Source organism: Acidobacteriota bacterium, from assembly GCA_012729555.1.
Lineage (GTDB): Bacteria > Acidobacteriota > UBA6911 > UBA6911 > UBA6911 > UBA6911.
Genome location: JAAYCX010000057.1, coordinates 1 through 54871, shown reverse-complemented (window position 1 = coordinate 54871; position 54871 = coordinate 1). Strand labels below are relative to the sequence as shown.

Below are 54871 nucleotides of genomic sequence, written 5' to 3'. Positions count from 1 at the left end.
TCCGGGGACCAGGCCACGCCGTCGGCGTCCCCCCCCTCCTTGACGATGCGCCGGACGTTGGACCCGTCGGCGTCGCAGATGTGGATCTGGCCCGGCATCCCCGAGATGTAGGCGATCTGCCGCCCGGAGGGGGACCAGGTGGGGGAGCTGTCGATCGCGGGATTGTTGGTGATGTTGCGGCGGTTCGACCCGTCCAGCCGGGAAATGAAGAGATCGGGGTCCCCCCTCGGGGTGCGCAGCGCGAAGATGACCTCGCTGCCGTCGGGAGAAATCGCCGGGGAGGAGGCGAAGGTGTTGAACATCGGGAAGGGGAGGCGGGAACCGTCGAGGTAGGAATAGATGGTGATCTCGGGCTTCGGCCGGTAGCTGACGAAAGCCAGCTTGGAGTTGTCGGGCGCCCAGTGGGGGAACAGGTTCAGGCTCCCGCCGTGGGTGAAGGCGCGGGAATTGTGGCCGTCGTAATCCATGGTGTGGATCTCCTTTGCGTTCCCCTTGCGCGCGACGTAGGCGATCCGGCTGGAGGCGATGCCGCGGGAGGTCCCGGCGGTGAGCTGGTAGACGATCTCGTCCGCCCAGTAATGGGCCATGGTGCGGATCTGTCCCGGGTCACCGGTGTAGGCCTTGCCGAACGCGCGCTTTCTCTGCTTCATGTCGTAAACGCTCACCTCCGCCCGGAGGACGTTGCGGGAGAGGCTCACGGTCCCGACGGTCAGGAAGCTGACCTTGAACGGGATGGCGTTCCAGGCCTCGTAATCGATGTCGGTTTCGGGGCGTACGATCGGCGCGGGAGGGTAAAACCCCCTCCCCGCGATGGTGAAGAAGCCGGCGAAGGAGAGATCGTCCCAGAGGACGCGGTTGAAGGTTTCGACCGCGGTCGCGAGTTCGGTCCCGGCGCCGCCCGGGGCGGCCTGCACGTCCCCCACGGCGAGGATGAGGTCCTCGGAGGGCTTGGGAAAGAGCGTGACCCTGGAGGATTCCTGGGTCAGCAGGGAAGGCTGGACGCTGAGAAAGGCCAGCAGAAGAAAACAGGCTGTTTTGACCGGCATGACGCTCCTTTGTCGGAATCGGCTATGGAACGGGCGGGTAGATGAACTCGGCGACGAACTGTATGGCCTTCCCCCGGTATTCTAGCGGCGGCGGCGAGAGCGGGTTGGAGGCGTTGATGGCGCGCAGCGCCGTCAGGTCCATCTGCGAGTTGCCCGATGATGTTTCCAGTTTGACGTTGTAGATCGCGCCGTTGGCCGCGATGTAAAAGCTGTAGACGATCCGGACCCGCAGCCCTTCGGGGGGCCTCATCCAGTTGTCGCTGATCCGTTTTTCGACCCCGAGGGCGTAATAGGAGTCGCCGAACCCCCCCGAGCCCCCACCGATGGAGACCCCGCTGCCGCCGCCGCTCCCCCCGCCGCTTCCGGCCCCCGCCGCGGCGGCGCCCCCCGACCCGGGCTCGGGCGCCGTGGGGATGATGTTCCGGATCGCCTCCGGCGGGGGCGCGGGGGTGGCCACGGGGGGCTTGCGTTTGGGGGTTTCCGTGGTCCCCGGCAGGGGGATCGCCTTCTCGGGTTTGGCAGGGGCCTCCTTCAGGAGGGCGGGAGGCCGCGGCACCATGGAGGGCTTGACCATCCCGGCTCCTCCCGACAGGGTGTCCACCACCCCCACGGTGGAAACATCGGCCCCGATCCCCCCGCCGGGGCCGCCCCCGAGCTGGATCGTCCTCTGGGGGAGCAGCCGCGCGCCGAAAAAGGCCACGAGGACGGCCACCGCGTGGACCGCTACGGAGGTGAGCCACGACCGGCCGTACGTTTCCCGGACAAGCGGGATCTCGAGAAGCGTGCCGGGATTGCGGGATCGGTTCATGGTCGGGCCAAAAGCGCCTCTGCGGGCCCTATCGGGGCGTCGTGAAAGGCTTGGTGACAAGTTTGATTTCGCTGAAACCGGCGCCCCGGACCGCATCGATCACGGAGACTATGGAGTTCCATTTGACGTCCTTGTCCGCCCGGAGAAAGATGGCGTCCTTCGGGCCGCGGGCGTCCTTGTGCAGGCGCTCGGGGATGGTCGAGAAATTGACCGCCTCGGACCCGTAGAAGATGTCCCCCTGCCGGCTGATGGAGATGATGATGCGTTCCTCGGGATTGACGTCCCGGACGTTGCGGGTCTCGGGGAGCTCGACGTCGATCCCCGTCTGCAGCATCGGGGCGGTCACCATGAAGATGACGAGCAGCACCAGCATGACGTCTACCAGCGGGGTGACGTTGATTTCGGAAAGGGACGTCGACGTGCGCCCCTGCGGGTTCGTGAACGCCATTCAGCGGAAACTCCGTTCTACCAGGTTGACGAATTCCATCGAAAAGTCGTCCATTTCGGCGGCCACCCCTTTGAGCCGCGCGAGGAAATGGTTGTAGGCGATGACGGCCGGAATCGCCGCGAACAGCCCGGCCGCCGTCGCGATGAGGGCCTCGGCGATGCCGGGGGCCACGGCCTGGATCGAGGCCGTCTTGACCATCCCCAGGCCGTTGAAGGCGTTGATGATGCCGATCACCGTGCCGAGCAGCCCTATGAAGGGGGTGACCGAGCCGGTGGTGGCCAGCCAGCTCATGCTCCGTTCGAGCACCGAAAGTTCGGCGGCCGCGGCGCGCTCGAGCGCGCGCTGGACGCCCGCGATATGACGCTCGCCGAGGGCGATCGAGTCGTTCTGCGGGGGCTTCAGGGCCTGGATCTGGGCGTTGAGTTCCTGGTACCCCGCGCTGAAGATCCCCGGCAGGGGGGAGCCGTGGTAGTGTTCGCAGGCGGCGTGGACCTCGCTGAGGCGCTCGCTCTTGCGGAAGAAGGAGACGAACTCCCGGCTCTGGCGGCCGATCTGCCTGAAAGTCATCCACTTGCGGAAAATGATGGTCCAGGATAGGAGCGAGAAGAGGATGAGGAGCAGAAGGATCGCGAAGGCGAACCCGCTGGCGTGGGCGAAAACGGTCCAGAGCGAACCCGAAACGGCTTCGGGCGGCGCAAGTTCGGTCGGCGTGGCCTGCAGCAGCAACAGTGTGACGATGTCGATGGCGATCCCTCCGCGCGAAAGTGGGTGCAGCTGGCACAAGTATCATATGGCCGCCGAGCAAGTCAATCCCTTTGCCCGAAGTCCCGGCCGGGGCCCCGCACCGTTTCCGGACGCCGGGCGACCGGGCGCCCCGGGGCGGAAAAAAGGTTGTTTTGATTGTCGCGGGGCCGTTTAATACAATGGGTTTCGGCCGCGCCGCGTGCAGGGCGCGTGCAGGGAGTCCGATCCTGTCACGTAAAGGTCCGTGAGATGCTGCAACTGCTCAGAATCCGCAATTTTGCGCTGATCCGCGAGCTGGAGATCGAGTTCGGGGCCGGGCTCAACCTCCTGACGGGGGAGACCGGATCGGGCAAATCGATCCTCGTGGACGCGCTGGGGCTGCTGCTCGGCTCCCGCTCCTCCGTGGACTATGTCCGGTCGGGGTGCGACGCCGCCGTCATCGAGGGGATTTTCGACCTCCGGGGGCGGCGGAAGGTCCGCTCTCTTCTCAGGGAGGCGGGGTTCGACACCCCCGGGGAGCAGCGGCTGCGGATCCGGCGCGAAATCTCGGCCTCGGGACGCAACCGGATCCACGTGAACCAGGGGCTGGCGACGCTCGGGTTCCTGAAGGCGATGGGGGGCGCGCTGGCCGACATCTGCGGGCAGCAGGAGCAGCGCTCTCTCCTCGACCTCGCGACCCACCTCGCGTGGCTCGACGATTTCGGCGGGAACGCCGAGCTGCGCCGGGAGGCGGGCGCCCTCTACCGAAGGCTGCGCGACGCCGCCCGGGAGCTGGAAAAGGTGGAAACGGGGGAGGAGGAAAGGGCGCGCCGCATCGACATCCTCCGCTTCCAGGTCGAGGAGATCCGCAGGGTCGATCCCCGCCCGGGGGAACGGGAGGAGCTCGAGAACGAGCGCGCCCTCCTGTCCAACCGCGAGCGGATCCTCGAGCGGGCGGCGGGGATCTATAGACTCCTCTACGAGGGGGAAACCCCGCTCCTCGGGGGGCTGGCCCAGCTCGGGCGCCTCCTCGGCGAACTGGAGGCGCTCGACCCCGACTGGGCCGCGCACCGCGCGCCGGTCGAGGAAAGCCGTTACCGGCTGGAGGACCTGGCCTACGCCGCAAGGGACTACGGATCCCGCAGCGATTTCAGCGCCGAAAGGCTCGAGGAGGTCCACCAGCGGCTGCAGGCGCTCGATGCCCTCGCCCGCAAATACGGCGCCTCCTGCGAGGAGGTCCTGGCCTCGGGCAGCCGGTGCGCCGGGGAACTGGAGGCGCTCGAATCGGCCTCCGGCTCCGCCGGGCGCCTCCGGGAAGAACTCGCCCGGGCGCTCGACGCCTACGCCGCGCTCGCCCGCACCCTTTCGGAAAAACGCCGGCGGGACGCCGCGGCGCTCGAGCAGAGGATCCGCGCGGAATTCGGGGCCCTCGCGATGGACCGCATGCGGCTCGAGGTACGCTTTCACCCGGCCGGGGAAGGGGAGGGCGCGCGGGGGATCCCGGCGGGGTATGGACCTCGGGGCATGGACCGGGTAGAGTTCTGGATAGCGCCCAACGAGGGGGAGGAGATGCGGCCCCTCGAAACCATCGCCTCGGGCGGGGAGCTTTCGCGCATCATGCTGGCGGTCCAGTCGCTGTGCGGCGGCGCCCGCGCGGGAGGGACCCTGGTGTTCGACGAGGTGGACGCCGGAATCGGCGGGCGCGTGGCGGAGGCCGTCGGGAGGCGCCTCCGGGACCTGGCCCGGTCGAACCAGGTGCTGTGCGTCACGCACCTGCCGCACATCGCCGCCTTCGCCCACCGCCACTACCGCGTCTGCAAGGAGAGCGCCGGGGGGAGGACCGAAACCGCGGTGCTCCCGCTCGACGAGGGGGCGCGCGTGGAGGAACTCTCCCGGATGCTGGGCGGGGAGACGATCACCGAGAAAACGCGGCATTACGCCCTCGAGATGCTGGAACGCTCCCGGCCGCCGCAAAAGGAGTCGACCGCGAAGGCGCCATGAAACCGAAATACCTGATCGAAACCTTCGGATGCCAGATGAACGAGCTGGATTCGGAGAAAATCTCCGGCGTCCTGGACCATGCCGGCTACGAAGAGGCGGACGGCCCCGAATCGGCCGACGTGATCGTGCTCAACACCTGCAGCGTCCGCGACAAGGCGGTGGAGAAGGTCTACGCGCGCCTCGGCGAGTTCCGGCGCCTGAAGCGGGAGCGCCCCGACCTGCGTATCTGCGTCGCCGGGTGCATGGCCCAGCTCGAACCGGGGAGAATCCTCGCGCGGGCGCCTTACGTCGACGTGGTGGCCGGCCCGCAGAAGGGGCTGCTGCTGCCCGGACTGATCGAGCGCGCCCGGGGCTCGGGCGGGAGCGTCATCGCCCGGAGGGGCGACCCGCCAGCCGCGGCGGCCGAAACCCCGTATATCCGCCGGCGCAGCACCTACAGCGCGTGGGTCACCATCAGCGAGGGGTGCAACCGCCGCTGCTCCTTCTGCGTGGTGCCGCTCGCCCGGGGGCCCGAGCGGCCGCGCCCCAGCGCCCGCATCCTCGAGGAGGTGCGGGCCCTGGCGGATGAAGGGTACGTCGAAATCGTCCTCCTCGGGCAGACGGTCAACTCCTACCGCGACCGGGAGGCGGGCGTCGGTTTCGCGCGCCTGCTCCGGGAGGCGGCCGCGGTCCCCGGCATCCGGCGCATCCGGTTCACCTCCCCCCACCCGGGCGATTTCACCGACGAGCTGCTCGAGACGATGGTTTCCTGCCCGGCGGTGTGCAACCAGATCCACCTCCCGGTGCAGTCCGGGTCCACGCGGGTCCTCAGGGCCATGAGGCGCGGCTACACGCGCGAGCAGTACCTGGACATCATCCGGAGGATCCGCGCCGCGGCACGCCCCATCGCCGTCTCCACCGACCTGATCGTCGGCTTTCCGGGCGAAACCGAGGGGGACTTTGAGGATACCCTCACCCTGCTCGATGAGGTACAATACGACAGTGCCTTTTCCTTCAAATATTCCCCGCGCCCGGACACCGCGGCCCTCGCCCTCGAGGACGATGTCCCGGACGAGGAGAAGGGGAGGAGGCTCACGCTTCTCCAGGAGCGGCAGCGCCACATTCAATCCGCCCGAAACTCCCGCTACGTGGGACGGATCGTGGAGGTTCTCGTCGAGGGGAAGGCCCGCAGCCGGATGGCCCTGGCCGGCCGCAGCTCCGACAACCGGATCGTGAATTTCGACGGCCCCGAAACTCCGCCCGGCTCCTTCGCCGAGGTAGAAATCACCGGGTTCGGGCCCAACAGCCTGAAGGGGGTCCGGGCCGGGCAGACCCGGGACGCCCGCCGGGCCCGTCCGCCCGGAATGGAGGGAAAATGAAGGAGATCGAATTCAAGATAAAGGGGTTGATGATGGACCCGCTGACCAACGCCCCCATCGTGGTGCTCCAGGAGGCGTCGAGCGACACGCTCCTTCCCATCTGGGTCGGTATCTTCGAGGCCAACGCCATAGCCCTCGAGATCGAAAAGGTCGACACGCCGCGCCCCATGACGCACGACCTGATCAAGGGGCTGCTGGGCCACCTGGACGTCAAGGTGACCAAGATCGTGGTGACCGAGCTCAAGGACAACACCTTCTATGCCCTGATCTTTCTCGACGCGGGGGGGAGGGTGATCACGGTCGATTCGCGCCCGTCCGACGCCATCGCCCTGGCGCTGCGCACCCGGTCCCCCATATTCGTCACGGACGAGGTGCTGGCCAAATCTTCGAGCGCCTCTTCGGAGTCGGCCGAACGGAGCACCCCCGAGGATATCCGCAAATGGCTGGAGAACCTCAATCCCGAGGATCTGGGCAAGTACAAGATGTAGGCGCGGCGGGGGAGTGCGGGATTCCGGCCCATCCAGGCTAGTTGACATAAGATATCTTATCAGAAGTTGAGCCGGGAGAGGGCGGAGTGCCGCCGGATCAGTCTAAACCATTATATTGCAATAATATAAAGTAAGCGGTCTATGAACCGGATTAACAAGCTCCTCCTTCACGCCATCGCCGCCCCTTTCCTCATCGCGCTGGTGGTCCTGACCTTTGTCGTCACGGTGCGCGAGTTCGGTTCGCTCGCCGAACTGCTCCTGTCCAGGAGCGCCTCCCTCGGGGTCCTCCTCAGGATCGCGGGTTCGATCCTCCCCGCCATTCTCATCTTTTCTCTGCCGCTCTCCTTCCTGATCGGGGTGCTGGTCGGCATGAGCGGGCTTTCGGGCGAAAGCCAGGTGCTGGCGCTGCGTGCCTGCGGCATCCCGCTCAGGCGCCTGCTCGTCTTCATCCTGGTCCTGGGCGGCCTCGTCGGAGCCGCCACCGCGGCGCTTTCCCTCTGGGTCATGCCGCGTACCAACGACTGGCGCCGCCAGGCGGTCGCGGAGATCGAACTGTCGGCCGGGATCACGCGCATCCAGCCGAGGGTGTTTTACGAGGAGATCCCGAAGCTGGTCGTGTACCTCGATGACGTGAGCGCGGACCGGCAGCGCGGGAGCCGCATTTTCCTGGCCGACGGTTCCGACCCCCGGGCTCCCCGGGTCATCGTCGCCAGGAGCGTCCTCTGGATCCCCGATGCGGCCAACCGTTCGATGCAGCTGCACCTCGAGGAGGGGGCCAGCTATGCGACCGACCCGGAGCATCCGGACCGCGATAGCGTAAGCCTATTTAAATCAACAGATATATCCATGGAGCTGAAGAAGCGGGACCCGGTCGGGGCGCGCCCGCCAAGGGCCGAAGAAATGGGGAGCCTCGAACTCCTGCGGCGCTCGGTGGCGGGCGGAGAGAATTCAAATATTAAGGAAGTACTTGAGCTACATCGTCGAATAGCTCTTCCTTTAACGATAATACCATTTGGTCTTCTGGGCCTTACCCTCGGGGTCAGCAACCCGAAATCGGGGCGTACCTTCGGCCTGGCCCTCAGCCTCCTCGCGGTGATCCTGTTTTACATGCTCTTCTTCAACGGGCTCCGCCTGGCGGGGGTCGGCAGAATCCCCCCCTGGATGGGAGCCTGGGGGGCCAACATCGTCCTCACCCTGGCCGGCTGGCTGCTGCTCGGGAGGGTGGAAAAAACCTTCGGGCTGGGTCACCGGCTCGGGCCTCTTTCCCTCCCCCTGGTCGCCCGCCCGCGCCCGGGAGCCCTCCCCGGGCGGCTCGCCCGCATGGACTACGCGCTGCTCGGGTGGGCGGGGCGCGCGGTGCGGCGGCTGTTCCCGCGCGTCCTGGACCTTCACATGCTCCGGGGGTTCTGGGGCTTCTTCCTCTGGTCCCTGGCCTCCTGCGCCTCGCTCTTTCTGCTCCTGACCCTGTTCGAGCTGATGGACGACATCATCAAGAACGGCATCCCGACCCTCTCCGTGCTCGATTACCTGTTCTTTCTCATACCGCAGATCCTGATGTTCGCCATCCCGGTTTCGGTGCTGCTCGGCATCCTGATCCACTTCGGGATCCTGGAGAAGAACTCGGAGATCACGGCGCTCAAGGCCGGGGGGTGGAGCCTGTACCGGCTGGCGGTGCCGATCCTCGCGGCCGCCTGCCTGCTCTCCCTGGGCCTGTTCGTGCTGCAGGATTACGTCCTGCCCTACGCCAACGACCGGCAGGACGGGCTGCGCAGCACCATCCTGAACAAACCGCCGCGCAGCGCGCGCCGGCTGGAGCGGAAATGGATCCTCGGCGAGGGGGGCAGGATTTACAACTACGAGTATTTCGACGAAAACAAGGACTCCTTCGTGGATCTCAACGTCTACGACGTGGACTTCGACGCGGTCCGCATCCGGCGACGGATCCACGCCTCGAGCGCCCGGATCCGCCCCGACGGCTTCTGGCTCCTGGCGGACGGATGGAGCCGCAGCTACGACGCCGGCGGCTCCGGCTTCGAGATCATCCGGACGGCGACGGAGCGTTTCCCGGAAAAGGCCTCCTATTTCAAGAGGGAGATCTTCCAGCCCCGCGAGTCCTCCAAGCTGACCTACCTGGAGCTGGCGCGCTACATCCGCTACCTGAAGCAGGCGGGCTACAACGCCATGGAACTGCAGGTGCAGCTGCACAAGAAGGCGTCCTTTCCCCTCAGCTGCCTGGTCATGGCGCTCGTGGGAATCCCCTTTTCCTTCGCGGCGGGCAAGAGGGGGGCGTTTTTCGGCATCGGCATAAGCGTCGCCGTCGCCATAGCCTATTGGGGGGTTTCGGGGGCGTTCGAGGCGATGGGGGCCTACGGGATCCTGCTGCCGATGCTCGCGGCCTGGGCCCCCAACCTTCTCTTCGGCGCCGCGGGATGCATCCTCTTCCTGAAGCTCCGCACCTGACGGTTCAGGCCCTCGGGTGGTATTTGCGGTAGACCCGCTTCAGGCGCTCGCGCGTGATGTGGGTGTAGATCTGCGTCGTCGAAATATCCGCGTGCCCCAGCATGACCTGGACGGAGCGCAGGTCGGCGCCGTTTTCGAGCAGGTGGGTGGCGAAACTGTGCCGCAGCATGTGGGGGGAGAGGGTTTTGCGGATCCCGGCCCGGCGGCCGCACTCCCGTACGATCTTCCAGAAGCCCTGCCGCGTCATGGCCCCCCCGCGGCGGGTGACGAACAGGTAGGGGCTCCGGCGCTTCCCGAGGATTTCCGGCCGGTGCCTGCGCACATACTCCCGCAATTGGTCGAGCGCGGCGGCGCCGACCGGGACGAGACGCTCCTTGTTCCCCTTGCCCGTGCAGACGAGGACGCCCAGATCGAAATCGATTCCGGCGAGCGCCAGCCGGACCAGCTCGCTGACGCGCAGCCCCGAGGCGTAGAGCGTTTCGAGCATCGCCCGGTCGCGGCTCCCCAGGGGGGTCTCCGCGTCGGGCGCGCGCAGCAGAGCCTCCACCTCGGTGCGGTGGAGAAACCGGGGGAGCGGCTTGCGGGCGCGGGGGGTCTCGAGGTGTTCGGTGGGATCCGCCTCGATGATCCGGTCCCCCAGGAGGAAACGGTAAAATCCGCGCACGGCGTTGCACGCCCGGGCGGTGGAGCGCGGGCTCAGCCCCTCCTCGAGCAGGCGCTCCATCCAGCGGGCGAGGTCGTCGTGGGAGAGGGCCTCCGGCTCCCGGCCGTACTCCCCGGCAAACGCGTACAGCTTTCGGAGGTCGCGGGCGTAGGCGGAGACGGTGTTGTCCGCCAGGCCCTTTTCCACCCGCAGGTAGGCCGTGAATTCACCGACCAGGTTCCTCTTCATCGTCCCTTGCGCCGGAAACCGCCCGCCAGGCGGGCCAGTTCCCCGGCCTCCTCCACTCTGAACAGCCCGAGCAGCGGCACGAGCACCGCCAGAGCCGCCATTATGGCCGCCCCGAGGCGAAAAAGCAAAGGGAGGGCGCCGGGGCCGGGCAACACGAGCGCCGCCGCGCGGTGAACGGCCAGGGCTACCCCCGCCATCGCCGAGGAGGCGAGCGCGATGCGGAGGTAGGCGCCCCCGGGGCGCTCCTTCCCGCGGGCGGCCCCCCGGGGGAGGACGCGCCGGAGACGGCGGGAGAGGAGGGCGAAATGGAGCCACGAGGAGAGCGAAGTGGCCAGCGGCAGGCACAGGAAGCCCAGGGGGCGGATCAGCAGGAAGCTCAGGGCGACCTTGACCGCGACCGCCACGAGGCTCAGGCGGACGGGCGTCCTCGTGTTTTCGAGCGCGTAAAAGGCCGGCGTGAGGATCTTCACCGCGGAAAAGGAAAAGAGCCCCAGCGTGTAGAAGAGGACGACGCGGCTCGTCGCCAGCGTGTCCGCCTCCAGGAAGGCCCCCCGCTGGTACAGGAGCTGCACGATCTCCCCGCGGAAAAGGAGGAGGCCGGCCATGGCGGGAAAGAGGAGGCAGGCCGACAGCCTCAGCGCGGAGCCGAGCGCGGGCCCGATGCGGTCGCGCATGCCGCGTGCGGCGAACTCCGAGACCGCCGTCATGGTCGCGGTCGCCACGGCCACCCCGATGAGGCCGGTGGGGAGCTGCATCAGCCGGAACCCGTAGCCGAGCCAGGACACGGGGCCGTCCCCGTGAAGGGAGGCGAGCTGACTGTCGACGACGATGCTGATCTGGGTGGCCGAGAGGCCGAGGACGGCGGGGAGGGCCAACCGCCCGATGGCGCGGAGGTCCGGGTCGGAAAACCCGAAATCGAGGCGGAAGCGGTGGCCGAGCGCCCGCGTCGGCGGGACCATCACCAGGAACTGGCCCGCGCCCCCCACGACCGCGCCCACGGCCATGGAGACGATCGGATCGAGCCCCCAGCCCGGCATCAGGGGGCTGAGCAGGACCGCGGCCAGGATGCAGGAGAGGTTGAAGACCGAGGACGCCAGCGCCGGGAGAAAAAAGCGGCCGCAGGCGTTGAGCACGGCCATGCCCACGGCGGCGAGCGACACCGAAAGGAGGAAGGGGGAGAGGATGCGCGTCATCTGGGCCGTCAGCTCGAACTTTTCCGGGCTTTCCCGGAATCCCGCCGCCAGCATCCAGACCATCCCGCGGGACCCGAAGTAGATGCCGAGCGTGACGGCGCCCAGGATGAGGAGCAGGGCGCTGACGAGGCGGTTGACCAGGACCCAGGCCTCTTCCCTCCCCCCCCCTGTCAGGCGCCGGATGAAGGCCGGCACCAGGGCGGCCGAGAGCGCTCCCTCGGCGAAAAGGTCCCTCAGCATGTTGGGGATCCGGTAGGCGATGTAAAAGGCGTCGGTGAAGGAGCCGGCGCCGAAATAGCGGGCCAGCACCATCTCGCGCACCAGCCCCAGGACCCGGCTGATGGCGATGGCGGCGCCGATGCTGCGCGTCCGGTGCGGGATGTCGGCGCCGGGCGGGAGGGGTGTCGCGTCACTGTTCACTGCGGCCTCTTCTTGACGGATGCGGGCCTCTAAGTCTACCATGTCCCTCGCCATGAAGCTTTCCCAGATTGCCGAAAGAATCGGGTGCCGGATGGTCGGCCCGGACGCGGACATCGTCCGCGTGGCCGGGATCGAACAGGCCGGGGCGGGGGACCTGACCTTCGTCTCCAACCGGAAATATATCCGGCACATCCCGGGCACGCGGGCGTCCGCCATCATCCTCGGGGAGGATATCCCCGCGGTCGAGATCCCGAGCCTGAGGACGGACGACCCCTATCTCGCCTTCGCGCGCGCCCTGGAACTCTTTTTCGAACCCTGCCGGCCGGAACCGGGGGTCCACCCCGCGGCCGTGGTGGCCCCCACCGCCCTCCTCGGCCCGGGAGTCTCCGTCGGCCCCTGCGCCGTCATAGGGGAGCGCTGCCGCGTCGGCGCGGGCACGGTGATCCACCCCCACGTGGTCCTCTATCCCGGCGCCGAGATCGGTCCCGGGTGCGTGCTCCATTCGGGGGTCGTGGTGCGCGAAGGGTGCCGGGTGGGCGACCGCGTGGTGCTGCAGAACGGGGTGGTGGTCGGCGGCGACGGGTTCGGTTTCGCCCCGACCCGTGACGGGGCCTGGCACAAGATTCCCCAGACGGGGAGGGCCGTCATCGAGGACGACGTCGAGGTGGGGGCCAATTCCACCATCGACCGGGCCGCCGTCGGGGATACGGTCGTCCGGCGCGGGGCGAAGCTGGACAACCTCGTGCAGGTGGGACACGGGGCCGAGGTGGGGGCCTGCTCGGTGGTGGCCGCACAGGCGGGCCTGGCGGGGTCCACTCGCCTCGGCAGGGGGGTCATGGTGGGCGGACAGGCGGGATTCGCCGGGCACCTGGAGGTGGGGGACGGCGCCGTCATCACCGCCCAGAGCGGCACCTCCCACGACGTGCCGGCCGGGAGCGCCGTCTCCGGTTCCCCGGCCTTCGCGAGCGCCGCCTGGCTGCGCGCGTCGGCCGCTTTCGCCCGGCTGCCGGACCTGGTGAAGAAGGTACGGGCGCTCGAGGGGGAGTTCCGCGCCCTGCGCGCCGGCCGGGGGAGCGAAAAAAATTCATAATGGGCTCATCCCCCGCGCCCGCCGGCCGATAAGGAAATCAGGCTATTCGAGAAAGCTGATCTCAGCCTGCGATCGGCGCCTGCCGGGAGCCCGGGCAACCGGGCTTCCGGTACGGTCGCAGGCTGGGAAACTCCCCCCGCCGCCCCGATTCCGCTCTCCATCCCTTTCTGTTTTGATCGGCATCCCGTTTTGAGGTAGCATAAGGGGTTGTGCCGTCAGCACCCATTTTCAGACTCATTTTTCGCAGGAGACCAGAGATGTCCACCAAATACGTATACCTTTTTGCAAACGGAGAATCGGACGGGAACGGCGGGATGAAGGACCTGCTCGGCGGCAAGGGCGCCGGGCTCGCCGAGATGACCAACGCGGGGTTGCCCGTTCCTCCCGGGTTCACCATCACCACCGAGGCCTGTAACTCCTATTACGGCGCCGGGGAGAAGTTTCCGGACGGGATGTGGAACCAGGTCCTGGCGGCGCTCAAAAAGGTGGAGGGGGCCACGGGCAAGGAATTCGGCAACCCGTCCAATCCCCTGCTGGTCTCCGTCCGGTCGGGGGCCAAGTTTTCCATGCCCGGCATGATGGACACCATCCTCAACCTCGGCCTGAACGACGAGACGATGCGGGGCCTGGCCGAGCTGACCTCCAACCAGAGGTTCGCGCTCGACGCCTACCGCCGGTTCATCCAGATGTTTTCCAAGATCGTCCTCGGGGTGGACGGGGAACTGTTCGAGCAGGCGCTCGACAAGATGAAGCGCTCCCTGCGGGTGAAACTCGACACCGACCTCAAAACCGAAAACCTTTCCGCCCTCTGCCGCGAGTTCAAGAAGATCGTCCGCTCCGAGACCGGGAGCGAGTTCCCCTCCGATCCCTACCTGCAGCTCGAGGAGTCGATCAAGGCCGTCTTCCGCTCCTGGAACGGGGACCGCGCGATCGCCTACCGGCGCCGCGAGCGGATCCCGGACGACCTGGGCACGGGGGTGAACATCGTCACCATGGTGTTCGGCAACATGGGGGAGGATTCGGGCACCGGGGTGGCGTTCACCCGCAACCCGGCCACCGGGGAGCCGAAGCTCTTCGGGGACTACCTCGTCAACGCCCAGGGGGAGGATGTCGTCGCCGGCATCCGGACCCCGAAACATATCGATGAGCTGAAGGACTACATGCCCGAGATCTACCGCCAGTTCGTGGAGGTGGCCCGGAAGCTGGAGCGCCATTACCGCGACATGCAGGACCTCGAATTCACGGTGGAGCGCGGCAAGCTCTGGATGCTCCAGACGCGCAACGGCAAACGCACCGGGCCGGCCGCGGTCCGCATCGCCGTGGATATGGTCCAGGAGGGCATCATCGACGAGACTACGGCCGTCATGCGCGTGCCGGCCGGGGACCTCGACCAGCTGCTGCACAAGATGGTCGACCCCAAGGCCGCGCTCACCGTGCTGACGCGGGGGATCAACGCCAGCCCGGGCGCGGCCGCGGGAAGGGTCGTGTTCACCCCGAAGGACGCCGAGCAGCTGAAGGAAAAGGGCGTGCCCGCCGTGCTGGTCCGGCGGGAAACCTCGCCGGAGGATGTGCGGGGGATGGACGCCGCGCAGGCGATCCTGACCTCGACCGGCGGGCCCACCAGCCACGCCGCCGTGGTGGCCAGGGGCTGGGGCAAACCGTGCGTGGTGGGGGCGGGGGAGGTCGCCATCAATTACGCCAAAAACGAGTTCTCGGTGGGCAAGGTCAAGGTGCGCAAGGGGGACTGGATCACGGTGGACGGCACCAGCGGCCAGGTCATCCTCGGCCAGGCGCCCCTGATCGACCCCGAGCTGGGAGACCATTTCCGGCGCCTGATGGAGTGGGCCGACAAGGCCCGCGTGCTGAAGGTGCGCACCAACGCCGACACGCCGGCCGACGCCGCGATCGCGCGCAAGTACGGCGCCCAGGGGATCGGCCTGTGCCGCACCGAACACATGTTCTTCGCGGGGGAACGCATCGATCACGTGCGCCAGATGATCCTGGGCTCGCTGGAGTACAAGCGCCTGGAGCGCGAGCTCGGGGCGCTCGAGTCCGAGATCGGCAAGGCGACCTCGCCCAAGAAGCGCAAGGAACTCGCCGACGCCCGCCGGAAGGTCGAGAAGGCGATCGCCGAACCCAGGCGCCTCTACCTGGGCGGGCTCAAGGAGCTGCTCAAGCTGCAGCGCAAGGACTTCGAGGGGATCTTCAAGGCGATGAGCGGGCTGCCCGTGACGGTCCGCGCCCTGGACCCGCCGCTGCACGAGTTTTTGCCGCACACCGAGGAGGAAACGCGCAAGCTGGCGCGCAAGCTCAAGGTCAACTCCAGGGTCCTGTGGGACAGGGTCCAGGCCCTGCACGAGGCCAACCCGATGCTGGGCCACCGGGGCTGCCGCCTGGGGGTGGTGTTCCCCGAGATCACCGAGATGCAGGCGCGCGCCATCTTCGAGGCGGCCGTGAGGGTGCAGAAGAAGGGGGGCGAGGTGTTCCCCGAGGTCATGATCCCGCTGGTGGGGGACGTGAGCGAGCTCCGGCTCCAGGCGGAGGTGGTGCGGCGCGTGGCCGCGGAGGTGTTCGAAAAGGCGGGGCGCCGGGTGGACTACCTGGTCGGCACCATGATCGAACTCCCGCGCGCGGCGCTGACGGCCGACCGCATCGCGGAGGTGGCCGAGTTCTTCTCCTTCGGGACCAACGACCTGACCCAGACGACGTTCGGCATCTCGCGCGACGATTCGGGCAAGTTCCTCCCCTTCTATATCGAAAACCGGATCCTGGCGGAGGACCCCTTCCAGGTGCTCGACCGCGAAGGGGTGGGACAGCTGGTGCAGATGGGAACCGAAAGGGGGAGAAAGACCCGGCCCGACCTGAAGGTGGGCATCTGCGGGGAGCACGGGGGCGAACCCTCCTCGGTCCATTTCTGCCACAGCGTGGGCATGAACTACGTGTCCTGCTCCCCCTACCGCGTGCCGATCGCCCGGCTGGCCGCGGCGCAGGCGGCGCTGGGGTCCGAAGAGACGGTGTCCCGCACCGCGTAGGCCCGCCGCGCCCCGGCGGGCGCGGCGCAAAAAAAGGGGGAGCCGAGGCTCCCCCTTTCCTTTCCCTTTCCTTCCTGCTCCCTAATCGTAATACTCCAGGCCCAGGTGGGTGATCAGGTCCTCCCCCTTCAGGTGGCGCATGGTGTTCTTCAGCTTGATGAGCTGGATGAACAGGTCGTGCTCCGGGTAGAGCCCCGGTGCGACCATCGGGCTCTTGAAGTAGAACGACAGCCATTCCTGGATCCCGCCCATGCCGCAGCGGTGCGCCAGGTCGAGCAGGATCACCAGGTCGAGCGCGATGGGCGCCGCCAGGATGGAATCGCGGCACAGGAAATCGACCTTGATCTGCATCGGGTAGCCGAGCCAGCCGAAGATGTCGATGTTGTCCCAGCCCTCCTTGGCGTCCCCCCTGGGCGGGTAGTAATTGATGCGGACCTTGTGGGTGTAGTTGGAATAGAGGTCGGGATAGAGCTTCGGCTGCAGGATGTGTTCCAGCACCGACAGCTTGCTCTCCTCCTTGGTCTTGAACGACTCGGGGTCGTCCAGGACCTCGCCGTCCCGGTTCCCCAGGATGTTGGTGGAGAACCAGCCGTTCAGGCCCAGCATGCGCGATTTCAAACCCGGGGCCAGGATGGTCTTCATGAGCGTCTGCCCGGTCTTGAAGTCCTTGCCGCATACCGGGACGTTGTTCTGTTTGGCCAGCTCCAGCAGCGCGGGGATGTCGGCCGTGAGGTTGGGGGCGCCGTTGGCGTACGGGATCCCCATCTTGATGGCGGCGTAGGCGTAGATCATGCTCGGGGCGATGCCGGGGTCGTTTTCCCTCATCCCCTTTTCAAAGCTCTCGATGGTCGCGTGCACCGCCGACGCCTTCAGGAAGACCTCGGTGCTGCCGATCCACACCATGACGGTGCGGGTCAGGTTGTTGGCCTTCTGGAAGTTGCGGATATCCTCCATGACCTGCTCCGCCAGCTCCATCTTGTTGGCGCCCTTTTTCACGTGCGTGCCGTCCAGCTTCTTGACGTAGGCCTTGTCGAAGGCCGCCGGCCACGGCTTGATGGCTTCCATTTCCGGGCGGATCTGGTCGAGCAGGCTCTTCTCCAGTACCCCCGCCTTGACGCTGGCGGTGTACATGTCGTCGGAGAAGATGTCCCATCCCCCGAAGACGATGTCCTCGAGGGAGGCGAGCGGGAGAAACTCCTTGATCATCGGGATGCGGTTGTCGGTGCGCTTTCCCAGCCGGATGGTGCCCATCTGCGTGAGCGACCCGATCGGCTTGGCCAGGCCTTTCCTGATGGCCAGGACTCCGGCGATGAAGGTGGAGGTGACCGCGCCCATGCCGGGGATGACAACGCCCAGTTTCCCCTCTGGGGGGGCAATAGTGATTCCTTTGGAGATCATCTTTCAGTTCCTCAAGTAGAATGGCGCCGCGCCAGCCGCGCCGGCGCCATCGGGATTATTAAGAGCACCTGGGGGGGCAACCTGCTGCGGCCCCCGGGACATAAAGCGCTTTGGAATTATTGCAGCCCTTCGACCGGTCGTCAAAGGGCTCGAACAATTCCAGAGCCCGCCGGACGGAAAACCGGGTGCGATCCACGTCACGCCCCCTTTTCGACGACTATCCTCGAAATGTCCGCCACGCTGTTGAAAAGCCGGGAAATGGCGGAGAGCAGGGCGATCCGGTTTCGCCGGGTCGCCGGATCTTCGGCCATGACCATGACATCGTTGAAAAAGGTATCGACCGCGCCCCGCATGGAGGCCATCAGCCGGAGCGTGCGCACGTAATCATGGCGCCGTCGCGCCGCATCCACCTCGGGACGGATGCCGAGGAAGCTCCGGTACAGGGCCCGTTCCGCCGTCTCGGTCAGCAGGGATTCCTCCACCTCGGAGCCGGTCGGCCCGGCGGCCGGGTCCGTCCCTTCCCCCGCCTTGGCCAGGATGTTGACCACCCGTTTGAAATTGGAGGCCAGGGAGAGGAAATCGGCCTCCTGCCTGATTTCCTCGAGGGCGCGCAGCCGGTCGAGCGCGTCCAGGGGATCGTCGAAGCCCGCCGCCAGCACGGCATGAACGCAGTCGTAGGCAAAACCCATTTCCTCGAATAGGAAACGGAGGCGCCCCTCGAAGAAGCGTCCGAGTTCCGCCGCGGTGTCCGCCGGCACCCGGCCGTGAGCGGCCAGGCTCCACTCGATGGCCCGGCCGAGCGAGAGGCTCAACCGGTGGTCGAAGAGGATCTTGAGGATCCCGTTCCCCTGCCTGCGGACCGCGAAGGGATCGCCCGACCCCGACGGGACCAGCCCGATCGCGAAACACCCCGTGACGGTGTCGAGGCGGTCGGCCAGCGCCAGGACGGCCCCGTGCCCCGTCGAAGGCGAGGGGGAGGCCGTGGATTTGGGATAGTACTGTTCGTATACCGCGCGCCAGACCGTCTCCGGGTAGCCCTCCGCGCGGGCGTACAGGCCCCCGACGACCCCCTGAAGGTCGGTGAACTCCTTGACCATTTCGGTGATGAGGTCGCACTTGTACATGCGGGCGGCGGTCTCGAGATCGGCGAGCCATTCCCGGCGGCCCAGCGCCTCGGCGAGGCGGGGGAGCAGCTCGAGGACGCGGCGGCTCTTTTCGTCGTAGGACCCGAGCTTTTCCTGGAAAAGCACGTTCCGGAGGGCGGGGGCCCGATCGGCGAGCGCCTGCCTGCGGTCGGTCTCCCAGAAGAAGGCCGCGTCGGCCAGCCGGGCCCGGAGCACGCGCTCATGCCCGGCCTGGATATCCCCCCCGGGGTCGGAGAACAGGTTGACCACCGCCAGGAAACAGGGGAGCAGCCTCCCCTCGCCGTCGAGGACCGAGAAGTATTTCTGGTGTTCCCGCATGACCGTGATCAGGATCTCCTGCGGGAGCGCCAGAAACCGCTCCTCGAAGTTCCCCAGGACCACCGACGGGGCCTCGTTGAGGTTCACCACCGTTTCCAGCAGCGCCGCGTCCTCGAGCAGCCGGCCTCCGGCCCGGGCGGCGCACTCGGCGAGGCCCGCCTCGATGCGCGCGCGCCGCTGGGCGGGGTCCGCCAGCACCGCGTTCCGCTGGAGCGCCTCCCCGAGGGATTCGAGGGAACGCACCGCGATCCGCCGACGGCCCAGGAACCGGTGCCCGGAGGTGTAGCGCGAGGAGGCGACGTCCGCGAGCCGGAACCGGACCACCCTGCCGCCAAACAGGGCGACGATCCAGCGCACCGGCCGGGCGAACCGGAAGTGGTCCGGGCTCCAGTGCATCGTCTTGGGGAACTGGATGGACCCGATGGCTTCGGGGATCAGCCGCGCGAGGATCCGGCCCGCGGGTTCCCCGCGCACCCGGCGCACGAGCGATAGGTATTCCCCCTTCGGGGTTTCGACGACGCCGACCCTCGCGAGGGACACCCCGTTCTTTTCGGCGAAACCGAGCGCCGCCCGCGTCGGTTTGCCGGCGGCGTCGTAGGCCACCCTCCTGGGCGGCCCCATGATCGTTTCCTCGAGGTCGCTTTGCCGCACCGGGATATCCTCGAGGCCCAGGATGATCCGGCGCGGGGTGTGCCACAGCGTGCGCTTCCCCGCCGGAAGGCGATGCTCCAGGAGCGCCGCGGCGAGGCGGCCCGCAAGCTGCTCCGCGGCATCGGCGATCATGGACGCCGGGATTTCTTCCATTCCCAATTCGACGACAAGCTCTGATTTTTCCATATCCCCGTCTTATGAAGCCGGTTCCGGCTGCGGTAACGCGCTGCGCCCGAGCAGGGGGAAGCCCTGCCGCTCGCGGCTTTCCAGATATCGGCGCGCCACCTCGCACGCGAGCTGGCGCACGCGCGCGATGATGCCCACGCGCTCGGTGACGCTGATGGCGCCGCGGGCGTCCAGCAGGTTGAAGGTGTGCGAGCATTTGAGGCAATAATCGTAGGCGGGGAGCACGAGATCCATGGCGGCGAGGCGCCGGCTTTCCTCCTCGTAAAGCGCGAAGAGCCGGAACAGCATCTCCACGTTCGCCTCCTCGAAGTTGTACCGGGAGAACTCGACCTCTTCGCGGTGGCGGATGTCGCGGTAGGAGACATCGTCGGACCAGCCGAGGTCGTAGATGCTGTCCACCTGGGCGATGAAGGTCGCGATCCTTTCCAGCCCGTAGGTGATCTCCGCGCTCGTCGGGTCGAGTTCGACCCCGCCGGCCTGCTGAAAATAGGTGAACTGGGTGATTTCGAGGCCGTCGAGCAGGACCTGCCACCCGACCCCCCAGGCTCCCAGGGTGGGCGACTCCCAGTTGTCCTCCTCGAAACGGAGGTCGTGCCGGCCGAGGTCGATGCCCAGGGCGGCCAGGCTCTCGAGGTAGAGGTCCTGCACGTCGGCCGGCGCCGGCTTGAGAATGACCTGGTACTGGTGGTGTTTCTGCACCCGGTTCGGGTTGTCGCCGTAACGCCCGTCGGTGGGGCGGCGCGAAGGCATCACGTACGCGACCCTGTAGGGTTCGGGACCCAGGACCCGGAGAAAGGTCTCCGGCGCCATGGTCCCCGCGCCCACCTCGACGTCGTAGGCCTGCTGGAGCACGCACCCCCTGCGGTCCCAGAACCGCTCCAGGGTAAGGATGATCTGCTGAAGATTTTTCGATCGCATCTATTCTTCTTGAACCGCCTCGCACATAATCCTGTAGGATTTAAGTTGTCTGTCCAGGTGCAGCTCGAGCAGCTTCCGGAAAAGGCGCTCGAGATCCTCCAGGGCGCCCCTCGGGAAGGTGCTCGCCGCGAACTTTTCGGGGGGGGTGCCCATCATCTCCCCGAGAGCCGCGGCGGCCGCCGGCCCCACCCGCATGCCCCGCCCCCCGGCACAGGCCGCGCAGCGCGCTTGACCGGCTTCGATCCATGCAAAAAACCCCTCATCTTTAACACACTTGCCACAACCGGAGCAATAGGCATAATTCGGCAGAAGGCCGCCGAGTTTCAGGCACCACACCTCAAAATAGCGCACGAGCGCCCGGGACGAGGGGCGCGCCTCCGCGGCGTGCTGGCAGGCCAGCAGGAGCCGGAACATCGCGGGGCTGGACTGGCCCTCGGGGACCAGTTCGCCGACCAGCTCGGCGAAGTAGGAAAAAACGCACATCCTCCCGTAATCGGGGGTACGGCCCAGGAAGGAGTGGATGAGCTCCGCCCCCCGGACCCGGCCGAGGTCCCTCCCCTCCCGGACCCAGAGTTCCAGCCGCACGTGGTTCGAGGGTTCCAGGCACCCGGCGAGGGGGCTTCGCGGCTTCTTGATCCCCCGGGCCGCGGCGCGCACCTTCCCCTGCTCCCTCGAGAGCGCCACGATGACGCGATCGGCGTCCGAGAGGGCGTACTGTCTCAAAATGATGGCTTCCAGCTCATGTACGGGCATAGGGGCGATCGGGTGCGGCCGGCGGGAGGGGCGCGGTCACCGGGGGTCGGATTCCGCTTCTTCTTCCGCCGGTTTCCTGCGCCGCAGCATGGAGTACAGGCGCGCCGCCGGGCCCGACAGCACGTATACCCCCGCCAGGGCCAGCAGGGTCGGCCGGGACAGATAGAAAATCAGCGCCAGGAGGAGCCCCATGACGAGGACCGCCAGGTGGGATTTCTTCCCCAGCGCCACGTGCTTCAGGCTGCTGAAGCGCAGCGTGCTGATCATCAGAAACGCCAGCGCGAAGACGACGGCGGCCATCAGGCTGGCGGCCGGCACGCCGGTCACGCGCCCGCCGAAAAAATGAACGATGGCGGCCACCGCCCCTCCCGCCGCGGGGATGGGCAGCCCGACGAAGTGCTTGAGATTTCCCGCCTGGAGGTTGTAGCGCGCCAGGCGCATGGCGCCGCAGATGGTGAAGGTGAAGGCGGCGATCCAGGCCAGCCGCTGGTCCACGGGCCCGAGCCCCCAGACCAGGGCGAGCACCGACGGTGCGATGCCGAAGGAGATGACGTCGGCGAGCGAGTCGAGCTGCAGCCCGAAGGCGGAGGTCGAATGGGTGAGCCGGGCGATGAACCCGTCCATCGAATCGAGGACGATGGCGATCCCGATGGCGTAGGCGGCGTGGGAGTACAAGCCGTTCATCGTGGACAGGATGGCGTAATACCCGCAGAACAGGTTCCCCACCGTGAAAAGGGTGGGAAGGACGATAACGCTGCGTCCCAGGCGGCGCGCGCCGCCGCCCGTGTCCTCGAGCACCGGGTCGCTCATACGCACTCTCCGATCACGCTCGATCCGCCCCGGACCCGGTCGCCCACCTTGACCGGAATCCGTACCCCCTCCGGAAGGACGACATCCACCCGCGAGCCGAACCGGATCAGTCCGATCACCTCACCCCGGCGGACCGGCTCCCCCGGCTTCTTCCAGCAGATCACCCGGCGCGCGATCATCCCGGCGACCTGCTTGACCACCAGCCGCACGCCGCCGCCCGAGATCGTGAGGATGTTCTGCTCGTTGACGCGGGACGCCTCCTCGTCGAAGGCCACCTTGAATTTCCCCCGCTTGTACAGGAGATCCTCCAGCACCCCGTCTATGGGGGAACGGTTGATGTGAACGTCAAAGATGCTGAGGAATATGCTGAGGGTCTGTTCGCCGTCCTCCCGGCGCGCGATCTTCACGACCTTTCCGTCCGCCGGAGAGACCACCAGGCCGGGATCGCCCGGAACACGCCGCTCCGGGTTGCGGAAGAAAAACGCGGTGAAGAGCGCGAGAACGAAGAGGATCCCGGCCGGGAGGGGGAGGGAGAAAAAAGCGGCCAGGCCGCCCAGGATCAGGAGGGGGATCAAAAACCGGTATGCGTCGCTTGCCATGGGGCCGCTTTCCTGGACAGGGGTGAATGAACAGGAAACCCGTGGCACCCCCTGTCCGGACGGGATTCCGGCGCCTGACGGGCGTCTCCTTGCCGCCTACCTCCGCTGCCGCAGGACCAGGAAATGCATCTTGTCCTTGAGCGCCAGCTTCTTCTTCTTCAGGGTCTTTTCCAGCAGTTCTTCCTCTTCGCTGAGAAAATGCTTGCGCGTCAGATCTTCGAGCTGTTGCTCGTATCTCCGATGCTCCGCGGCCAGCTCCCGGTATTCGTCGTCTTCCCGCAGCAGCCGGTCGCGGAGCGCATCTTCCGGTGTAAAAGAACTCATGGCCAAATCCTCCTGCCGTTTTCACGATATTAGCTTGACCGCCGCCGGGGGTTCAAGCCGGATCGCTCCCGGCGCGCTCACCGATGGGACATGGTCCGGCCGTTTCTCTCCTCGAAGCGCTCCAGGCCCAGGCGGATCAGCTCCCTCACCAGCTGCGCGAACGGCACCCCCGCGGCCGCCCAGAGCTTGGTATACATGCTGATGGGGGTGAAGCCCGGCATGGTGTTGATCTCGTTGATCCAGACCCCGCCCGAAGCCCGGTCCAGAAAGAAGTCGACCCGGGCCAGGCCGCTGCCGTCCAGCGCGGCAAAGGCCCTGAGCGCCAGCGTCCGGATTTCGTCCGCCGTCGCCGCGTCGATCCGCGCCGGGATCTCCAGCCGGCTTTCCGTGCTGACATATTTCGATGCGTAGTCGTAAAACTCGCCGGCGGAAATCACCTCCCCCACCACCGAGGCGCGCGCGCCGTCGTTGCCCAGAACGGCGCATTCCAGCTCCCTGCCGTCGATCCCCTTTTCGATCAGGATCTTCCGGTCGTACCGGGCCGAATCGCGCACGGCGTCCCCGAATTCCTCCCGGCGCCGGATCTTGTGCACTCCCACGGAAGAACCGAGGTTGGCGGGCTTGGAAAACATCGGGTAGCCCCACGCGCGCTCGGCCCGCCCGCGTACCGAACCCAGGCCGGCCTCCAGTTCGCGCGCAAAGACCGTCATCGAAGGGGTCACCGGAAGCCCCGACTGCGCGAGCAGCCGCTTGGCCAGGTCCTTGTCCATGGCGGCGGCCGAAGCCAGCACGCCGCACCCGATATAGGGGAGGCCGGCCATTTCCAGCAGACCCTGCATGGTGCCGTCCTCGCCGTAAGGGCCGTGCAGCAGGGGAAACCAGATCTCGGGCCCCCCGTCGCCGCCGCCGGCCGCCGGCGGGTCCTCGGGGGCGCCCGAGGCGACCCGCAGCACCGAGGCCTCCGTTCCGATCGCCGCGAGCGGCCGGATCCGCCCGAGGAGTTCGGCCGGCAGCATGCGCTTCAGTTCGGAGGGGCGGGCAATCCGGCCGGAGGGGGTGATGCCGGCGGCGAAGATCTCGTAGTCCCCGGGATCCAGGGCCGCGATCACGCTGGCGGCGGAGGTGAGCGAAACCTCGTGCTCCCCCGATCGGCCCCCGAAGAGGATGCCCAGCCTGGTCCTACGGTCTTGGCGCATGGTCCCCGTTCCCCGGTTCGTTTTCGGCGTGCCGCTGGTACGCCTTGATGATCAGCCGCACCAGGTGGTGCCGAACCACGTCGTTCTCGTTGAAGGAGCAGAAGGCGATCCCCTCGACGCTGCCCAGGATCTTCCGGGCCTCCACCAGCCCGGAGGCGCGCCCGAAGGGGAGGTCGATCTGGGTGACGTCGCCCGTGATGACGGCCTTGGACCGCGTCCCGATCCGGGTCAGAAACATCTTCATCTGCTCCGAGGTGGTGTTCTGCGCCTCGTCCAGGATGATGAAGGCGTCCCCCAGAGTCCTGCCGCGCATGAATGCCAGGGGGGCGATCTCGATGGTCCTCTCCTCGACGTAGCGCTGGATCCTTTCGCTCTCGAGCAGGGTATGGAGCGCGTCGTACAGCGGCCGCAGGTAGGGGTTGATCTTCTCCTCGATGTCGCCGGGGAGGAATCCCAGCCGCTCCCCCGCTTCGACCGCGGGGCGGGTGAGAATGATGCGCGACACCTTCTTCTCGATCAGGCAGGTAAGGGCCATGGCGACCGCCAGGAACGTCTTCCCCGTCCCCCCCGGCCCGATGCCGAAGACGATGTCGTTGCCCCTGATCGCCTCGATATAGCGCCGCTGGTTCGGGCTCTTGGGCGTCACCTGGCGCTTCCCCCCGGTCAGCAGCTGCATCTTGGGAAAGAAATCGTGAAGCGACAGCGCGGCGTTTTCCGCGATCTGCCGGAAGGCCGATTTCAGGTCGCCGTTGGTGATGGCGTGCCCCCTGTCGGCGAGCGCGGAGAAATCGAGCAGGATCCTTTCGAGCGCGGCGACGTCCTTCTCCTCGCCGTCGATCGTCAGCCCGCCGTCGCGCGTCTGGATCGTGACGTCGAAAAGGTTTTCGAGAAATTTCGCGTTCTCGTCAAGAGGGCCGAACAGGAGCTGCAGGCTGCGGTCGGACAGTAGGACTTTTCTCATCTACAAACCGGGTTTGACCTCGAATACGGGGGAAAAGGCGGATTCGGAATGTTGCCGGAAAGCATGCTTCCAAAACAAGATCGAGCTTTCATGTTCAAAAGGAATTCTAGGTCCGGCCGCCGGGGAAGTCAATCGGAAAAATTTATTTGACATTGATCTTAACTGATTGTATCGTAAGGAGTTTTTAGGAGGAGAGGAGAGCACCCTCTGCTCCGTTGGTCTGGCACACACAATGGGAGCAAGTCCGAATGGCGAATCATGCGTCGGCCCTCAAGGCACACCGGCAGAATCTGAAGCACCGGGAGAACAATCGCAGCAACCGCAGCACCCTCCGCACCTGCCTGAAGAAGTTCGGGGAACAGCTCGAGGGGGAGGTCTCGGCGGAATCCGGCAAATCCCTGGCCGAACTCTATTCCGTGATCGACAAGTCCCGGCAGAAAAAGGCCATCAGCCGCAATGCGGCGGCGCGGCAGAAATCACGCCTCACCCGGCGACTGAACGCGGCGCACCCGCGCCCGGCGCAGGACTGATTCCCCCGCGGGCGTCATGACGCCCGGGACCCCGCGGGCCCGGGCGGTCACACCAGCCCGCAGATCAACCCCTCGAGCAGCCTGCGCCCGTCGAGCGCGGAGGATTTCAGCTGCTTGTCGATGGCCGCAAGGCGCAGAAACATCTCCTCTATGACCGCCGTTTCCGCCCGCTTCGCCTGCCCCAGGAGTTTCTCCAGGACGAAGGGGGGGACCTGGGCGGCGGCGGCGATCTCGCGCGCATTCACCCGTTTTTCGAGGCATTCCCGGGCGATCAGGACCTGCCGGCAGTGGCGGGCCAGCATGGTGACGACGACGAGCGGATGCTCCCCCGTTCCCAGCAGCCCGGCCAGCTTCTGCAGGGCGCCGCTGCGGTCTTTCGCCCCGACCGCGTCGATGAGCTGGAAGATGTCGTGCTGGCGGCTCGAGCGCACCAGGCCCTCGACCGCCTCGGCGGGGATCGTCCCGGCGACTCCCGCGTAGAGCACCAGTTTTTCAAGTTCCGCCGCGAGCGCCTCGAGGTCCGAACCCGCCATCTGCAGCAGCCGTTTGAGCGCCCCGGGCGCCAGCGTGCGCCCCTCCCGCCGCAGCCACGCCGCCGCCCACTTTTCCAGCGCCGCATCCTTGAGTTTCTGGAACTCGCACACGCAGTGCCGCTCGAGGAGCGTTCGGTAAAACTTCCTGCGGTGATCCATTTCGCCCGCCAGGAAAACCATGACCGTTTTCGGGGAGAGGGTTTCCAGCCCGGCGATCAGCGCCTCCTGGTCGCTCTCCCGGATCCGGGCGGCATCGCGCACAAGGACCAGCCGCCGGCCGGACACCATCGGAAAGGTATTGGCCGCTTCGAGGATCCCGTCCGCAGAGACGGCTCCGGCCTCGAAATCGGTAAGGTCGAAATCGGCCGACCCGGGAGACAGGACCTTCCGCTTCAACAGCCGCACCGCTTCGCGGCAGAGAAACTCCTCCGGCCCCAGCACGAGGTAGACCGGCCTCAGCCGGGCGCCGAGGTCGGCCTCGAGGGCCTCCAGGTTCCTGAGGATCATGGGCTTCCCCTCTCGAGGACGGCGCCGGCGATACTGGCGGCAAAGCTGCGCGCGAGCCGCCGGAGGGCGGGATTCTCCTCCGAGAAGAAGTCCGCGACGCTCGGATTGAGCGCGTACCGTTCCCGGAAGACGAAATCGGGCTTCTGCCAGAGCACGGCGCCGTCCCCGGTGCGCACGAGCCTCACGCTGGTCCGGACCGTCACCAGGAACGAGGTACCGAAGGTGCGGGAGCCCGCCTGCTCGGTGCCGAAGGTGACCGGGGTGGAGGTCACCTCGAGAATGTCCCCCAGCAGCACCACGTCGGCCCCCGTGCTCCGGGAATCGACCCGCCCCCCGCTCCGCAGCGTGAATTCCTCGAGCAGCGCCGCCGTAAGCGTCTGCTCGATCCCGTGCTGGTGGGTCAGGTTGCGCAGGGTGGGGATCCCGAGCGACCGGGAGCCCCCCGGCAGCCGGCCCCCGGAGCCCGCAAGGCGGTAGCCGCAGCCGGCGAGCGGCGCCAGCAGCGCCAGTGCCAGGAGCGCAGGCGCCAGCGCCCGCATGCGCCCTCCCATCGCCCTCCGGTGTCGGAACGTATTCATTCGGGCCGTCCCCTCCCCCTATACCCGGGCAAGGTGGATCTGCTGCTGGGCCTGGTACTTCCCCTTGCGGTCGGCGTAGGAGACCCTGCAGGCGCTCTCGGCGCGCAGAAACACGCACTGGGCGATCCCCTCCCCCGACCAGACGCGGGCCGGAACGGGGGAGGCATTGACCAGCGATACGGTTATATACCCCTCCCATTCCGGTTCCAGGGGGGTGACGTTGACGATGACGCCGGAACGCGCGTAGGTGGACTTGCCCTGGCACAGCACCAGGACATCGCGCGGGATGCGGAAATATTCCAGCGAACGCCCCAGGATGAACGAATTCGGCGCGATGACGCAGGAGGGCCCCTTGAAATCGGTGAAGGGGGCCGCATCCATATTTTTCGGATCGGAAATTTTCATCCCGCTGAAATCGGGGATCTTATAGTCATCGGCCAGCCTGAAATCGTAGCCATAGGAGGAAGCGCCGTAGGAGATCTTGCCCTTGCGCCGCCGCTGCTCGGCGTAGGGTGAAATCATGCGCTCGCTTTTGGCCATCGAGCGGATCCAGTGATCGGGTAGCACCATCTTCGGGAACTCCTCGAAAGAGTGGGAGTCTATCACTCGGGCAAAATAGTGTAAATAGAAATGGCTTGACAGCTTTTTTAACCACAAGTAAAATGCTCTCACCAATTTATGGGAGGTTCAGCGTGATAAAGCAGGACATCGTAAACCGTGTCGCGGAGCAGCTGAATATCACCAAGGTAAAGGCGGAAATTGCGGTGGAATCTGTGTTCAATTCGCTCAAGAACGCGCTGAAGCGCGGCGAAAGAATTGAACTGCGAGGCTTTGGCGTCTTCATCGTCAAACCGAGAAAGAGCGGTGTCGGGCGCAATCCGCGCACGGGCGAGGAGGTGGCCATCCCACCCGGAAAGACCATCCGGTTCAAGCCCGGCAAGGAAATCCGCGCGGAGAAGATCGCACCCGGTATCGACGGCTAGAGCCCCGCTCCGCAGTCGCCAGAAAGCCTAATATTGTTGTGAGCGGTAATTTTCCGGCAGTCCAGGCGAATCCGGCGCCGTCCCGGCGACAATGGGGCGTCTTCTGGTTGCTGCTGGGGCTGACTCTCCTGTCCACCACTCTTGCCGGCCTCTTCTATGCCCTGGGCGGTCCGGGCCCTCTTTCCCTTCTCCTGATCGCTCTCTCCCGCCCCGGGATCCTCCTGGCGGGGCTCCCCTTCTCCCTGTCGCTCGTCGGCATCCTGCTGGCGCATGAATTCGGGCATTTCCTGGCCTGCCGGCATTACGGGATGCGCTCGACCCCCCCCTGGTTCATTCCCGCGCCGTTTCCCCTTACCGGCACGCTGGGGGCCTTCATCCGGATTCACTCTCCGTTCCGGGGTTTGCGCGCCCTGTTCGACATCGGGATCGCCGGCCCTTTGGCCGGTTTCGTCTTCACCCTGCCCGTGCTGGCGATCGGCATCCGCCTTTCCACCCTGGTGCCCAGGGGGGCGCTCGGGGATGGCGGCCTGAGCTTCGGCGAACCGCTCCTGTTCCGGCTGGCGGGAATGCTGATGCTGGGGTACGCACCGGAGCGGCAGGACCTCATGGCGCACCCGATGGCGATGGCGGCCTGGATCGGGCTGCTGGCCACCAGCCTGAATCTCCTGCCCATCTGGCAGCTCGACGGCGGGCACATCGCCTACGCCATCCTGGGCCGCAAGCGGCAGAAAAACCTTTCGGTCGCCGCCCTCGTCGCCCTGATGGGGCTGAGCCTGGCGGGATGGCCCACCCCCTCCTACCTTCTGTTCGCCGCGATGCTGCTCGTGATCGGGCTCCGCGTGCGCTTCCTCCATCCCGCGACGCTCGATGACGGTGAGGACCTGGGCGCCGCACGGCGCTGGCTCGCCCTGGCCGCCCTGGCGATCCTCGTGCTTTCCTTTACACCGGTCCCGGTTACGATTTTATAGCGATGGGGGGAGGGGGTGGTGCCGAAGGGGGGAGTCGAACCCCCACGAGCGTAAGCCCACTAGACCCTGAACCTAGCGCGTCTGCCAATTCCGCCACTTCGGCATTTCAGAATCGCTATCTTATGGGTGCGCGGGGAGGTTGTCAAGATGCCGCACGATCTTATTTCGGCGGCGGACCCACCCGTTCTACCGGATGCTCCTGCAGCACCGGGCGGGTCCAGCTCCGGGGATCGGACGATTCCAGTCTTTCCAGGGAGACTCCCAGCGCCCGCGCCCGCTCGAAAGCATCGGCCGCCCTGCCGGCATCCCCGCTCGCGCGCAGCAGAAACCCCCGGATGAAATGGAGCATGCCGCTTTCCGGGTAGTCCGGGATCGCCGCATCGAGGGCGGCCAGCGCCCCCCCGGAATCCCCCCGGATGCCGCGCACCAGGGCCAGGTTGGTGCCGATGGTCGGGTCCCCGGGGGAATGCGCGTGGGCGAAGGCGAAGGCGTAGGCCGCCGCGGTATCCTCCCCGATCCGGAGGCAGGTGACGCCGAGATTGTTCAGCGCGGGCGGGTGCTGCAGCAGAAAAGCGCCCGGCGCAAGCATGCGGATCGCCTCCTGGAGGCGCCCCGATTGCAGGAAGCTGTTTCCGAGCCAGAAGTCTCTCCGCCAACGGGGCAACCCGTCTCCCGTCGCTTTCAGGAGGTGTGCGACGGCCTGGGGCCACTGCCGGTTCTGATAATACAGACGGCCGAGCTGGAAATGGGCCGCCGGGAAGTCCGCGTTGCCGTCGATCGCCTCACCGAGCAGCCGCGCCTGTTCCTTTTCGCTCGGGGCGTAAAAGCTCCGGATATAGCCGGCCCAGGCGGGGTTGGGAACCTTCCGGGTCCGGGCCGCCACGCTTTCCCGGGTGAAGCCGGCATCGAGCCCCGTATGGACCAGTATCCTCCAGACCAGCTCGTTCTCCAGTTGCGGCAGCATCGCCACGGGACCGCCGGCCGTGATCCTCCCGCCCAGCTTGAGCGACGCCACATCCAGGATCCTGAGGGAAATCTGCAGGTCCCGCTCCGTGCCGCCGCACCGGCCCAGTACCAGCATGTCGGCCCCGGAGGACTGCGCCACCCGGATCATGGTCCCCCGGCTCAGACGCGCCGAAGGGGGGAGGTCGTTCCGCTCCACCAGGTCCAGGCGCGCATCGCGTCCGACGGCGCCGATCCCCAGCGCCGCCAGCTGTCCCGTCAGCGATTCTGCCATCCCCTCCCCGACCCAGTCGAGAGCCCCTTCGGAGAACGCTTCGTCGAAGGGAAAGAAAAGGAATGTCCTGGCGCCGGCGGCGCTGCAACAGAAAATCCCCAGCGCCACAACAATCAAAAACCGGGTGGCCACTCTGTTCATGGTCATCGCTCCGAAAAAAATGAGGCCCGCAATCCTCTTCCGGCTATAATACTATACAGGTGCAAGGAGAGAGGGTATGCATAAAAGAACGGGGCCGTGGACGGGGATCTTTTTGGCCATGCTGCTGCTGCAGGGCTGGCCCGGGCTGATGGACCGCGCGCACGCCCTGGAGGCCGGAATCTATCGCCTGCTTTCCATTTCGACCTCCGAAAGGCTGATCCTGGTTTCCAGTGTGCCGGAGAAGAACAAGTACCTCCTGGACGCCTCCTCGGCCAGGATAACGATGGATGGAAAACCGGTCGAATTCGAAAACCTGGAGCAGTTTTCCTCAATCCAGGTCGAGCTGGAACTCAAAAAGGAGAAGCGCAACGGGGTCGAGCTGGACGGTTTCGCCACCGAAATCCGGATTGCGCCGCCGCCGGCAGCCCCCTAGTTGTGCAGGATAAGCCTAAATTTTTCAGTATCCTACCTGAATGCAGATTTCGGCAAATTTAGCTATGCCCCCGCGCCACCGTCGAATATAATCAGCACAACGGAAGGGTGATGGCTAGGATGGCAACGGCGCTTGAATTCAAGCACAATTGGGAGACCGAGAGGTACGCCCTGCTCAACACCAGGGTGTGCGACCTGGAGCTGCGCCTGGAGGAAACGCTCTTATATCGCTGTATCCAAAAGCTTTATCATGAAATGGACCGCAAGGGGCTCAGGTTCAAGCCCCCCTATTACTTCTCCTGCACCGGGGACGAGTGGGGGTGTCCCGACCGGGTGCCCATCATCGGCATCCCTTTTTACCTCGCCGACAGGCGCCTCATGCGCATCGAGGCGGAGATGGGATACATCCGCTACGACCGGAAGGACCTGCTCCTTCTCCTGCGGCACGAGGCGGGACACGCCGTCAACTATGCCTACCGGTTATATAAGGATCGGGAGTGGAGCGAAATATTTGGTGATTTCAACGCTAAATACCCATTAAACTTCAGGTATAAGTTTAACCCATACAGCAAATCTTACGTAAAAAGCTTGAGTAATCCCAAATATTACGCCCAGGCGCACCCCGATGAGGATTTTGCGGAAACCTTTTCGGTCTGGCTGACTCCCCGCTCGAACTGGAGGAAGGTGTACAGCCGGACTCCCGCCATCAAGAAGCTCGAGTACGTGGACCGGGCCATGAAAAGGATTGCCCGGAAAAAGCCGGTCGTCAACGTGACCTACCTCGATTCCCCCTACGATTCGAAGACCTATACCCTGATCGAGTATTACGGGAGGACGCTCGACCGCTTCAAGGCCAAGGCCCTGGGGCTGTACGACGAGGAACTGAGGAAGATTTTCCCGTCGGCGGCCAACGGGCACAAGAAGTCGATCCCGGCCACCGGGCTGATTCGAAAGAACCGGCGTTTCCTGCTGGAGACGATCTCGCGCTGGACCGGGGCCCGCAACCGGGTGGTGGCCCCCGTCATCGGCTGGTTTGACCGCCGCTGCCGGGATCTCGACCTCGTGCAGGCTCCCGGGAGGGAGAGCCGCAACCTGGCCTCCCTGGCCTCGCTCGGGACCACCATCGTGATGAATTACATCCACACCGGTCGCTACATTTCCGACTGAGACCTAATCCTGCCACTCGGTCCAGGCTTCCAGCCGCGCTTTCAGATCCGCCATGAACTGGTCCGCCACCGCCCCGTCGATGACGCGGTGATCGAACGAGAGCGATAGATAGGCCATGGACCGGATGGCGATGGCGTCGTCGATCACCACGGGGCGCTTGGTGATGGCCCCGATTCCCAGGATGGCGACCTGCGGCTGGTTGATCACGGGGGTGCCGAAAAGGGATCCGTAGATCCCCGGGTTGGTGAGGGTGATGGTGCCGTTCTGGACCTCCTCCGGCTTCAGCCTCTTCGTGCGGGCCCGCTCGGCCAGGTCGTGAATCGCCAGGGCGATCCCCGTGAAATTCTTCAGATGGGCGGCACGGACCACGGGCACGATCAACCCCGCTTCGAGCGCCACCGCGATCCCGAGGTGGATCCCCTTCTTGTAGACGATGGCGTCCCCGCTGACCGAGGAGTTGAAAACCGGGAAATTGCGGACCGATTCGACCAGGGCCTTTGCGAAGAAGGGGGTGTAGGTCAGCGGGATCCCTTCCCTCTTCAGGAAATCCTCCTTGCGCGCCTGGCGCAGGCGCACGATGGCGCTCATGTCGATTTCAAACATCGTATTGACATGAGCCGAAGTCCTCTTGCTCTCGACCATCCGCTCCGCGATCGCCCGGCGCATCGGGGTCATGGGAACCGTTTCGGCATCGTCGCCGGCGCTCCCCCCCGGCCCGCTCTCCGGCGCGGCGGCGGCGCCTCCCGCCCCGCCCGCGGCGGCCGGCGCCGCGGGCCTGGCGGCCCCGACCCGGGAGAGATGCTTCTCGAGGTCGTCCTTGGTGATCCTCCCCTCGAGTCCCGTGCCGGCGACGTCGGCCAGGTCCACCCCGTTTTCGCGCGCTATCTTTCGCACCAGCGGGGAGGCCAGCAGCGACTGCGGACGGATGGAGGGGGCCGCGGAGTCCTCCTTCGCCTTTCCCCCGGCCGCTTCCGCACCTTCCTCCCCGGTTTTCCCTGCTTCCCCCCCGGCCTCCGTCCCCGTCTCCGCGGCCGGCTCCCGCGCGGTCTCTTCGCCGGGCTCCTCCCCGCCGGCATCCCCGTCGCCGGCGGATTCCCGGATGACGGCCACCACGGTGTCGATCTTTATGGTCGTCCCCTCGTCCACCAGGATTTCGTCGAGGATGCCCGATGCCGGCGCGGGGATTTCGGAATCGACCTTGTCGGTGGAAACCTCGAACAGGGGTTCGTCCTTCACGACGGGGTCTCCCGTCTTTTTGAGCCATTTCGTGAGGGTGCCCTCGTAAACGGATTCTCCCAACTGAGGCATGATGACTTTGGTATTCATGCGGATCGGCTCCTTCCGATGATGTTTTCGAGGAAGTCCCGGTCGACCGGGGTCACGCTGCGGTGAAACACCGCCCCGAACAGGGGCAGGTACCGCGAGGCCACCTCGTCCATTTCCAGCGGCCGGCGGAGAAGCGCGCTCATGGAGGTGACGCCCTTGCCCCTGATCCCGCACGGCACGATCAGGTCGTAGTAGGAAAGATCGGTGTTGACGTTCAGGGCGAAACCGTGGCGCGTCACCCAGCGGCTGATGTGAACCCCCATGGCGGCGACCTTCCCGGCGGGGGTCCAGACTCCCGTAAACCCGTCCTCCCGCCCCGCCGCCACCCCGTAGCCGCCCAGCAGGTCGATGAGCGATTGCTCCAGGTTGCGCATGTAGCCCCTCACGTCCCGCTCCCCGTTTTCCAGCAGCAGGAGGGGATAGCCGACCAGTTGCCCCGGGCCGTGATAGGTGATGTCCCCTCCGCGATCGATGTGGTGGAGTTCGATCCCCCGCCGCGCGAGCGCCGCCTCGTCCACCAGCAGGTTCTCCCGGAGGCCGCTGCGGCCCAGGGTGATCGTGGGGGGATGCTCGAGCAGCAGGAGAACGTCCGGGGCGTTCCCCCGCTTTTTCAGCTCGCAGATCCGCATCTGCAGGTCCAGGGCTTCGGAAAACGGCAATCTTCCCAGCCATGCGGCCAGGCATTCGACGGCGGCCACGGGGCGCTCAGATATGGATGGCCGCCCCCGCATAGAGCGCATGGGCCGCCTCCATGAGTCCTTCGGAAAGGGTGGGGTGCGGGTGGATCAGGGCCGAAAGGTCGGCCGCCCTCCCCTCCAGGCCGATGACGGCGGTCCCTTCCGAAATCAGTTCGGTGACGCGCGGGCCGATCATGTGCACCCCGAGGATCCGCCCGTGCTCCTTCTCGCCGACGATTTTGACGAACCCGGCGCTGTCCCCCAGGATCGTCCCCTTGCTCACGCCCGCGAAGGGAAACCGGGCGGCGATCACGTCGAACCCCCGCCCGGCGGCCTCCTTTTCCGTGAGCCCCACGCTGGCCACCTCCGGCTCGCAGAAGGTGCAGTTCGGAACCAGGTCGTAGTTTATGGGGGGGACCCGCCCGCCGGCGATCGATTCCATCGCCGCCATTCCCTCGCGGGACGCCAGGTGGGCCAGGGCCGCCGTCGGGACGACGTCGCCGATCGCGTACACGCCCTCGACCCCGGTCCGCATCCGGCCGTCGACCGGTATGAAGCCGCGTTCGGTTTTCACGCCCGCCCGCTCCAGGCCCAGATCGCCCGTGGCCGGGGTGCGCCCCACGGCCATCAGCCCCTTTTGCGCCTCGATCCCCTCCCGCCTCCCCTCCGAATCGACGATCTCGGCATGGACCCTTTCCTCCCGCACCTCCAGTTTTTCCAGCCGGGCGCCGGTGAGGATGCGGATCCCCCGCTTGGCCAGGATTTTGCGGAGTTCGCCGGAGATCTCCGGATCCTCGAGCGGAAGGATGCGGGGCAGCATTTCCACCACCGTGACCCTGGCCCCGAAACGGGAGAAGATGGACGCGAACTCGATGCCGATGGCGCCCGCCCCGACGACAAGGAGGCTTTCCGGAACCCGGTCCAGGTCGAGGATCTCCTTGTGGGTGAGAATGTACCGGCCGTCCGGTTCCATCCCGGGAATGTCCTTGTTGACCGATCCGGTGGCGATGATGATGTTGCGGGCGCGGATCTCCCGCGCCTCCTCGCCGCGCACCTCCACGACGCCGCGGGCGCCCAGGCGGCCGGTCCCCCGAAACGTCTCGACCTTGTTCTTCTTCAGCAGGAACCCGACCCCGGCGGAGAGTTTCTTGATCAGGCGGTCCTTGCGCGCCCGCACGAGGGCGAGGTCCAGCCGCACGTCGTCGCAGAGGACGCCGAATTCCTTCCCCTCGCGCGCCCGCCCGTAGAGCCCGGCGGACTCGACGAGGGCCTTCGTGGGGACGCACCCCCAGTGCAGGCAGGTGCCGCCGAATCGGGAATACGGCTCGACCAGGGCCACGCGCAGCCCCAACTGGCTCCCCCTGATCGCCGCCACGTATCCGCCGGGCCCGCTCCCGAGGACGGCGACATCGAATGTGCTCGCTGGATCGCTCAAGGTTCCTCCCCTGTGGCATCGAAGTGGGTGATCGGCCCGGGCCGGACCCGGGCCTCTATAAGCCATGGGATGTCAACGGTTTGATAGTACATTGGGCGGAAGGCCGCAGTCAATGCCCCGATACAGCCTTGGGAGCGCGCCGGGGGTGTGATACCTTCTTGGAATGCGCGACGACCTGTACGAGAGAATAGGGGCGCTGCGGGCCGGGGGCCGGCGCGCGGTCCTGGCCATCGTGATCGCCCACCGGGGCGCGAGCCCGCGCAAGGACGCGGCCAAGATGCTCCTGGGCGAGGACGGGTCGCGATACGGGAGCGTGGGCGGCGGGCTGGTGGAGGAGGAGGTCTGCCGCGAGGCCGCGCGCCTCATCGAGAGCGGGAAATCGCGCCTGATGACGTTCGACCTGTCCGGGATCGATCATGACGAGCGCGCGCTCGTGTGCGGAGGTTCGATGCAGATCTACCTCGAAGCCATTCTCCCCGACCCCTCGCTCTTCATATTCGGGGCGGGGCACGTGGCCGGCGCGGTGGCGGCCGCCGCCGGTCCCCTCGGGTTCCAAATCACGATCCTGGACGACCGCGAGAAATACGCGTGTGCCGGGCGCTTTCCCGGCGCCGAGGTCCGGCTCGTCGGCGATTGGGAAACGGAACTCGGGCGGCTCGCGCCGCCCGAATCCTCCTATTTCTTCATCGCCACCCAACGGCCGAAGACCGACCGCCTCTGCCTCCGCTTCGCGGCCGGGACCTCCGCCCGCTATATCGGAATGCTGGGGAGCCTGGCGAAGACCGACATCCTCTTCGACGCCATGCGGCGGGAGGGGGTGGCGATGTCCGAGCTCGAGAGGGTGTGCATCCCCGCGGGCCTCGATATCGATTCCGAGACGCCGGAGGAAATAGCCGTCAGCGTTGCTGCGGAACTGGTGGCGGCCAGGAAGAACCTGGATCTCCGGAGGATGCGGGAGGCGGTGCGCGGGGTCAAAAGCGGGGGGGCCGGGGCCGGCGCCGCCGCCCGGAATCAGCCGAGCAGCTGATCCATGCGGTAGATCATCCCCTCGCGGGTGTAGGCCGACAGCTCCACCACCCCCGTGTCCATCCGGATGGCGTCCTCCGGGCACGCTTCCACGCAGAATCCGCAGAATACGCACACCCCCAGGTCGATATCGAACGCGACCGGCATCTTTTCGACGTCGGGATCGGGGTGCTGCCCCGCAGTGATGTGGATGCAGTGGGCCGGGCAGATCGTTTCGCACATCATGCAGGCCACGCATCGGGGCGACCCGTCGGGGCGCCGGACCAGCCGGTGGCGCGTGCGCAGCCTCGGCGGAAAGGGGCGCCGTTCCTCGGGGTACTCTATGGTGACCGTGTTCCCCTTCCCCGCCCCTATCCCGGTGCCGCGCAGGACATGCCGGGGAAAATTGACCAGGAAGTGCCGGGCGGTCAGCATCAGCCCGCGGGCGGCCTCCACCAGGTAGAGGGCTTCCAGAACGCCGAGCGGTCTCTGTTTAGGGTTGTCCATGTCTCCCCCGTTGACGATCGGCCTCACGCCTCCTCGGCCGCGCCCCTGGTCTGCTCCATCGCCTGCCGGACCGAGTCCGCGTGAGACTCCTCCTGGCCGGCAAAGGCCAGCAGGACCTGCTTCCCCTGAGTCTCTTCAAACTGCTCCGCGAAGGTGCGAAAGAATTCGGCCGAGGCGCGGCCGAGCGCCTGAACCAGCCCCAGCGATGCCCGGGCGTCCATCCGGAATTCCCCGTCCCTTTCGTAACCCGCCAGGTCGGGGCAGAGCGCTGCGAACCGCCGCGGCTCGAGGTGCAGGAAGACCGGAGCGCTTTCCAGCTCCTTTTCCTGCCGCAGGATCTCGTCGAGCCTTCCGCTGAGCCCGGCGATCTGGCGCTCCTCCTCCTCCACCATGCGGGCCCAGACTCTCTTCCCCTCCGGGTCCTGGTTCCGCCTCTCCGCCGACCGGTAAAAGTCTGCGAAGCGGGAGGCCACGTCGAGCGCCATTCGGACCGCATCGCGCGCGAAGATCCTGTCGGTGTCGTGCTTGGGCCCCTCGCGGGGAGTGCGTTCCGCGAGGCAGTCCTCGCACAGGCCGTAGGTCTGGAACACGCTGTCGACCGGCTGGAACCGGTAATTCCGGAGAACCTCCTCCTGGATCCGCTCCAGTTCGGGGCAGACGAACTCGATCGCCCTGTGGCACTTGGTGCAGACGATGTGGTGATGGCGCGGATGCCGGTAGTTGTGTTCGAACCGGGTCAGGCCGTCCCCCAGCGTGATTTCCCGGGCTATGCCGCAGGCGGTGAGGGACTTGAGGGTGCGAAATACGGTGACCACACCCACCTTGCGGTCCCGTTTCTTGACCAGGGCGTAGATATCCTCGACGCTCAGGTGCCCCTCGGTGCTGAGGAAGGTCTCCAGGATCAGGTCCTTCTGGTAGGTTTTTTTCAGTCCATTCCGGCGCAGGTAGGAATAAAAAAGCTCGGTCTCTTCCTTCAGTTTTCGCATGGACATCGGGTTCGTTCCTCCCTGATTTCGGGACTCCATCATAGCACTTACTTTGCAAATGATCTTCAACAAAGTGTTAAAAGCCGTGTTTGCAGTTTATACCGGCGAGCTGCTGGGGGAGAGGCGTCTGGCCAGGAAGGTAAAGCTGATGCGGTGGCGCTCATCCCGCTCGATGGAAAAGCCCTGGGACAGCAGCAGGCGGCGCAGTTCCTGTTCGTCGAAGAAGCCGAAGCGGATGAAGCGCTCCAGGATGTAGGCCAGTCCGGCCGAGCGCTCGGGCCGGATGGTCGTCTGCACCGACAATCCCCCCGCGGGCCGGGTCACGCGGGCGATCTCCGCGAGAGCCTTTTCCGGCCGATCGAACAGGTGCAGGGCGCCGCAGCAGTTCACGTGCGAAAAGACGCCGTCCGCGAAGGGGAGGGCGAACGCCGAGGCCCGGACCAGCTGGATGTTGGAGATTCCCTCCTCGGCGATCCGCCGCGCGGCCTGACGCAGCATGGGGCGGGAAAGATCGAGCCCGATGACGATTCCGCCCAGGCGGCGCGCCAGGGGGCGCGTAAAGACCCCCGGGCCGCAGGCCAGGTCCATAGCCGGACCGTCCCCCCGCTCCCCGGCGAGGCTCAGCACGGTCTCCATTTCCCGGGAGAAGGAGCGGGAACTGGCGAGGAAATAGCCCAGGTGCCTCCAGGAGTTTTCGTAGACCGAGACGACCGCCCGCGACTGCATGAGGCGCTGGAAGGGAGTGATCACCTCGCCGGGATCCTCCCCGATCATGTCGAGGACCCCCTCCTGCGAATCGAAGCCGGAGCCGCAGGCCGGGCAGGACAGCCCGTCGGGACGGAGTTCGAGCCGGTCGGCCGAGCATCGCGGGCAGCGCATGTAGGGGAGAATCCGCGAGAGCATGCGCCTCACCCGGCCGTCTGCGTGAGGATCTCGGGGCCGTTTTCGGTGACCGCGATCGTGTGTTCGAAATGAGCGGAGGGGCTGCGGTCGCAGGTCACGACGGTCCAGCCGTCCGGCAGGATTTCCACCTCCTCCCCTCCCTGGTTGACCATCGGCTCGACGGCCAGCACCAGCCCCGCCTTCAGCCGGATGCCCCTGCCATTGGAGACATAGTTCAATACCATCGGGTCCTCGTGCAGGCTGCGGCCGATCCCGTGTCCGCCGAATTCCCTGACCAGGGAAAAGCCGGCCGACTCCGCGTGCACCTGGATGGCGCGCGAAAGGTCCACAAGGTGATTCCCCGGCAGCATCTGCTCGATGCCGCGGTAAAGACACTGCTCCGTCACTTCGAGCAGCCGCGCGGTATCCCCCGCGAGGGGCGGGACGCCGACCGTTATCGCGCTGTCGCCGTAATAGCCCTTGTAGAGCACGCCGAAGTCCATCGAAACGATGTCCCCCTCCTTGATCTCGTAATCGCCGGGGATGCCGTGCACCACCTGGTGATTGACCGAGGTGCAGAGGGACCCGGGATACCCCCGGTAGTCCTTGAAGGCGGGAACGGCGCCGTTTCTCGCCGTCGCCGCCTCCGCCGCCCGGTCGAGTTCGAGCGTGGTGACGCCCGCCCTGCACTTCTGCCGCACCTCGGCCAGCACTTCCGCGACGATGCGGCCGCTCGCGCGCATGATTTCGATTTCACGTTTTGATTTCAACGTTATCATCAGAGTCATCCCGTATATGGAGGGGCGTCAGCGGTCCAGTTCCCCCGCGATCATGTTGATGGAACCGAAGGTGGCCACGATGTCGGCCACCAGCCCCCCTTCCAGCATCTTGTGAAGCCCGGCCATGGCAAAAAAACAGGGGGGGCGCACCCGCACCCTGCAGGGCCGGTCGGTTCCGTCGCTGACGACGAAAAACCCGAGTTCCCCGTTGGCCCCCTCCACCGCGAAGTAGGCGTCCCCGGCCGGGGGGCGCACCCCGTGCCCGTCCATGACGAGCATGAAATGGTTCATGAGCCCCTCGATGTTGGCGTAGGTATCGGCCTTGACCGGAAGCGCCGTCCGCTTCTCGCGGGCCATGACCCGGTCGTAGACGGCGCGTTCCGCCCCGCCCAGCGTCGGCGGCAGGGTGCACTCGATGCCGACGAGTCCTGCCGTGCGCCCCCGCTTCGCCCTGTCCACCAGCTCGAACGATTCCACGACCTTCTCCTTTTCCCCCGCCCGCACCGGGCCGCCGGGAAGCCGGTCGAGGCACTGCCGGATGATGCGCATGCTCTGCCGCATTTCCTCCATCCGCACGAGATACCGGTCGTAGGTGTCCCCCCTTTCCCCCAGGGGCACCTCGAAATCGACCCGGTCGTAGACGAAATAGGGGAAATCCCTGCGAACGTCGTAATCGATCCCCGACGCGCGCCCGACGGGGCCCGTTATCGAGTAGCCGAGGGCGTCCTGCCGGGAAAGGGCGCCCACGTCCCGCATCCGGTCGACGAAGATCCGGTTGCGCGTCAGCAGCCGGTCCACTTCCCCGATTTCCCGCGCGACGGCGTCCAGCGTCCCGGGAAGATCCTCGGCCAGCCCTTCGGGGAGGTCGGCCTTGACGCCGCCGATCCTCCCGTAAGACACCGTCAGCCGCGCGCCCGTGACCCGCTCCACGATGTCGTAGAGGTATTCGCGCGCCTTCATCAGGTAGAGGAAGGCCGTCATGGCGCCCAGCTCCATGGCCGTGGCGCCGATGCAGGTCAGGTGGTCCGTGATGCGCGAGATTTCGCTCATGAGGACGCGGATGTACCCGGCGCGCTCGGGCACCTCGATCCCCATCAGCTTTTCGACGGCGGCGCAGTAGCCGAAATTGTTGATCAGCGGCGAGACATAGTTCAATCGGTCGGTGTAGGGAATGGCCTGGCTCCAGGTGGAGTCCTCGCACTTCTTTTCGAAGGCGCGGTGGAGGTAGCCGATTTCGGCCTCCACCCTCAGGACCTTCTCCCCTTCCAGCTCGGTGACGAGGCGGATGACCCCGTGCATGGCCGGGTGGGAGGGGCCGATGTTGAGCCGCATGCTGCGCGTTTCCGTGCCGCCGGGGGAGGAGGCCATGGCATCACCTGAGGAGGACGGGCCGCTGGCGGCCGATCTTGGTCTGAAGCTTCATGATTCCTTCCAGGACCGCCTCGGGCCGGGGGGGGCAGCCCGGAATGTAGACATCGACGGGAACTATGGTATCGATCCCCTGCACGGTCGCGTAGTTGTCGTAGAACCCCCCCGTGCACGTACAGACGCCGAAGGCGACCACCCACTTGGGTTCGCACATCTGGTCGTACACCCGCCGCAGCACGGGGGCGATCTTGTGGCTGATGGTGCCCACCACCAGCAGCACGTCCGCCTGCCTGGGAGAGAAACGGGGCAGGCCGGCTCCGAACCGGTCCATGTCGTAATGGCCGCTCGCGGTCGACATGTATTCCATCCCGCAGCAGGCGGTGACGAACGGGTAGACGAAGAGGGAATATTGCTGAGCCCAGGCCACCACGCGTTCGACGCCGGAGGCGACCGGGCCCGGCCGGTCGCCGGAGTGCGGTTTCATTCCGGCCTCCCGGGGGGGCGCCGCTGCTCCATTTCCACCTCGACGAAGGAAAGCCGCCCCTCGAGAGCGGCCGGGCGTTTTCTCAGTCTCACGCGGGCGAGGGCTACGGGGAAATTCCCGAGGACCTTGCGGGCGAGGGCCCAGGCGAGGGTTTCGACCAGCCGGTAGGGCCGCTCCGCGGCCGTCTCCTCGACACAGTCCAGGATCCGGCAGTAGTCCATGGAGAGCGCGAGATCGTCCGTCTCGGCCGCGGCCCTGAAGCTGCCGTACAGCTCCAGGTCCGCCCGGCATTCCTGCGGCGCCTCCCGCTCCTCCTCGCTGACGCCGATGCGGGCCAGCAGCCTCACATCGGCCAGCGTCATGCGGTCCCGGTCTTCCAAGAATGTACCCCTTAGCCCCGCGCGCCTTCCAGGCGCCGGGCCGATCGCGCATCGGCCGGCACCTTCGGGTCGTCCAGCGCCCGCGGGGCGCTATCGATCATTGCCCGTCTTTCCGGGCCCGGCTTTGGCGCGCGCTGCGGATGAAACGCGCCACGGCGGAGGGAATCTCCCTTTTCTGGTTGGCGAAAAACTCCTCGACGGGCCCCGGCCGGCATGCGGCGATGCGCGCGAGCGAACGGACGGCCGTGGCGCGCACGACACGGTTGGGATCTTCCAGGCGCTCGGCCAGGCTCCCGACGAGGTCGCGCGCGCCGTCGTCGCACCGGCACCCCAGGCTCCCCAGGATGTAGACCAGGTGCCAGCGCACGTAAGCCGAGTCGTCGGCGAGCGAGTGCGTGAGGCGGACGAGGATGCGGAGCAGCCGGCCCGGATGCCGGTCGGCCACCTGGCCCAGGGTCGCCGCGGCGCGGTCCCGGACGCAGCGGTCCCGGTCCTCGAGCATGCCGGCGAGTTCCTCCAGCCGGCGCGGGTTGTCCAAAACCACCCTCAGGACATCCGAGGCCCGGAGCTTGGACAGAGGGACGGCCCTTTTCCTGCTGCCCCCGCAGACGCGACGATGTGTTCTGGACTCAGTCATAATCGGGTGCTTCGTAAGGGCGCGTCCCGGGGGATTCCTCCCTCGCCCGCGGCCGTCGCCTGTGTTGATCGTTTCCCGCCGGAACATCCCGCGGATCGGGCCTCAGCGGCAGTATGCCCCGAGGCGAAAACCTTGTCAATCGTTCTGCCCGCCGTCCTGCAGCACCGCCAGCTGCCCGCGGTAGCGTGTCCTCACCGAAATGAAATCCGGGTGCTCGATCCGGAGTTCATCGGCGATCTGGCTGATCTCGTTGTCCTCGACGGTGGACACCGAACCGTCGGCGGCGGCCACGGCATAGATGCAGTCGAGGAGGTGCATCTTTTCCTCGTGGGTGGCGATCGCGTTGAACTCGCGCGTTACGAGATAATTTTCGGTCGCGCCGAACAGGATGTTCTGCGTCTTGGCCAGCTGGATGACAAACGCCGCCTGTTCGTCCGGAAGCCCCCCCTGCCGGCTCACGATCCTCTCCATCACGCCGGTTTCCTCGGGGCTGATCTCCAGGTCCGCCCTGGCCGCGCGGCTGAGCAGGTAGGCGAAGGCGGCGAGAAACTTGGCGCGCGCGGGTTCCAGCTGATCGAGGGCCTGGATGATCTTCCGGACCGTGGCCGTTTCCGGCGAGGAGGGGTCCTCGGACCGGGCGCCGCGCCGAAACAGGTCGAATAGGGACATAAGGGTTCGTTCCACGGGCTTCGGGAAAAATTTGATTATAGCAGCTGGCGGCCCGATTTCAAACCGGCTGCGGCGCGCCCGCGCTGTCGGCCGGCGCCGCTTTGTGCTATAACCTCCTCTGGCGCCGGTGAGATGTCCGGCGCGGAGGACGGATCCAGTGAAAATCGGCATCACCTGTTACCCGACCTACGGCGGGAGCGGTATCGTGGCGACCGAACTCGGAAAGGAGCTCGCCGACCGGGGGCATGACATCCATTTCATCAGCTACGCCCTCCCCCAGCGCCTCAACGCGGCGCGCGCGAACATCCAGTTCCACGAGGTGGAGGTCACCACCTACCCCCTTTTCGATCATGCCCCCTACACCCTGGCGCTGGCCGCCAAGATGGCCGAGGTCGCCGCCGACCACCAGCTGGACCTGCTGCACTGCCATTACGCCATCCCCCACTCCGTCAGCGCCTACCTGGCCAAGGCGATGCTCCTGCCGCGCAGGCTCCGGGTCGTGACCACCCTGCACGGGACCGACATCACCCTGGTCGGCGCGGACCGTTCCTACCTGCCGATCACGCGCTTTTCGATCGACCGGTCGGACGGCGTGACGGCCGTCAGCGCCTACCTGGCCGAGGCCACCCGGCGCAGCATCGGGACCTCGCACGAGATCGAAGTCATCCCCAATTTCATCGACTGCGGGATATACGCGCCCGGCGACAGGACGGCGCTGAAGAGCCACTTCGGCCCCGGCGGGGAGAAGATCCTGATCCATGTCTCCAATTTCCGCCCCGTCAAGCGGCCGGTGGGGGTCGTGGAGATTTTCGCGCGCGTCGAGAAGGAGATTCCCGCCACCCTCCTGATGGTGGGAGACGGCCCCGAACGGGGGCGGGCGGAATGGGCCGCGCGCGAGGCGGGATTGCAGCGAAAGGTGCATTTCCTGGGCAAGCAGGACAGCATCGAGCAGTGGATCGGAGCGTCCGATCTCCTGCTCCTTCCCAGTCAGACGGAGTCGTTCGGGCTGGTGGCGCTCGAGGCGATGGCGTGCGGCGTCCCGGTGGTGGCCAGCCGCGTGGGCGGCCTCCCGGAGGTGGTTACGGACGGCGAAGACGGGTTCCTTGTGGATGCCGGGGATATCCCCGCCATGGCCGAGCGCGCCCTCCGCGTCCTGGCCGACGACACCCTCGCCTCCCGCATGGGGCGGAGCGGGCGCCTCAAGGCGCTCGAGCGCTTCTGCGCCTCCCGCATCCTCCCGATGTACGAGGCGCATTACCGCAGGGTGCTGCAATCGGGATGATCCTCCCCGGGCGGCGGCCCGCGCCGCCGCCCGGCGCGCCTAACGGGGCAAGGCGACGCGCAGCTCCTCCGTGAGCTCGAAATCCAGCGCCTGTTCCGCTTCGAGCTTGACTTCGTCGCCGCGGGTGGCCATCACGGTGGCGCCCCCCGCCCCGGCGCCGGCGGCGGCCCCGATCGCCGCTCCCTTCCCGCCTCCGGCGATGGCGCCGATAACGGCGCCGAGCCCCGCCCCGATCCCCACCTTGGCCGCGTCCTTCTTGGTGCTGGCCTGGGCTTCGAAGGTCCGGAGCGCCGTCTGCAGGGCGTAGCTGGAATCACGCGCCGACACCCTCACCAGCTGCAGGGAAAGGGTGGCGCGCCCCTGTACCCGGCCCGCCCTCTGGACGTGCGACACCTTCCCGTCCAGCGCGCTCCCCCGGGGGATGGCGATCTCTCCGTCGATGACGAGGTCCTGGTCGAGAATGGCGCGGAAGCCGTCGCCGGTCAGGTTGACGGCCGAATCGAGCGGGTCCTGCAACCGCGCCTGCAGGAGGGTTCCCGCCGGGATCACGGCGTACCTCGGCTCCGGCGGTTTGGGGGCCGGGGGGGCTTCCTGTACCGTGGCCTGCCGCGCCGGCAGGGGCTCGACCGGAGGCGCCGCGGGTTCGGGCGGGGCGGGCGCCGGAACCTCTGCCTCCGCCCTGCGCGCCGAGGGCGCCGCCCTGGCGGGCTTCGGCGCCCTCGGGGCGGGCTCGGCCACGGGCGCCGGCTCGGGCCGGGGCGCCGGGGCCGGGGCCGGGGCGACGGCGGGTTCGCTCACCGCCGGCGGCTCGGGCGCCGGGAGCGTCTCCCCGGCGCTTTCGTTCCTGTTTCTGCTGCATCCCGTCGCCCCCAGCGCGAGCGCCAGGAAGATCCCTGTCGTCAGTTTCATACGATCCTCCATCCTGTAATGATGCCCGATACCCTTAGATGCCCGGGCGCCCCCTTAGGTTTCATCCGGGCCGCGCACCGGTGCGCCCTCTCGATATGAAAAAAGGATACCACGCCGACGAGGATTCCCGTAAGGGCGCCCATCCCCGTAAATTGTTGCATCCATGCCGACGATCTATAGTAGTATCTCGTCGAATCCGTGCCGAAACCTTGTCGGTCCGACGGCCATAAAGATTTTTTGCCGATGAAAGCGAGGTGCTTCCGTGGAGCAGCAGGTGCTGAAAAAGGGCTATGAAAATCGGATGGTGATCATTCTCTCCCTGGCATTCGGCTTTGTCATGTTCGACCGCCTGGCCATCGCCAATCTGCAGACCTTCATCATGGAGGACCTGAACATCACCTACACCCAGCTCGGGCTGGCGACTTCGGTGTTCTCGTTTTCCTGGTCCATCATCGGCCTGTTCGGCAGCTACATCGCCGACACCCGGGTGTCGCGCAAAAAACTGCTGGCGATCCTGGTCTTCTGCTTTTCGGTCTGTTCCATGCTCACGGGCCTGGTGACGGGATTCGCGATGCTCCTTGCGGTGCGCCTGCTGATGGGGGCGTTCGAGGGGCCGGTCATGCCCGTTTCCCAGAGTTTCATCATTCCCCAGTCGTCCCCCCACCGGAGGGGAATGAACATGGGATTGATGCAGGTTTCGGCGGTCGGTTTGATCTCGTCGATGCTCGGCCCCCTCATCCAGGTCGCCCTGGCCGAATCGATCGGTTGGAGGGCCGCCTTCGTCGTCACGATCATCCCGGGGATCGTCATTTCCCTCCTGATCTGGAAATTCCTGGTGAATCCGGTCACGTCCATTAACGTCCATGAAACCGGAGCGGAAAAACCCAAAGAGAAGATCAACTATCTCGAAATCTTCAGGAACAGAAATGTGATTCTGTCGATCATCGGGACGCTCTTTCTGCTCTGCTGGTACTTCTGCGTTCTCACCTACGGGCCCGGCTACCTGACGAAAGTCAAAGGGCTCACCGACACCCAGATGAGCTGGGTGATGTCCAGCTTCGGGGTCGGGGCCATTCTCTGGGGAGTGCTGATTCCGCGCCTGTCCGACAGGTACGGCCGCAAGCCGTTGGTCGCGATCGCCTCGCTTTTGGGCGTGATCGCCCCCCTCGGCATGGTCTACGCTCCCGCCAGCGTCCCGCTCCTCATGTTCATCGCATTCATCGGCTGGGGCGGCACGGGAGTCAACGCCCTGATGCAGTCCACCATTCCGGCCGAATCGGGCGACCCGCGCTTCGTTTCGACCATCATCGGCTCCAACCAGCTGACGGGCGAGTTGCTCGGAGCCACGCTGGGCGCGATCCTGTGCGGCATCGTGGCCGACAAATACGGGCTCACGGCGGTCATGTACATCTGTGCGGCCTGTATCGGCGTCTGCTTTTTGGTCGGCCTGTTTTACCGCGAATCCGCCCCGCTGGTGGTCGCCCGGAGAAAGGCCGCCGCCTGACGGATGAGGAAGCGTGAAACGACGCGAAGAACTGGCGGGGCTGACGCTCGCCGAAATCGGATCGCTGATCGAGGGACTCGACCCCCCCGGGCTTGATCGGGTGCTGCCGGCGCTCGAGACCGACCCCCGGGCCGGGGTGCGGCGCCTGGCCGCGAGAGCCCGCGCCCGCGCCCTCGCGCGAGCCAGGGAGCTCCAGCGGCTCGCCGCGATGCGGCGCTTCGAGTGCGAACTCCGCCTGGAGGGCTACCGCCTCATCGCCGGGGTGGACGAAGCGGGGATGGCGCCGCTGGCTGGGCCGGTGGTGGCCGCGGCCGTCATCCTTCCCGAAGGGTACCTGCTGGAGGGGCTCGACGACTCCAAGAAAATCCCGAGCGCGCAAAAACGCGGCGCGCTCGCCTCGAGGATCCGGGCCGACGCCGTCTGCTGGAACTCGGGCCGGGCGGAACCGGAGGAGATCGACGCGCTCAACATCTATCGCGCGGGGCTCCTGGCCATGCAGCGGGCGCTTTCCGGCCTGGCCTGCCCGCCCGATTTCGCCCTGGTGGACGCACGCACGATCCCCGCCGCCGGGTGCCCCCAGCGCGGGCTCGTCCACGGCGACTCCCTCTCGCTCAGCATCGCGGCGGCCAGCGTGATCGCCAAGACCCTGCGCGACGGGGAGATGGAGGAAATGGACCGGCTGTACCCGGGGTACGGGTTCGCCTCCCACAAGGGGTACCCGACCCCCGAGCACCTCGAGGCGCTCGAGCGGCTCGGCCCGCTGCCGATCCACAGAAAAAGCTTCGCCCCCGTGCGCGCGGCGCTCGGGGGCGAAGCGGTACAGAAAAACCTATTCTGACACGGGCGGGGACGATTACGGTTTCAGCACCGCCTTCATCACCTTTCCCTTTTCGGCGTCCTCGACCGCTTCGTTGATCTTGTCGAACGGGTAGAAGGTCAGCAGGCGGTCGAAGGGGAACCGGCCGAGCCGGTAGAATTCGATCAGCTGGGGAATGAAGAGCTCGCTCACGCTGTCCCCCTCCACGACGCCCTTGATGGTGCGCCCGTCGAGAATGGTCTGCATCTCCAGCTTCGCCTCCACCCCGACGGGGGCCACCCCGATCAGGCCGCAGACGCCCCCCATCCGGAGGCAATCGACCGACTGCCGGAACACCGCGGGAATTCCGGTGCATTCCAGGGTGTACTGGGCCCCGCCGCCGGTCAGCTTGCGGATTTCCTCCACCGCGTCCGCCTGCGACGAATTGATGACGTCGGTAGCGCCGAATTCCTTGGCGAGCTGGAGCCGCCCCTCCTGGATATCGACCGCGATGATGCTCGTGCAGCCCGAGATCACGGCCGCCATGATGGCGCTGAGGCCCACGGGGCCGATCCCGAAGACGACGATGTTCGATCCCGGTTCGGGTTTCAGCGAATTGAAAACGCCGCCCGCTCCGGTCTGGATGCCGCAGCCCATCGGGCTGAGGATCTCCAGCGGCACGTCCGGCCGCACCTTGACCGTGTTGCGCTCGGTCACCAGGGCGTGGGTGGCGAAGGTGGACTGGCCGAAGAAGGAGCCGTAGACGGTCTCCCCCCCCTTTTTCATGGTCGCGGTCCCGTCGCTGCGGCGCCCGCCGAAATTCAACCGTCTGAACTCGGTGCACCAGCCCGGCCGGGCCATCGTACACGCGGGGCAGACACCGCAGGACATGTAGCTGGTGGCCACGTGGTCGCCCGGTTTCACCTTGGTCACCTGGGCTCCGACCTTCTCGACAATTCCGGCGCCCTCATGCCCGAACACGCCGGGAAGGGGTATGGGCAGGTACTGCATGCGCGCCACCAGGTCCGTATGGCAAAGGCCGGAACTGACGATGCGCACCAGGATCTCGTCATCCCTCGGCTCGTCCAGTTCGATCTCCTCGAGGAGAAACGGTCCACCCTTTTCGCGCACTACGGCTGCTTTGATCTTCATCTCAAACCTCCCAATAGACGTTTTTGCCGGCTGCCGCCCGAACCCGGTATCTGGCGGTTATCAAGACCGGAGCACTGTTGGTGCAGCGTTTTACTTATAGGACATTCCGCAGGGAGACTCAAGCATTGATTGACACGCGCGCCCGGCCGGTTAAACTTATAGCCGTGGAGGATACAAACGAATTCTGCAAGGGTTTGCAGCGACCGCAAAGAGAGGGAAAATGAAGATCAAAGCTTTGGTTGTCCTGATGCTGACGGTGTTTCTCCTCCCCGCGACCGGGGTCCGGGCGGGGGAGGAAAATGTGGTGCTCCCGGAAATCCCCCGGATCTCGGTGGAAGACCTCAAACAAATGGTCGACGAGGGGGGGGACTTCGTCGTGGTGGACGTGCGGGACGCCGGCAGTTACACCGCCGGCCACATCAAGGGGGCCGTCAACATCCATTACGATTCCACCGCCGATCCCATGGAGCGGCAGATGATGCTTCTGGCCCTGCCGATGGACAAGCTGATCGTCACCTACTGCGACTGCACCGATGACGCCAGCAGCGCCACCATCGCCGACGAGCTGTACATCCTCGGCTACGAGCGGGAAAAGATCAAGGTGCTGAGCGGCGGTTCGCTGCGCTGGGTGGAACTCGGTTACCCCATGGTGCCGAGCAACTGACCTCCTGAAACACGCAAGGCGGCGGGAACGCGTTCCCGCCGCCCTGCTCTTCACTCCCCGGGATCCGCAAGCCCGCGATCCCGGAACTCTACACTCCCCAACCCGCTCCGGCCTTGGCCACGGAAGCACCCGAGACGTCCACGATCGCGGCTCCGCCGTCCACGAGCAGGAACGCGCCGTTGATGAAGGAGGCGTCGTCGCTGGCGAGGAAGGAAACCGCGCCGGTGATCTCCTCCGGCATCGCGCCGCGGCGCAGGGGCACGCTCTCGGTCAGCACTTCGAAGGCGTCCTTCTTGATGGCTTTCGACAACCCCGCCATCGCGTTCACCAGCATCTCCGTCCTGGTGGCGCCGGGGGCTACCAGGTTGCTCCGGATCCCCTTCGGCCCGTATTCGAGGGCCGCCTGCCGCGCCAGCTGCATCAGGCCCCCCTTGGAGGCGCAATAGGCCGGCATCGAGGGGAGGCAGCGCACGCCCGCCAGCGAGGCGATGCTGACGATCGATCCGCCCCCCTGCTGGATCATGTGGGGGATGGCCGCCCGCATGCAGTAGAAGGGGCCGTTCAGGTTGACGTCCAGGATCTTCTTCCAGAGGTCGATGTCGATGTCCACGATGCTCCCGCCGGGATCGATCCCCGCGTTGTTGACCAGGATGTCGATCTTGCCGCCGAAGTCCACCGTGGCGTCCACCATCTTCTGCACGTCTTCCCATTTGGTGACGTCGCCGGCGCAGGCCTTGGCCATGCCGGGCTTCAGGTTCTGGACCACCTCGTCGAGGAGTTCGGCCCGCACGTCGCTGATGACGATCTTGGCCCCGTCGTCCACGAACCGTTTTGCGATCGCGGCGCCGATGCCCCTGCCGCCTCCCGTGATCAGTGCCACTTTACCGTCAAGTCTCATGAGTAGTATCTCCTAATGATGTTTCCTTTGATGGAGCCTCCCGTGGTACAGAGCCTGCGGTGCCTAGCGACAACAGCGGCTCATCGTGCTCGCTCGCGATTATAAACCCATTGCAAAGCGCGACTCAAGGCATGAAATGGGCGGCGGCGGGCCCGGAGGGGGCGCACGCGGGTCAGGATCCCGGGTGGGAGGGGCGTGCTGGAGTCTGGCGTCCCCAACGGGATTCGAACCCGTGTTGCCGCATTGAAAGCGCGGTGTCCTAGGCCGTCTAGACGATAGGGACGCGTCCAAAAAGCGTCACATTCTCGCATGTTTTCCACGGCATTTCAAGGCTTGCCACCGGCAAAATCCTTCGCCCCCGCATTTTTCACCCCCCGCACGTCTGCGGCCGCCGCGCGGCCCCGCCCCCCTTTTGGCATTTGCGGACCGGGCGGGTATAATGATCGAAGGATCGATGAAAACAAAACAACCGGAGGTATCGCCATGACCCGATCGTGGATAGCAGCAGCAGCCATTCTCCTGATTCTCGCTCCCCTCTCGCTGGCGCAGGAAAAGGAACAGGAGCGACTGGAACAATGCGGCATGGTTATGAAGGAAATCCTGGACGTGCCCGACGCCATCCCGGCCGAACTGCTCGACAAGGCGGAATGCGTCGTGGTCTTTCCATCGGTAAAGAAATTCGCCATCGGAATCGGCGCCAGCTACGGCAGGGGGGCCATGATCTGCCGCGGCGGGGCCGATTACACCGGTCCCTGGGGGGTCCCGGCCCTGTACGCCCTCGAGGGGGCGAATGTCGGCTTCCAGCTCGGCGGGCAGGCCACGGATTTCGTGCTCCTGATCATGAACAGCAAGGGGGCCAGATCGGTGCTCAACAGCAAGGTCAAGCTGGGCGCCGATGCCGCGGCCGCCGCCGGCCCCAAGGGGCGCACCGCGACCGCCGCCACCGATGTGGTCCTGAAGGCCGAAATCCTCAGCTACTCCCGCTCCCGCGGGCTGTTCGCCGGCGTCTCCCTGGAAGGCTCGACGCTGCGCTCCGACGGGGGCGCGAACGAGAACCTCTACCGCAAGGAGCTCGACGCCGAGGAGATCATCCTGAAGGGAGCGGTGCCCATGCCCCCGTCGGCAAGGACCCTGGCCGACGTCCTCAACCGGAAGTCGCCGAAGAATCTTTCGGAGTAACGCGTGAAAGGCCGGGGGGGATGGTGGTGAGCCGTGCTGGATTCGAACCAGCGACCCTCTGCTTAAAAGGCAGATGCTCTGCCGACTGAGCTAACGGCCCAAACTATTCACAGACTTGACGTTACGGGTTTCCGGGGTGCCGGTCGATTCCCCTGCATTAGTGAAAATCGTAGTGGAATTCTCGACGAGCAGTTCTACAGCGTTGCGCTTGTGCTCCTGGCTGAGGTGCGCGTATCGTTGAACCATATTCAAGCTCTTCCACCCTCCCAGTTCCTGGACCGTCCGGAGATCGGCCCCCCGCATAACCAACCGGCTTGCAAACGTATGCCGGAGGACGTGCGGCGTAACGCCCGAAAGGTTAGCACGTTGACAGGCGCTTTGAAAGGCCGTTCTAAAGCTTTTGTAGGGCTCCCAGTTCTTATCCCCCCGGCGTTTACTGCCCTTGTGGACCATGAATACCTCGGGTCCGGGACCCCTGCCCTTCAGGGCTTTCAGGGCCGCTAGGACGGTCGAATTAAGGGGTACGGTCCGGGTCTCCCCGTTCTTGGCGAAGTGGTCCATTACGGTGACGTTCTTCTGCGCGAAGTCTACGCAATCCCACGTCATGGTGAGCGCCTCGGACTGCGCCCGAAGGCCCGTATGGATTGCCAGGATGATGACGCTCCGGAGGGGTTCCTCTGCCGCCTGTAGCAGCCGTGCTTCCTCTTCCTCGGTCAGGAACCGGAGCCGCCCCCGGCTTTCGGGTGCCCGCTGGTATCGGCTGGCGGGATTCACCCCCTCAAATTTGCCCCACTTGATGCAGAGATTGAACAGGGTCCGGAGCCGGGAAAGCTCCCGGTTTACCCCTACCTTGGCCCCATCGGCCAGCCTCTTTTGCTTGTACTTCTCCACCAGAAAGGGGTGGATCTCGGAAAGCATCTTATCCCCGAAAAACTCCCCCAACCGGCGCAGGATGCTCTCATATCCCGCCGTGGTCTTCGGGCGCTTGTTGGCCCGCGCCCACGCCAGAAACTCCCCTGCGGCCTTCTGGAAGGACATATCCTTACGTTTCTTGGCAATCCCGGCTTCCCCGCGCAGGATCGCGGTCCGCTTGATTGCCGCCAGTTCCAGCGCCACCTTGCGATTGATGCCTTTCCCTAATGGTAGCTGGTGCCGGGTGCCATTGATCCGGCAGTCGAGCCACCAGACATTGCCGCGCTTGTAGATGCCTTCCCCTTTTCGTGCCATACCAGCCTCCCGGGAGCCCCCGCGAAGGGGCCCCCCTCATCCCATCATTCCGCCTTCATGCTCCGCTGTAACAGCCGGAGTTTCTCCGTTGCCATGGCCATCAGGTCACAATCCTGCCGCTTCCCGGCCAGGTGAATTAACCGCGTAATCGCCTCACACGCCCGGCGCAGTTCACGGGGCGTCAGCTGGTCGATGATGAGTCTGGAATTGTCGGCGTGGTCGATCATCGCCCACCCCCTCGCCCTAGTTCAATCCGAATGTGCCGGGCGGTGTCGAAGACAACCAGGTCGGCCTCGGGCTCCGGGTCGATAGAAAGCGCCACGGTCTCCCCGGACGGAACGAATGCCGGAGCGGCCAGCCGGGCGGATGAATCCATAAGCCCAAGCCCCCCGCGCTCAAATATGCGGGCCGCCTCCGGGGTCAGGTGGTAGTCCCGGCCCCCGGTGTTGCGGATGTACCAGCGCCCGCCGGAACGCCCCGCAGAAACGATGGCGGAACGATTCCAGCCGGGCGTGGGCTCCGGCTTGACGGTCGCCGCAGTCAAACAGAATGCCGCCGCCGTGAACGCCATGCCGGAAAGTAGCCCCATGAGGAAGACATATTGCCGCCGCAGTCGGGGGATGCCGTATCGGTTCACGCTACACCCCCTTTCACGTTGCCGATGAATTTCGCCACCAGGGCCCGCTTCGCTTTGGACAGCCCCGGTTTCGTCCGGGCCATCCGGGCGACGGCCTCCCGCGCCGGTTGAAACGGCCAGCCGGGATAGCATCGGACAATGTCCCCGGGCCCGAAGGGGTCCTGGTCGGTCTTGTGAAGCAGAACCGGCTGTCCATAGCTGCAAGCCGGGTGTTCGTCGGTGAGAATCCATGAAGGGGAAATGTTGATAATCATTCGTCACCCCCTTCCGGCATCGGCACCACGACCCCAAGGGGAACCGCCACAAGCGCCTTGACGCTCTCCCGTGCCCGGTCGACGGTCTCCGTCGCGACGTCGAACAGGGTTTCCATGCCGCAGACGAAATCGTGCAGGTCGATAAACTGGGAGCCGGACGATTCGTCAACCGCCACAAGGTAGGTTTTCAGTGCCGCCAGCATGGCGACCGAAGCGGCCAGGTCGCGCTCCGCCCGGGTGATAATTTCGGCTGGCGTTTTGGTTGGTGAAGGGGTTGTGTCGCTGATAGAATTCAAACTAGCCATGCGTTGCACCTCCATGCAATGCGCGGTCAGGGTCCGTCCGGTGCTCGTAACACCTGGCGGGCCCGCTCCGTGCGGTTATTTCTTCAGTTCCTTTTCCGCCTTCTCCAAAAACCTCTGCAAAAGTTCCCTTACGAGATCGGCCATATTCCGATCCGTTTCGAGACAGTGCCGCTTTAGCCTTTTGTGGAAGTCGTCGGGAAGTGGAATGTTTAGGTGTTTCATGCAGTCGATTATATAGACAGGTGTCCATATGTCAACCCCTTTTTTCACTTTATGCCATAAAGCCGATTACCTATTGCGCCACCTCCGGCGCGGTCCATCCCCGGCTTTCGCGCGGAGTCGGCATTGATCGGGCTTTGCCGTCTGCGCCGATTCGCTTGGGGGGTTCGGATGAACTGCGAATCGTTCGCAGTTCAGGGCCGATCTTGTTAACGAAACGGTCCGACACCCCGCACGCCTCCGCAATCCTCCGGTCGCTCCAATCGGGGGATTCGTCCAGCGCGATCTTGACGCAACGGCGCTTGCCGTCTGCGCCGATGCGCTTGGGGGGTTCGGGAGAACTGGGAGATTCTCCCAGTTGGACCCTAGCGGATGCATCGGTAAGGGCAATCTTGACGCATCGGCGCTTGTCGTCC

Annotated in this window: 56 protein-coding genes and 3 tRNA genes (1 of these 59 cut by a window edge); 17 read left to right on the top strand and 42 right to left on the bottom strand. The window is 66.1% G+C overall.

Features of this window, described 5'->3' with window-relative positions:
* The 4 genes in view from GXY47_11040 to GXY47_11025 are tightly spaced (at most 28 nt apart) and all read right to left on the bottom strand, a layout consistent with a single transcriptional unit that may run on beyond the window.
* A protein-coding gene (locus GXY47_11040) for a hypothetical protein (GenBank protein NLV31674.1) crosses the window boundary here: on the bottom strand, positions 1-1046 show its 5' portion. Its footprint begins 283 nt before the window's first position; 1046 of the gene's 1329 nt are visible here — the first part of the coding sequence; its start codon is at positions 1044-1046; its stop codon lies beyond the left edge, outside the window.
* Between the two features lie 22 nt (positions 1047-1068).
* The gene (locus GXY47_11035; protein NLV31673.1) at positions 1069-1854 is read right to left on the bottom strand and encodes a TonB C-terminal domain-containing protein; all 786 of its coding nucleotides are present in this window, start codon (positions 1852-1854) and stop codon (positions 1069-1071) included.
* Positions 1855-1882: 28 nt separating this feature from the next.
* Positions 1883-2302, bottom strand: a complete 420-nt coding sequence (locus GXY47_11030; GenBank protein ID NLV31672.1) for a biopolymer transporter ExbD — start codon at positions 2300-2302, stop codon at positions 1883-1885.
* A complete protein-coding gene (locus tag GXY47_11025) occupies positions 2303-2869 on the bottom strand; it encodes a protein TolQ (protein ID NLV31671.1) in 567 nt (188 codons plus the stop codon).
* 426 nt (positions 2870-3295) lie between these two features.
* On the opposite strand from GXY47_11025, the gene recN reads away from it, so the two are divergent.
* The 4 genes from recN (at position 3296) to GXY47_11005 (ending at position 9332) form a co-directional block, all read left to right on the top strand.
* The gene (recN, locus tag GXY47_11020; GenBank protein NLV31670.1) at positions 3296-5026 is read left to right on the top strand and encodes a DNA repair protein RecN; all 1731 of its coding nucleotides are present in this window, start codon (positions 3296-3298) and stop codon (positions 5024-5026) included.
* Positions 5023-6384, top strand: a complete 1362-nt coding sequence (gene miaB, locus GXY47_11015) for a tRNA (N6-isopentenyl adenosine(37)-C2)-methylthiotransferase MiaB (GenBank protein NLV31669.1) — start codon at positions 5023-5025, stop codon at positions 6382-6384. Before recN ends, miaB begins: the two co-directional genes overlap by 4 nt.
* Positions 6381-6872: a bifunctional nuclease family protein gene (locus GXY47_11010; protein NLV31668.1), complete on the top strand. Its 492-nt coding sequence runs from the start codon at positions 6381-6383 to the stop codon at positions 6870-6872. The genes miaB and GXY47_11010 overlap by 4 nt, the downstream gene beginning before the upstream one ends.
* 141 nt (positions 6873-7013) lie before the next feature.
* Positions 7014-9332: a YjgP/YjgQ family permease gene (locus GXY47_11005; GenBank protein NLV31667.1), complete on the top strand. Its 2319-nt coding sequence runs from the start codon at positions 7014-7016 to the stop codon at positions 9330-9332.
* 4 nt (positions 9333-9336) lie between these two features.
* Here the strand turns inward: GXY47_11005 and xerD are convergent, their stop codons facing one another.
* Both xerD and murJ read right to left on the bottom strand, forming a co-directional pair.
* Positions 9337-10224, bottom strand: a complete 888-nt coding sequence (gene xerD, locus GXY47_11000) for a site-specific tyrosine recombinase XerD (protein NLV31666.1) — start codon at positions 10222-10224, stop codon at positions 9337-9339.
* On the bottom strand, positions 10221-11837 hold the full coding sequence (murJ, locus tag GXY47_10995) for a murein biosynthesis integral membrane protein MurJ (GenBank protein NLV31665.1): 1617 nt from the start codon (positions 11835-11837) through the stop codon (positions 10221-10223). Before murJ ends, xerD begins: the two co-directional genes overlap by 4 nt.
* A 52-nt stretch (positions 11838-11889) precedes the next feature.
* On the opposite strand from murJ, the gene lpxD reads away from it, so the two are divergent.
* Both lpxD and GXY47_10985 read left to right on the top strand, forming a co-directional pair.
* A complete protein-coding gene (lpxD, locus tag GXY47_10990; protein ID NLV31664.1) occupies positions 11890-12927 on the top strand; it encodes a UDP-3-O-(3-hydroxymyristoyl)glucosamine N-acyltransferase in 1038 nt (345 codons plus the stop codon).
* A gap of 257 nt (positions 12928-13184) precedes the next feature.
* Complete coding sequence (locus GXY47_10985) at positions 13185-15959, top strand: pyruvate, phosphate dikinase (GenBank protein ID NLV31663.1); 2775 nt, start codon at positions 13185-13187, stop codon at positions 15957-15959.
* Between the two features lie 81 nt (positions 15960-16040).
* On the opposite strand, the gene GXY47_10980 is transcribed toward GXY47_10985, so the two are convergent.
* From GXY47_10980 to GXY47_10940, 9 genes are all read right to left on the bottom strand, one after another.
* Positions 16041-17354: an inositol-3-phosphate synthase gene (locus GXY47_10980; GenBank protein ID NLV31662.1), complete on the bottom strand. Its 1314-nt coding sequence runs from the start codon at positions 17352-17354 to the stop codon at positions 16041-16043.
* Between the two features lie 200 nt (positions 17355-17554).
* On the bottom strand, positions 17555-19657 hold the full coding sequence (locus GXY47_10975; GenBank protein NLV31661.1) for a glycine--tRNA ligase subunit beta: 2103 nt from the start codon (positions 19655-19657) through the stop codon (positions 17555-17557).
* Between the two features lie 9 nt (positions 19658-19666).
* Entirely contained in the window at positions 19667-20575 is a 909-nt protein-coding gene (locus tag GXY47_10970) for a glycine--tRNA ligase subunit alpha (GenBank protein NLV31660.1), read from the bottom strand.
* A complete protein-coding gene (gene recO, locus GXY47_10965) occupies positions 20576-21328 on the bottom strand; it encodes a DNA repair protein RecO (GenBank protein NLV31659.1) in 753 nt (250 codons plus the stop codon).
* Between the two features lie 36 nt (positions 21329-21364).
* Positions 21365-22138, bottom strand: a complete 774-nt coding sequence (gene pssA / locus GXY47_10960; protein ID NLV31658.1) for a CDP-diacylglycerol--serine O-phosphatidyltransferase — start codon at positions 22136-22138, stop codon at positions 21365-21367.
* Entirely contained in the window at positions 22135-22737 is a 603-nt protein-coding gene (locus GXY47_10955; protein ID NLV31657.1) for a phosphatidylserine decarboxylase, read from the bottom strand. Before GXY47_10955 ends, pssA begins: the two co-directional genes overlap by 4 nt.
* 96 nt (positions 22738-22833) lie before the next feature.
* Positions 22834-23061: a DUF465 domain-containing protein gene (locus GXY47_10950; protein NLV31656.1), complete on the bottom strand. Its 228-nt coding sequence runs from the start codon at positions 23059-23061 to the stop codon at positions 22834-22836.
* Positions 23062-23138: 77 nt separating this feature from the next.
* Entirely contained in the window at positions 23139-24257 is a 1119-nt protein-coding gene (locus tag GXY47_10945; protein ID NLV31655.1) for a D-alanine--D-alanine ligase, read from the bottom strand.
* On the bottom strand, positions 24241-25218 hold the full coding sequence (locus GXY47_10940) for a PhoH family protein (protein ID NLV31654.1): 978 nt from the start codon (positions 25216-25218) through the stop codon (positions 24241-24243). The genes GXY47_10945 and GXY47_10940 overlap by 17 nt, the downstream gene beginning before the upstream one ends.
* A gap of 248 nt (positions 25219-25466) precedes the next feature.
* Between GXY47_10940 and rpsT the strand changes: the two genes are divergently transcribed.
* Positions 25467-25748 carry a 30S ribosomal protein S20 gene (gene rpsT / locus GXY47_10935; GenBank protein NLV31653.1) on the top strand — a complete coding sequence of 94 codons (282 nt, stop codon included), beginning with the start codon at positions 25467-25469 and terminating at the stop codon, positions 25746-25748.
* A 47-nt stretch (positions 25749-25795) separates the two neighbouring features.
* Here rpsT and holA read toward each other — a convergent pair whose 3' ends face one another.
* The 3 genes from holA to GXY47_10920 are packed head-to-tail and all read right to left on the bottom strand — an operon-like array spanning position 25796 to position 27936.
* Positions 25796-26788 (bottom strand): DNA polymerase III subunit delta, encoded by a 993-nt coding sequence (gene holA / locus GXY47_10930; protein NLV31652.1) that lies wholly within the window; start codon positions 26786-26788, stop codon positions 25796-25798.
* Complete coding sequence (locus GXY47_10925) at positions 26785-27366, bottom strand: hypothetical protein (protein NLV31651.1); 582 nt, start codon at positions 27364-27366, stop codon at positions 26785-26787. The genes holA and GXY47_10925 overlap by 4 nt, the downstream gene beginning before the upstream one ends.
* Before the next feature lie 18 nt (positions 27367-27384).
* Positions 27385-27936 (bottom strand): dCTP deaminase, encoded by a 552-nt coding sequence (locus GXY47_10920; GenBank protein ID NLV31650.1) that lies wholly within the window; start codon positions 27934-27936, stop codon positions 27385-27387.
* Between the two features lie 122 nt (positions 27937-28058).
* Between GXY47_10920 and GXY47_10915 the strand changes: the two genes are divergently transcribed.
* Both GXY47_10915 and GXY47_10910 read left to right on the top strand, forming a co-directional pair.
* Positions 28059-28349, top strand: a complete 291-nt coding sequence (locus GXY47_10915) for an integration host factor subunit beta (protein ID NLV31649.1) — start codon at positions 28059-28061, stop codon at positions 28347-28349.
* Positions 28350-28456: 107 nt separating this feature from the next.
* On the top strand, positions 28457-29317 hold the full coding sequence (locus tag GXY47_10910; GenBank protein ID NLV31648.1) for a site-2 protease family protein: 861 nt from the start codon (positions 28457-28459) through the stop codon (positions 29315-29317).
* A gap of 16 nt (positions 29318-29333) precedes the next feature.
* On the opposite strand, the gene GXY47_10905 is transcribed toward GXY47_10910, so the two are convergent.
* Positions 29334-29420, bottom strand: a tRNA-Leu gene (locus GXY47_10905).
* A gap of 57 nt (positions 29421-29477) precedes the next feature.
* Positions 29478-30695, bottom strand: a complete 1218-nt coding sequence (locus GXY47_10900; protein NLV31647.1) for a tetratricopeptide repeat protein — start codon at positions 30693-30695, stop codon at positions 29478-29480.
* Positions 30696-30771: 76 nt separating this feature from the next.
* Between GXY47_10900 and GXY47_10895 the strand changes: the two genes are divergently transcribed.
* Positions 30772-31128 (top strand): hypothetical protein, encoded by a 357-nt coding sequence (locus GXY47_10895; GenBank protein ID NLV31646.1) that lies wholly within the window; start codon positions 30772-30774, stop codon positions 31126-31128.
* Positions 31129-31238: 110 nt separating this feature from the next.
* A complete protein-coding gene (locus GXY47_10890; protein ID NLV31645.1) occupies positions 31239-32294 on the top strand; it encodes a hypothetical protein in 1056 nt (351 codons plus the stop codon).
* A 3-nt stretch (positions 32295-32297) separates the two neighbouring features.
* On the opposite strand, the gene GXY47_10885 is transcribed toward GXY47_10890, so the two are convergent.
* The 3 genes from GXY47_10885 to lpdA are packed head-to-tail and all read right to left on the bottom strand — an operon-like array spanning position 32298 to position 35732.
* On the bottom strand, positions 32298-33620 hold the full coding sequence (locus GXY47_10885) for a 2-oxo acid dehydrogenase subunit E2 (protein NLV31644.1): 1323 nt from the start codon (positions 33618-33620) through the stop codon (positions 32298-32300).
* Positions 33617-34318: a lipoyl(octanoyl) transferase LipB gene (gene lipB / locus GXY47_10880; GenBank protein ID NLV31643.1), complete on the bottom strand. Its 702-nt coding sequence runs from the start codon at positions 34316-34318 to the stop codon at positions 33617-33619. The genes GXY47_10885 and lipB overlap by 4 nt, the downstream gene beginning before the upstream one ends.
* 7 nt (positions 34319-34325) lie before the next feature.
* On the bottom strand, positions 34326-35732 hold the full coding sequence (gene lpdA / locus GXY47_10875) for a dihydrolipoyl dehydrogenase (GenBank protein NLV31642.1): 1407 nt from the start codon (positions 35730-35732) through the stop codon (positions 34326-34328).
* A gap of 163 nt (positions 35733-35895) precedes the next feature.
* On the opposite strand from lpdA, the gene GXY47_10870 reads away from it, so the two are divergent.
* Positions 35896-36759: an XdhC family protein gene (locus tag GXY47_10870; protein NLV31641.1), complete on the top strand. Its 864-nt coding sequence runs from the start codon at positions 35896-35898 to the stop codon at positions 36757-36759.
* Here the strand turns inward: GXY47_10870 and GXY47_10865 are convergent.
* The 9 genes from GXY47_10865 to GXY47_10825 form a co-directional block, all read right to left on the bottom strand.
* Positions 36744-37244 carry an NADH-quinone oxidoreductase subunit I gene (locus GXY47_10865; GenBank protein ID NLV31640.1) on the bottom strand — a complete coding sequence of 167 codons (501 nt, stop codon included), beginning with the start codon at positions 37242-37244 and terminating at the stop codon, positions 36744-36746. The two genes, GXY47_10870 and GXY47_10865, sit on opposite strands and share 16 nt — an antisense overlap.
* 23 nt (positions 37245-37267) lie before the next feature.
* Positions 37268-38236: a hypothetical protein gene (locus GXY47_10860; protein ID NLV31639.1), complete on the bottom strand. Its 969-nt coding sequence runs from the start codon at positions 38234-38236 to the stop codon at positions 37268-37270.
* Positions 38237-38326: 90 nt separating this feature from the next.
* Positions 38327-39133 (bottom strand): class I SAM-dependent methyltransferase, encoded by an 807-nt coding sequence (locus GXY47_10855; protein ID NLV31638.1) that lies wholly within the window; start codon positions 39131-39133, stop codon positions 38327-38329.
* A 5-nt stretch (positions 39134-39138) separates the two neighbouring features.
* Positions 39139-39891 (bottom strand): type I methionyl aminopeptidase, encoded by a 753-nt coding sequence (map, locus tag GXY47_10850; GenBank protein NLV31637.1) that lies wholly within the window; start codon positions 39889-39891, stop codon positions 39139-39141.
* Positions 39892-39918: 27 nt separating this feature from the next.
* Positions 39919-41259: an NADH-quinone oxidoreductase subunit D gene (locus GXY47_10845; protein ID NLV31636.1), complete on the bottom strand. Its 1341-nt coding sequence runs from the start codon at positions 41257-41259 to the stop codon at positions 39919-39921.
* 4 nt (positions 41260-41263) lie between these two features.
* Complete coding sequence (gene nuoB, locus GXY47_10840; protein NLV31635.1) at positions 41264-41743, bottom strand: NADH-quinone oxidoreductase subunit NuoB; 480 nt, start codon at positions 41741-41743, stop codon at positions 41264-41266.
* Positions 41740-42123, bottom strand: coding sequence for a dihydroneopterin aldolase (gene folB / locus GXY47_10835; GenBank protein ID NLV31634.1), 384 nt, complete (start codon positions 42121-42123; stop codon positions 41740-41742). The genes nuoB and folB overlap by 4 nt, the downstream gene beginning before the upstream one ends.
* A 97-nt stretch (positions 42124-42220) precedes the next feature.
* The gene (locus GXY47_10830; protein NLV31633.1) at positions 42221-42667 is read right to left on the bottom strand and encodes a hypothetical protein; all 447 of its coding nucleotides are present in this window, start codon (positions 42665-42667) and stop codon (positions 42221-42223) included.
* A 228-nt stretch (positions 42668-42895) separates the two neighbouring features.
* Positions 42896-43429: a TerB family tellurite resistance protein gene (locus GXY47_10825; GenBank protein NLV31632.1), complete on the bottom strand. Its 534-nt coding sequence runs from the start codon at positions 43427-43429 to the stop codon at positions 42896-42898.
* A gap of 157 nt (positions 43430-43586) precedes the next feature.
* Between GXY47_10825 and bshA the strand changes: the two genes are divergently transcribed.
* Positions 43587-44711: an N-acetyl-alpha-D-glucosaminyl L-malate synthase BshA gene (gene bshA / locus GXY47_10820; GenBank protein ID NLV31631.1), complete on the top strand. Its 1125-nt coding sequence runs from the start codon at positions 43587-43589 to the stop codon at positions 44709-44711.
* A gap of 39 nt (positions 44712-44750) precedes the next feature.
* Here the strand turns inward: bshA and GXY47_10815 are convergent, their stop codons facing one another.
* Positions 44751-45620 carry a hypothetical protein gene (locus GXY47_10815; GenBank protein ID NLV31630.1) on the bottom strand — a complete coding sequence of 290 codons (870 nt, stop codon included), beginning with the start codon at positions 45618-45620 and terminating at the stop codon, positions 44751-44753.
* Between the two features lie 262 nt (positions 45621-45882).
* Between GXY47_10815 and GXY47_10810 the strand changes: the two genes are divergently transcribed.
* Together GXY47_10810 and GXY47_10805 are read left to right on the top strand one after the other, a co-directional pair.
* On the top strand, positions 45883-47124 hold the full coding sequence (locus tag GXY47_10810) for an MFS transporter (protein ID NLV31629.1): 1242 nt from the start codon (positions 45883-45885) through the stop codon (positions 47122-47124).
* 13 nt (positions 47125-47137) lie between these two features.
* Positions 47138-47962, top strand: a complete 825-nt coding sequence (locus tag GXY47_10805; protein NLV31628.1) for a ribonuclease HII — start codon at positions 47138-47140, stop codon at positions 47960-47962.
* Positions 47963-47977: 15 nt separating this feature from the next.
* On the opposite strand, the gene GXY47_10800 is transcribed toward GXY47_10805, so the two are convergent.
* Complete coding sequence (locus GXY47_10800; protein ID NLV31627.1) at positions 47978-49072, bottom strand: NAD(P)-dependent alcohol dehydrogenase; 1095 nt, start codon at positions 49070-49072, stop codon at positions 47978-47980.
* Positions 49073-49292: 220 nt separating this feature from the next.
* Here GXY47_10800 and GXY47_10795 point away from each other — a divergent pair, with 220 nt between their 5' ends.
* On the top strand, positions 49293-49736 hold the full coding sequence (locus GXY47_10795) for a rhodanese-like domain-containing protein (protein NLV31626.1): 444 nt from the start codon (positions 49293-49295) through the stop codon (positions 49734-49736).
* 88 nt (positions 49737-49824) lie between these two features.
* Here the strand turns inward: GXY47_10795 and GXY47_10790 are convergent, their stop codons facing one another.
* Both GXY47_10790 and GXY47_10785 read right to left on the bottom strand, forming a co-directional pair.
* Positions 49825-50634 carry an SDR family oxidoreductase gene (locus GXY47_10790; GenBank protein ID NLV31625.1) on the bottom strand — a complete coding sequence of 270 codons (810 nt, stop codon included), beginning with the start codon at positions 50632-50634 and terminating at the stop codon, positions 49825-49827.
* 206 nt (positions 50635-50840) lie between these two features.
* Positions 50841-50917, bottom strand: a tRNA-Glu gene (locus GXY47_10785).
* A 200-nt stretch (positions 50918-51117) separates the two neighbouring features.
* Here GXY47_10785 and GXY47_10780 point away from each other — a divergent pair.
* Positions 51118-51813 (top strand): lipid-binding SYLF domain-containing protein, encoded by a 696-nt coding sequence (locus GXY47_10780; protein ID NLV31624.1) that lies wholly within the window; start codon positions 51118-51120, stop codon positions 51811-51813.
* A gap of 24 nt (positions 51814-51837) precedes the next feature.
* Here GXY47_10780 and GXY47_10775 read toward each other — a convergent pair.
* The 6 genes from GXY47_10775 to GXY47_10750 form a co-directional block, all read right to left on the bottom strand.
* Positions 51838-51913: transfer RNA gene (locus tag GXY47_10775), tRNA-Lys, on the bottom strand.
* Entirely contained in the window at positions 51904-53040 is a 1137-nt protein-coding gene (locus tag GXY47_10770; GenBank protein NLV31623.1) for a site-specific integrase, read from the bottom strand. The genes GXY47_10775 and GXY47_10770 overlap by 10 nt, the downstream gene beginning before the upstream one ends.
* Before the next feature lie 44 nt (positions 53041-53084).
* A complete protein-coding gene (locus GXY47_10765) occupies positions 53085-53267 on the bottom strand; it encodes a hypothetical protein (protein ID NLV31622.1) in 183 nt (60 codons plus the stop codon).
* Positions 53264-53677, bottom strand: a complete 414-nt coding sequence (locus GXY47_10760; GenBank protein ID NLV31621.1) for a hypothetical protein — start codon at positions 53675-53677, stop codon at positions 53264-53266. The genes GXY47_10765 and GXY47_10760 overlap by 4 nt, the downstream gene beginning before the upstream one ends.
* A complete protein-coding gene (locus GXY47_10755) occupies positions 53674-53931 on the bottom strand; it encodes a hypothetical protein (protein ID NLV31620.1) in 258 nt (85 codons plus the stop codon). The genes GXY47_10760 and GXY47_10755 overlap by 4 nt, the downstream gene beginning before the upstream one ends.
* Positions 53928-54236 carry a hypothetical protein gene (locus GXY47_10750; protein ID NLV31619.1) on the bottom strand — a complete coding sequence of 103 codons (309 nt, stop codon included), beginning with the start codon at positions 54234-54236 and terminating at the stop codon, positions 53928-53930. Before GXY47_10750 ends, GXY47_10755 begins: the two co-directional genes overlap by 4 nt.
* Positions 54237-54871 lie beyond the last annotated feature (635 nt).

What these genes read in the sequence shown, in the direction of transcription:
- GXY47_11035 (NLV31673.1), bottom strand. Translation starts at nt 1,854, where the DNA reads ATGAACCGATCCCGCAATCCCGGCACGCTTCTCGAGATCCCGCTTGTC.
- GXY47_11030 (NLV31672.1), bottom strand. Translation starts at nt 2,302, where the DNA reads ATGGCGTTCACGAACCCGCAGGGGCGCACGTCGACGTCCCTTTCCGAA.
- GXY47_11025 (NLV31671.1), bottom strand. Translation starts at nt 2,869, where the DNA reads ATGACTTTCAGGCAGATCGGCCGCCAGAGCCGGGAGTTCGTCTCCTTC.
- recN (NLV31670.1), top strand. Translation starts at nt 3,296, where the DNA reads ATGCTGCAACTGCTCAGAATCCGCAATTTTGCGCTGATCCGCGAGCTG.
- miaB (NLV31669.1), top strand. Translation starts at nt 5,023, where the DNA reads ATGAAACCGAAATACCTGATCGAAACCTTCGGATGCCAGATGAACGAG.
- GXY47_11010 (NLV31668.1), top strand. Translation starts at nt 6,381, where the DNA reads ATGAAGGAGATCGAATTCAAGATAAAGGGGTTGATGATGGACCCGCTG.
- GXY47_11005 (NLV31667.1), top strand. Translation starts at nt 7,014, where the DNA reads ATGAACCGGATTAACAAGCTCCTCCTTCACGCCATCGCCGCCCCTTTC.
- xerD (NLV31666.1), bottom strand. Translation starts at nt 10,224, where the DNA reads ATGAAGAGGAACCTGGTCGGTGAATTCACGGCCTACCTGCGGGTGGAA.
- lpxD (NLV31664.1), top strand. Translation starts at nt 11,890, where the DNA reads ATGAAGCTTTCCCAGATTGCCGAAAGAATCGGGTGCCGGATGGTCGGC.
- GXY47_10985 (NLV31663.1), top strand. Translation starts at nt 13,185, where the DNA reads ATGTCCACCAAATACGTATACCTTTTTGCAAACGGAGAATCGGACGGG.
- GXY47_10975 (NLV31661.1), bottom strand. Translation starts at nt 19,657, where the DNA reads ATGGAAAAATCAGAGCTTGTCGTCGAATTGGGAATGGAAGAAATCCCG.
- GXY47_10970 (NLV31660.1), bottom strand. Translation starts at nt 20,575, where the DNA reads ATGCGATCGAAAAATCTTCAGCAGATCATCCTTACCCTGGAGCGGTTC.
- recO (NLV31659.1), bottom strand. Translation starts at nt 21,328, where the DNA reads ATGCCCGTACATGAGCTGGAAGCCATCATTTTGAGACAGTACGCCCTC.
- pssA (NLV31658.1), bottom strand. Translation starts at nt 22,138, where the DNA reads ATGAGCGACCCGGTGCTCGAGGACACGGGCGGCGGCGCGCGCCGCCTG.
- GXY47_10955 (NLV31657.1), bottom strand. Translation starts at nt 22,737, where the DNA reads ATGGCAAGCGACGCATACCGGTTTTTGATCCCCCTCCTGATCCTGGGC.
- GXY47_10950 (NLV31656.1), bottom strand. Translation starts at nt 23,061, where the DNA reads ATGAGTTCTTTTACACCGGAAGATGCGCTCCGCGACCGGCTGCTGCGG.
- GXY47_10945 (NLV31655.1), bottom strand. Translation starts at nt 24,257, where the DNA reads ATGCGCCAAGACCGTAGGACCAGGCTGGGCATCCTCTTCGGGGGCCGA.
- GXY47_10940 (NLV31654.1), bottom strand. Translation starts at nt 25,218, where the DNA reads ATGAGAAAAGTCCTACTGTCCGACCGCAGCCTGCAGCTCCTGTTCGGC.
- rpsT (NLV31653.1), top strand. Translation starts at nt 25,467, where the DNA reads ATGGCGAATCATGCGTCGGCCCTCAAGGCACACCGGCAGAATCTGAAG.
- holA (NLV31652.1), bottom strand. Translation starts at nt 26,788, where the DNA reads ATGATCCTCAGGAACCTGGAGGCCCTCGAGGCCGACCTCGGCGCCCGG.
- GXY47_10925 (NLV31651.1), bottom strand. Translation starts at nt 27,366, where the DNA reads ATGAATACGTTCCGACACCGGAGGGCGATGGGAGGGCGCATGCGGGCG.
- GXY47_10920 (NLV31650.1), bottom strand. Translation starts at nt 27,936, where the DNA reads ATGGTGCTACCCGATCACTGGATCCGCTCGATGGCCAAAAGCGAGCGC.
- GXY47_10900 (NLV31647.1), bottom strand. Translation starts at nt 30,695, where the DNA reads ATGAACAGAGTGGCCACCCGGTTTTTGATTGTTGTGGCGCTGGGGATT.
- GXY47_10895 (NLV31646.1), top strand. Translation starts at nt 30,772, where the DNA reads ATGCATAAAAGAACGGGGCCGTGGACGGGGATCTTTTTGGCCATGCTG.
- GXY47_10890 (NLV31645.1), top strand. Translation starts at nt 31,239, where the DNA reads ATGGCTAGGATGGCAACGGCGCTTGAATTCAAGCACAATTGGGAGACC.
- GXY47_10885 (NLV31644.1), bottom strand. Translation starts at nt 33,620, where the DNA reads ATGAATACCAAAGTCATCATGCCTCAGTTGGGAGAATCCGTTTACGAG.
- GXY47_10870 (NLV31641.1), top strand. Translation starts at nt 35,896, where the DNA reads ATGCGCGACGACCTGTACGAGAGAATAGGGGCGCTGCGGGCCGGGGGC.
- GXY47_10865 (NLV31640.1), bottom strand. Translation starts at nt 37,244, where the DNA reads ATGGACAACCCTAAACAGAGACCGCTCGGCGTTCTGGAAGCCCTCTAC.
- GXY47_10860 (NLV31639.1), bottom strand. Translation starts at nt 38,236, where the DNA reads ATGTCCATGCGAAAACTGAAGGAAGAGACCGAGCTTTTTTATTCCTAC.
- GXY47_10855 (NLV31638.1), bottom strand. Translation starts at nt 39,133, where the DNA reads ATGCTCTCGCGGATTCTCCCCTACATGCGCTGCCCGCGATGCTCGGCC.
- map (NLV31637.1), bottom strand. Translation starts at nt 39,891, where the DNA reads ATGATAACGTTGAAATCAAAACGTGAAATCGAAATCATGCGCGCGAGC.
- GXY47_10845 (NLV31636.1), bottom strand. Translation starts at nt 41,259, where the DNA reads ATGGCCTCCTCCCCCGGCGGCACGGAAACGCGCAGCATGCGGCTCAAC.
- nuoB (NLV31635.1), bottom strand. Translation starts at nt 41,743, where the DNA reads ATGAAACCGCACTCCGGCGACCGGCCGGGCCCGGTCGCCTCCGGCGTC.
- GXY47_10825 (NLV31632.1), bottom strand. Translation starts at nt 43,429, where the DNA reads ATGTCCCTATTCGACCTGTTTCGGCGCGGCGCCCGGTCCGAGGACCCC.
- GXY47_10815 (NLV31630.1), bottom strand. Translation starts at nt 45,620, where the DNA reads ATGAAACTGACGACAGGGATCTTCCTGGCGCTCGCGCTGGGGGCGACG.
- GXY47_10800 (NLV31627.1), bottom strand. Translation starts at nt 49,072, where the DNA reads ATGAAGATCAAAGCAGCCGTAGTGCGCGAAAAGGGTGGACCGTTTCTC.
- GXY47_10795 (NLV31626.1), top strand. Translation starts at nt 49,293, where the DNA reads ATGAAGATCAAAGCTTTGGTTGTCCTGATGCTGACGGTGTTTCTCCTC.
- GXY47_10790 (NLV31625.1), bottom strand. Translation starts at nt 50,634, where the DNA reads ATGAGACTTGACGGTAAAGTGGCACTGATCACGGGAGGCGGCAGGGGC.
- GXY47_10780 (NLV31624.1), top strand. Translation starts at nt 51,118, where the DNA reads ATGACCCGATCGTGGATAGCAGCAGCAGCCATTCTCCTGATTCTCGCT.
- GXY47_10770 (NLV31623.1), bottom strand. Translation starts at nt 53,040, where the DNA reads ATGGCACGAAAAGGGGAAGGCATCTACAAGCGCGGCAATGTCTGGTGG.
- GXY47_10765 (NLV31622.1), bottom strand. Translation starts at nt 53,267, where the DNA reads ATGATCGACCACGCCGACAATTCCAGACTCATCATCGACCAGCTGACG.
- GXY47_10755 (NLV31620.1), bottom strand. Translation starts at nt 53,931, where the DNA reads ATGATTATCAACATTTCCCCTTCATGGATTCTCACCGACGAACACCCG.
- GXY47_10750 (NLV31619.1), bottom strand. Translation starts at nt 54,236, where the DNA reads ATGGCTAGTTTGAATTCTATCAGCGACACAACCCCTTCACCAACCAAA.